Here is a 57,671-nt window from a genome sequence, read left to right on the forward strand (position 1 = left end):
ATCCCAGCAGAGTTTGCAGAGCAAATGATGAAACGTGTTGAAGTATATCAGCGTGAACGTGTATTGCTTTATGCTAGCTTTATTTTAGTAGGCAAGTTGGAAATGAAAGGTGAGTTAAAGGAAGTTGCCACACCTCTGCTGTTTAATGAGGCTTTCATTGAAAACGACAGCGGCAACTACTACTTTTCTGTAAATGAACAAACGCCAGAAATAAATGAATCACTAACTCAATTACTAATGCCAGAAGGTGATAGCACTCCTGATGTTGAAGGTAGTAGGAATATTCAATCCGCTTCATTGTGGACAACATGGCTTAAAGATAGCCCGTTAGAATTAAACTTACTTGAGCTACTTAACTTTCCTAACCTCGTTAACTCCGATGAGATCAAAAAAGCATTAAGAATAAAAACACCAACACTGCTTCCTGCTTCTATGTTGGTTTTTGTTGAAAGATCAACGAGTAGTCGCGGTGTACTGCATGAACTAGAAGAAATTATTGAGTCGAATAAATTATCTGATCCGCTATCTGAACTACTGACACCGTCAGAAAATACTATATCAAGTTCCCAATTTCGACAGCCCCTTAAGTATGACTATTTACCTGGTTTACTGTCTACTCCACAAAAGAAAATCATTTCAATTGCAGCTAATGCTAATTTAAGTTGTGCCTCTGGCCCTCCTGGGACTGGTAAAAGCTATACAATAGCGGCAATCGCAGCAGAGCATATGGCACGAGGCGAATCAGTCCTTATAGTTGCCAATAATGACGCAGCTTTAGATGTTATTGCCGACAAATTAGATGATAACTTTGGTTTAAGTGATGTATCTATTCGAGCTGGACAAAAAGAATTCCTCAAAAAGTTAAAGAGTTATATTGCTGATCTATTAGCAGGATATTTCTCCGAGGAATTGAATAAAGAACCAGAAGTATGTGAGTCAGAGTTAAAAATACTAAATACCTCGTTATCTAAATTAGAAAGACGTTTTGTTAAGTTTTGTCAAAGGGCTATAGTCAGAGGCCAGAGATTAAAAGGTTTAGAGCAAAAAGACTCGCAATGGATGAAGCGACTTTATTTGGCTTTAGCTAGTAGTGGAATTAGAAAGCTTGCGAAACAATGGGCTTCCTTAAATGAAATCAATAATAAGCATATTGAGCGCGAAGAACTTGCTAGTGGTTATTTAAGTGCATTAAAAACTAGGAACCTTAAGACATTAGTTGAAAAAGAAAGAAAATCCTTACAAGCGTTCAATAAAGCAATCCGTAGTCGTACTTCTAAAAGGCAGTTTGAGCTTTTTGATGATATTGAGTATTTAGCATTACTTTCAGCATTTCCTGTATGGTTGGTTAGCCTGAATACACTTTACCGGGTATTGCCTTTAAAAGCAGAAATGTTCGATTTGGTTATTATTGATGAAGCAACGCAATGTAATATCAGTAGTTGTTTGCCAGCACTTTATCGCGCCAAAAGAGCGATGGTTGTTGGAGATACTAAACAACTTAGGCATTACTCCTTTTTGGCTAAAAGCAAAGAGGCTCAACTAACGACTAAAAATGATCTTACTCCTGAAACTGAAGGAGTTGTGAGTTATAGGGACAATTCAATTTTAGATTTGACGTTAAATGCGCTAACTAGTCATCAGCAATTGGCGTTTTTGGATGAGCATTTTAGAAGTAAACCTGAACTAATTCACTTTAGTAACGAATGCTTTTATCAAAATAAGTTGAAAATAATGCAACACAGGCCATGTACAAGTAGTGGCCATCTTCATTTAAGGAGGGTAGAGGGAACAAGGGATAAGTCAGGTGTTAACCATATAGAATCTACGCATGTAATAGAAGCCATCAGACACCAAATTAATGAAGATACACAAGCTGGAATTAGCCATAGCATTGGTATTATCTCTCCTTTTAGGCATCAAGCCGAGCATATAGCTAAAGAAATTGAAACAAGTTTTAGTGAAGCTGAAATTATTAAGCATAAAGTACGTGTTGCTACGCCTTATGGTTTTCAGGGTGAAGAAAGAGACATTATGCTTATTTCATTTTCTGTAGATAACGAGTCTAATCGTGCTGCTGTATATTTGAATAAAGCAGATGTATTTAACGTTACAATCACTAGAGCACGCCAGAAACAAATACTATTCCTATCTATTGATGAAATGCAATTACCAGAACATAACCTATTGCGAAGATATTTAGGCTCAATCAGTGACTTTGAAGCTAAACACTCAATAGCTTCTGAACTTGATGAGTTCCAACAATATGTCATTAGCGAGTTAAATAGGCTAGAAATATCAACATGGCCTGGTTATACAATTGCTGGAACTGAAGTAGATATTTTATGTCGTTATAACAATCAATACCTAGCAATTGACCTTATTGGTTATCCAGGCCCTTGGGCAGATTTTTTTGAATTAAATACCTATAAATTATTCAAGCGAGCTGGTGTTGAGGTGCTACCGATTAGTTATGGTTTGTGGGTAGTTGATAAGGAAGCTTGTGTTGCCAAAATTGTGAAAAAAATAGGACTAACTCAATACCAAATACCTGTAGGGGATGGTGTATGAAGTTTATAGTTCTCGCCATTTGTATGTTGTCTGCGCTAATACAGGCTAAAGAAAGTACCTGCTATGGCACAACTTCAAAAGGGCGACTAGATAATGGTATCGGGTTACCGTCATCAGGTCCTAATTATGTTGGATACAGTACTATTGCAAGGCTTGCAGGAAGAACATACGTACATACACAAGTAGCAGATATCATAGTAAACGCCTATAAATCTTTAGAAATTGAACAGCCTAATAAAGTATTTAAGTATGCTGAAACGGGCTTTGAAGAAGGTGGGCAATTCAAACCACATAAAACTCACCGCAATGGTTTATCGGTAGATTTTATGACACCTGTTGTCAATGAATCAGGTCAATCAGATCACTTGCCAACTCATCCACTGAACAAGTTTGGTTATGATATTGAGTTTGATGGTAATGGAAAATACGATGAATACACTATCGATTATGTTGCTTTAGCTGCACATATTATTGCTCTTCATAAAGAGGCTATTACTCAAGGTGTAGATTTATGGCGAGTTATATTTGATCCTAAGTTGCAACCTGAGTTATTCAAAACATCATATAGTCCATACCTTAAAAAGCACGTTCAGTTTTCTAAAAAGCGTTCATGGGTAAGACATGATGAACACTATCATGTTGATTTTGAGATCCCGTGTAAGGAATTGAATTAATGAAGAAAGTAGATAAGGAGTCAGTAGAATGAAAGTTATGAATCGTTTGTGCTTAGCGTTCATTATTTTTATATCGTTTCAAACATTAGCCACAAAAGTTGATCCAAGAACATGGGCACAACTTTCATTATCAGCTGACTTTATTGGAATAATTGAATGTACAAAGTCAGGAGGTATTGTTGCCGAATATCAGGTTATTCAAACAATAAAGGGTTTGGAAAACACTGGAGATTTAATCAGATTGCGAATGGCAACAGATTATTGGGGGGGGCACTTTCCAACTGCTTTAGTTGGAGAAAGATATTTAATCACAGGTTTTAAAGAAAATGCCCCTATTGGGCTTATAAGTACTTCATCGGGTGGCAGCGTTCCACTTTGGGCTAGAGAATTACCATATGATTACAGGTTACCCCTAAGCTCAGGTATTATGGTTTTGTCACCGAATAGAAAGGGAACCCCATTTTCTTTTAGTGATAGTCACCTTAAGTTTTATTGGGGAATGGATGAAGAAACTGGAGCAGAATTACTTGTAAAAAATATACAAGGTTTACTCGCAGCAACGCCAGAAGAACAGGATCTATTTATTCTCAAAGAGCTATATAAAAAATATGAAATTGATGACTATAGAAGCTATGTTGGCGAACCTGTTATATTCAATAAGTATCAATGGCTAGAACAAGTGAAGGGCTACCAAGATGCCACTGAACTTGTAAACTATATTTGGAATATATCTGGGAGGTTGACTATCCTTGAGCAAGGTCCTTATTCAGATGAAACAGCTCAAGTGGTTTATGATTTGATTTCCTCAGTTGATCAAGAGGAGTATCAGCTTAAATATTACAACTTCAGAAATCCTAATCAAACGATTAATAATGAAGAAAATAAAGCACTTAATCTCCCTGCAATTACAAATTTAGATATTCAACAAGCTGAACAAAATTTTAAACAATATTTAAAATCGTCTAAATGGCAAGAAACAGATTTATGGTATGACGCTTTCGATGTATTAGCTGTTGAGAAGCCAGACATTATTGTTGATTACTTATTGCAGTACTCAAATACGGGTAAAGAATGGCAGGACCGTGATGACGGATATTTATTGGCATCTCGCTTACTGATCAAGGGCAGTCCTCTATCAACCAATTTAATTAAATCGTTGAGAAGCGCTAAATCCGATCAAGTTCGAGTAGCCTCATTAGTATATTTAGCGCTTAACAACCCTTTAGTGGGGGTGAGTGAATTAGAAAACTTGCATCATTTGAAGGATCTTGAACAACTTTCACCGGATATGAAACTTTGGCTCTCGTTAAATTTAGTCAGACATGGTAATAAGAAAGCGGTAGGAGACTTTTTCGAAACAATAATATTTTCATATGCTAATAGTTTTGATCGCTTGGCAGATGGGCACATGCGTTACTTTTTGTCCAATATGTTCAATCGAATGCAAGTTTTATTGTCAAATTCAGCCGCTATATCCGGTGTACCTCAGCCGCCATTATATGCAAATAGTGTATTAGAATATAATTCCTCCCATAGAGATACTCTTACGCCACTGATTAATTGGTGGAAAGATAATGAGTCCAAAATAATATTGTCTGATGTCTGGATGAAAGAGCTTCGGTACACAGGTGTAGAGTAACAAAGTAAATGTTTTTAACACTTCAAAATTGATAAACTTAATAACGAAGTAATACTAATCTTCATAGAAATGGAAACCGAGCCAGTGAAAAGAGTAGTAATCCTTGGCGGTTATGGAAACTTTGGTAAGAGAATTGTTGAGAACCTTACCAATATTGAAGATATAACCATACTTATTGCTGGTCGAAACTTAAATAAGTCGTCAGCACTAGTGGCAAATCTAGAAAATACTTCAGCCGCTAAGTTAGAGCCATTAGTCATAGATATTTTCGCTGATGATTTTAAAGATCAGCTAGCGATCCTCTCACCTTATCTTGTTATTCATACCAGTGGGCCTTTTCAGGGGCAGGATTATCATGTGCCTTATGCATGTATTGAATGTGGTGCTCATTATATTGATTTAGCCGATGACAGACGTTTCGTTTGTGATATAGGTCAGTTAGATCAGCACGCAAAAGATAAAGGCGTACTAATTGTTAGTGGTGCCAGTTCTGTACCAGGGTTATCCTCAGCCGTTGTTGAGCATTATCATAATCAGTTTAGCGTCATTGAATCGATAGATTTAGCCATTGCGCCCGGTAATAAGGCAGAACGTGGCTTAGCAACTGTTGAGGCCATATTGTCTTACACAGGGCATCGACTTAATGTTTTTAGGGACGGTCGTTGGCAAGTTGTTTATGGTTGGATGGATTCTAAGGTAAATGACTTTGGTGGCTTTGTTGGCAAACGTCATTTAGCCAATGTCGATGTGCCAGATCTTGAGCTATTCCCTAATCGCTATTCTGTATCTAAGCAAGTTAGCTTTCAGGCTGGATTAGAGCTTCCAATATTACATCTAACTATGGTTGGTATGGCTTATCTATCTAAAAGAGGTTTAGTCAAAAGCTGGGCACCTTTATCTAAAGCTATTGTTGGCACTAGTAATGCCTTTCTTCCTTTTGGTAGCGATCAGGGCGCGATGGAAGTTATTATAAAAGGTAAAGGTAATGATGGTCCTGCTAAAGAAGTAAAATGGACCTTGTACGCTCCAAAAGGCAATGGCTCTTACATCCCGACGCTTTCAACCATTATCCTAGCTAGAAAACTCTTAAATATTAAAAGCCATGAATCACGCAACAATGCTGGCGCTATGCCTTGTGTTGGTTTATTTGAACTAAGCGAATTTAAAGCTGACTTTGAAGCGTTAAATATTCACTTTGAAGAAAAGATGACTTCTAAAGATAAGTCAGAGGAAGCGTAATGGAGTATTATTTAACCCTTAAGCTAATCCACATATTAGCGGCTGTTGTCGTAACAGGTACAGGTGCAGGTATTGCGTTTTTCATGTTCATGGGAAATAGGTCAAATAACCCACAAGCAATTTATGTCACCGCTCAACACGTTATTTTAGGTGATTGGGTATTTACAACTCCTGCTGTTATTACCCAAATAATTACAGGCGTGTACTTGATGAACATACAGGGCTATTCTTTTTCTGCTCCTTGGTTTTATTGGGTGATGGGATTGTTTATCTTTATTGGAGTCTGTTGGCTACCTGTGCTTCGTATTCAATACAAACTACGTGAGCTAGCTAAAATTTCTATAGATTCAAACCAAGTTACACCTGAATTTAAATCACTGATGAAAACATGGACCCTGTTAGGTATACCAGCCTTTACCGCAATATTGGCCATTTTCTGGTTAATGGTTTTCAAACCATTTCCTGTTGCTTAGAGGAGAGGGCATGAACACTAATAAACATGATGGTTTAATGAAAGCTGCTAAGTATGCTCTTGCCTTTTTATGGATTTTTACCGGGATAACTTCTATTTATTTCTCGCCAGAAATTGGTTATGAAATACTAGCTAACGCTAATATTTCTGGCTCATTAGCTGATATAGCTGTGTATACTGGAGGTATACTAGATATCGTACTTGGCTTTTGGCTTATAACCTCATTTAAAACTAAGTTGTGCTGTATTGTACAAATATCAATAATTTCTATTTATACAGTACTTCTAACATTTCTCGATCCGAGTTTTTGGTTACACCCGTTTGGACCGATTACCAAGAATATTCCTATTGTTGTTTTGATTTCTTTAATTATGATCAATAAGGAAGAGCACCATGACTAAGCCTATTTTTAAAGAAATCAGAAACAGAAACATCCTATTGCTAGTGATTATTGGTGTTGTTTCTGTATTAATAAGGTTACTTATGGAGTACAACTTTGACCGTTCAGCATTGTTGTATGTTGGGATTCCATTTTTAATTGCTATCACTCTTCTTTTCATTGAAAGACCCGAACCTCCTCATAATTGGAAAAGGCGCTACGTAAATATAATTATACTTTCGTTGGTCATAATGCTTGGCAGCTCGATCATACTGTTTGAAGGGTTTGTATGCGTCGTAATGTTTATGCCCATTTATTTTTTTATCATATTTTTGATGTTTTTACTTGAAGCATTTAAGAGGTATAGAAATAGTAAGAATCAAGGGACAAACTTTGCACATGTGTTGCCAGTCGTCATACTATTAAGCGCATTTGAAGGCGTGGTCCCCGAATTTAGTTTTGAGCGTGAATACGAAGTTGTCAGTGACAAAATAGTCTCCGCAAATATCGATGATATTAAAAAGCAATTACGACAGCCTATTGAGTTAAATAAGTCCAGACATTGGTTATTAACTCTTTTCCCCATGCCCTATGACATTGATGCAGAAACACTTGTTGCAGGAGATGTGCATACTATTAACTTTCGCTACCATCGATGGTTTGTAACGAATACACACGAAGGTAGTATGAAATTAGAAATTAGTGAAGTAGAAGATAATTACATTAGAACGCGATTTGTCGAAGATACCAGTTATATATCAAACTACCTGAAACTTTATGGTACTGAGATTAACCTAGAGCCAATAGGTAACAATAAAACTAAAGTCATTCTGCGGATAAAATATCACCGTTTTCTAGATCCCGTTTGGTATTTCGGTCCATTACAAGAATATGCTGTAGGAAAGTCAGCTCAATTTCTTCTGGACGAAGTGATAACACCTAAACATTTAGGTAACGACACATGAATGACCACAAAAAAGTAGCCAAGTATCATAACGAACGCATAGACGATTCAGACTTTTGCAATGCTAATGATGGCAAAGTTGTATTATCGAAAACTAAATTGTTTTGGCTCGGCAGTATGTTGCTATTTTCGATAATTGGTGGCGTATTAACATTTTCTCTCGAAGCTCTTCTTGTCTTTGTTATTTCAACTGCAGTCTCACTTTGCTTAGGGCATTCTTTAGGTATGCATCGAAAGTTAATTCATCATAGTTATCAATGCCCGCTATGGCTTGAGTATATTTTCGTTCATCTTGGAGTCATTGTTGGTTTAGCGGGTCCTATAGGGATGATAAAAACACATGATATGCGTGATTGGGCGCAACGTCAGCATGAATGTCACGACTATTTTGGTCATAAACAACCAATGCTTATTGATGCCTACTGGCAGTTATTTTGTGATATAAAATTAGATAAACCACCAATATTCTTGCTAGAAAAGAGAGTCAAATACGATAGAGTGTTTAGCTTTATGGAAAGAACCTGGATGCTACAACAACTACCCTGGGCGCTATTGTTTTTCTCGATTGGCGGTATATCTTGGGTTATTTGGGGCATCTGTATGAGGGTGAGTATTTCGATACTGGGACATTGGTTCATAGGTTATTTCGCGCACAATCAAGGTGAGCGTGACTGGCATGTTAAAGATGCACATATTCAAGGTTATAATGTACGCTTTGCTGCGATATTGACTATGGGGGAAAGCTGGCACAACAACCACCATGCGTATCCTGGATCTGCAAAATTAGGGATCAAATCAGGTCAATCTGATTTAGGTTGGACTGTTTTGATGCTACTACGGAAACTAGGCTTAGTATGGGCGTTGGTTTTACCTCAAGATTTGCCAAATAGACCTGAACTGGAAAACATAGAACCAACATGATCTTTTTAAGTGTTACCCATATATGAGCAACTAACGTTAATAGTAATTCAACCATAATCTAGAATAGAACGAGGTAGACCTTGTCATCAATACAAATTGCAAGATTCATCATTTCCTTTAGCTGGTTATATCATGGGATTTTTCCAAAACTTGTACATATAGCCCCACTAGAAAAGCTAATGACATCCAGTTTAGGCTTATCAGGTGAGTTGTCTTATTTGTTGACTAAATCAGCGGGAGTTGGTGAAGTTATTTTCGGAGTTTTATTCTTTATTTTTTATCGTAATAAAGTGATGGTTATTTTAACTAGCGAAGCGTAAATCTCGGGGGCTTGCCCCCGTGCTGGATAGTGTATACTGGGGGCACCCCAGTAAATGCTATTCTGCTCATGGAACTTCAAAGAAACACACATCATGTATTTAGGCTAATGTACCACTTTGTGTGGATACCTAAGTATCGCCATAAAGTGGTACATTAGCCTTATAGTTCAACCATGAAGGCGATAATTCAAAAGATTGGATATGATTACGATATTGATATCGTCGAGTTAGAAATACCTAATGATCATATTCATATGGTTATCAGAGGAATACCAAAACAATCACCAAGTGATGTTATGCAAATAGTTAAAAGTATAACTGCTCGTGAATTTTTTAGAATTTACCCTGAAATTAAAAGAAAATATTTCTGGGGCGGTAAGTCGTGGACACAAAGTTTTTTTGTAGAAACGATAGGAAACGCAACCGAAGATGTTATTAGAAAATATGTTCAAGACCAGCTAATCGAATTAGATCGTAAAGAAATTAACTCCGAACAGTTGGACTTGTTTTAAAACTCGGTCGCTTGCGGCCGAGATATTTATACATTATAGGACTTACTGGCTTATTAGCTTTTGTAGCAGTATTACAGCCTCAATTGCTTGTTGAAGCATTTAACCCTGTTACCACCAACATTACTTTAATTGGTTTTAGTTTGATCTTACTTGTCGAACTGGAAAATGAAGATAAAAAGGGGAAGGTATGAGCGTTGAAAAATATCCTCCTAACATTGGTGTAAATGATTGTGTGATTCTATTTGATGGTGTTTGCAAGCTATGTAATACCTGGAGTCAATTCATTATCAAGTATGATAGACAAAAGCGCTTCAAACTGTTCAGCGTACAATCTCCAGAGGGCCAGAGCATACTAAAGCATTTCAATATGCCAACTGGTCACTTTGATACCATGCTATATGTTGAAGGTAACCAATACTTTGATAAAAGTGATGCATTTTTAAATATCGTTAATAAACTAGGTTTCCCATGGCGCATATTGTACGTATTCAAAATAATCCCAACGGGAATCAGAAATTGGCTTTATGATCGTATAGCCCTAAATCGATATAATTTATTTGGCAAATACGATAGTTGTATGATGCCAACGAAAGAGAATGAAAATAGATTTCTTAAATCGGAAGGTGAAAAATAAAAGTAATATCAGCGATAATTTTAACTCATTCAGAACTTTCGATTCATTAGAAACAGCATATATTGAAGGAACATTAATTGAGAAACATCCTATTCATCTGTAGTAAAAATCAGTGGCGTAGCCCTACAGGAGAAAAAATATTTAAAAATCACGCGGAACTAAATGTGAGATCAGCAGGTACTAGTGCAAGTGCCAGGAAAACGGTAAATGCAAAAGACATTCTATGGGCTGACATTATCTTTGTGATGGAAGAAAAGCATAAAAATAGACTTAAAGCTGAGTTCACCAAATTAGTTAAATATAAAGATATTCAAGTGTTAGATATCCCTGATGAATATCAGTATATGGATGAAGAGTTGATAGATAACATGGAACAGTTCGTTAGTGCATATCTTGGGTTTTCAAACATTAATTTAATATAAGCAGATGACATTATTATGTATTTCATAATAAGTGTGTTTAGATAGTTACTGCTGATTTTTATTTTAGAATTAACTGGCTAATAAAGCGAAAAATAAACTAGTAGTTACCAATATGGAAGTAAATATTAAATGGATTTATCAATTTACTTCAACATGATAATTAGTGCCGCTTGCTATTTAATACCGATCTTCATATTTGCTGTCATCATAAAATCAGCATGGTTCAAAGGCGTTTTGGGTGAGTGGCAAGTTAACTTACTCATTAAGTTTTTCTTAGACAAAAATGAATATCACCTCATTAAAAATGTAACGCTTCCTACTGAAGAAGGCACCACTCAAGTTGACCACATCATTGTTTCAAAATATGGCATTTTTGTTGTAGAAACTAAGAATATGAAAGGGTGGATTTTTGGTAGTGCTAACCAAAAGCAATGGACACAACAAATTTATAAGTACAAGTCTAAATTTCAGAACCCTCTACATCAAAATTATAAACATGTCAGAACGTTAGAAGCTACTCTAGTAATAGAAAGTAATGCAAAGAATGGTAGTATATTCTCAATCATTATCTTTATTGGTGATAGTACCTTTAAAACTAAAATGCCAGAGAGTGTAAGGTTTGCTCGTGGTGGTATTGAATATATTAAAAGCAAAACTGACATTGTTTTAAATGATAAGGAAGTTGTCAGTGTTATTGAACAGATTGAAAGCGGAAGGCTTGAGCGAGGTTTTAAAACTAATCGAGAACACGTTAAACATGTGCGAGAAATTATAGAAGAAAAATCTGATATTAAATCTTGCTCAAGATGTGGCGCTGAGATGGTATTGAGAAAAGCCACCAAAGATAAAAATTACGGTAATGAGTTTTTGGGCTGTAGTGCTTTCCCAAAATGTAAAAATACGATAAAAGCCTGTTAAACATAGGGAAATATTTTGATATTAATTTCTAAATAATCATTAGTACAGAAAAGATGCTAAAAATTTTCAGTATTTAATACAGAGCAAAGCAAAGTTACAAAATAGTTTTATTGACCTTGAATAATAAAAGCTTTTATCCGGTCTTATTAATTACTCAATGATTTTACAGGATTAAATCACTTTGTTGCGAAGCTTACTTTTACAGGCGTTGGTGTTTTTCTTAATTTTTAATGCAATTTCTATGCTGCGAGAAACTGATATGTTATCAAGCAGCGATGATGTTGTGCCTAATGTACATAACCTTAAAACCACTGCCAATACAGATATTGCTTTGATTGCTAACGGGAAAAAAACTATTGTTTATTTTTTTGCTCCATGGTGTCAAATTTGTAATATGAGTATTGATAACTTACAGAATATTTATCAAAAAAATCCTCAAATAAATGTTGTTGCTGTAGCATTAGATTTTGTTGATGATGACGAGGTGCTAGCTTTCACTTCAAAGCACCAATTATCCTTTCCGGTTGCTTTAGGTAATGAAAGAGTAAAAGCTGACTTTAAGGTGCAAGGTTACCCGAGTTATTATGTTTTAGATGGCCAAAACACGGTTGTTGCTCGTTCTTTAGGCTATTCAACTGAAATAGGGTTGTATTTAAGGACTCTTTAGACTTCTGATCTTTTAAGTGTTTGTGTACACTATTGCCATCATAAAATTAATGAGCAGATCACTTTATGCAAATATCTTCAAACTTCGATTCAGGTAATATCGATGTTATCTCAGCAGAAACCCCAAACAATATTCAGTTAGCCATTAAAAAAGACCATAATTCAGAATTTTATCAATGGTTTCATTTCAAACTTCATAATACCGAACATTCAGAACATGTAATACATTTAACTAATGCTGGTAAATCTGCCTATGTAGAAGGATGGAAAGACTACCAAGCGGTTGCCTCTTATGACCGCCAACATTGGTTTCGTGTTCCTACATCGTTTGATGGTGAAAACCTTTCAATAACCTTTACCCCTGAATATGACTCAACTTATTTTGCTTACTTTGCGCCATATAGTTACGAGCGTCATCAAGATTTAATTCACAGTGCTCAATTAGATATTGATTGCCAATTACAAGTGTTAGGACAAACCCTTGATGGCCGTGATATGTCGCTATTAAAAGTGGGTGAAGAGGGCGAAGGTAAAAAAGTTATTTGGATAACTGCGCGTCAGCATCCAGGTGAATCTATGGCTGAATGGTTTATGGAAGGTTTTATTGATCGTTTATTAGATGAAGACGACGGTGTTGCGCGTTCGTTGCTTAATAGCGCTGTATTTTATTTAGTGCCTAACATGAATCCAGACGGTTCGGTTCGTGGACACCTTCGCACTAATGCTAACGGGGTTAATTTAAACCGCGAATGGCAAACACCAACCATGGAAAATAGCCCTGAAGTTTATCTTGTTAGAGAAAAAATGCTCGAAACTGGCGTAGATATGCATTTAGATATTCACGGCGATGAAGCACTACCGTTTAACTTTGTTGCCGGCAGCGAAGGTGTTCCTTCTTATAATGCTCGAATTAAAGATCTTGAAGATAATTTTAAAAATGTATTGTTAGCTATTACCCCTGAATTTCAAGATGACGAAGGTTATGATAAAGACGAACCTGGTAAAGCGAATTTAACGGTTGCAGCAAACTGGGTAGGTGAGCAATTTAAATGTTTAGCTTACACCGTTGAAATGCCATTTAAAGACAATGACCTGTTACCTGATTTTAGTGTGGGTTGGTCAGACGAGCGTAGTAGCTTGTTCGGGCGTGACTTTCTTACCGCTATTTATCATGTGGTAGATGATTTACGATAATACTTAAATATAAAAATTAATTACAACAGATATACTTTAAAAAAATAAAAATTATTAGGAGTCTCTAGTGCAAGAAATTGTAAATACATTAAATAACATTATCTGGAGCCCAGCATTGATTTATCTTTGCTTGGGTACTGGATTATTTTTCTCTGTAATCACTCGGTTTGTGCAAGTTCGACAGTTTCGTGAAATGTGGCGTTTGCTGATATCTGGTAAAAGTTCAGAGAAGGGTATATCTTCATTTCAAGCACTAGCGGTTTCGTTATCGGGCCGTGTTGGCACAGGTAATATTGCCGGTGTTGCAGCTGCCATAGGCTTTGGTGGCCCAGGAGCGGTATTTTGGATGTGGGTTGTTGCATTTTTTGGTGCAGCTACAGCTTATATTGAATCTACAAATGCACAAATATATAAAGAAGAGCAAGATGGTTTATACCGTGGTGGCCCTGCTTATTACATTGAAAAAGCCATGGGGCAAAAGTGGTATGCGTGGATATTCGCTATTGCCACTATTATTGCTTGTGGAGCTTTGCTACCAACGGTGCAATCTAACAGTATAGGTGTTGCCGTTACTATGGTGTTTGGTACTGGTAATATTGTAGAAACTGCACTTGGTCCAATTGAAATGACCAAGCTTTATACTGCTGTTTTTATTGTGTTAATACTTGGTTTTATCATATTTGGTGGTGTTAAACGTATTGCAAGTTTCACCCAAGTTGTGGTGCCATTTATGGCATTAGCCTACATTATTATTGCTTGTGTGATGATTTTCTTACACATAGATCGTTTAGGCGATGTATTTATGTTGATTATCACTGATGCATTTTCACCTATGGCTGGTGTAGGTGCCGCTATTGGTTGGGGTGTTAAGCGTGGGGTTTACTCTAACGAAGCTGGCCAAGGTACTGGTCCTCATGCTGCCGCTGCTGCAGAAGTTGATCATCCGGCTCAACAAGGTTTAGTTCAAGCATTTTCAGTTTATATTGATACCTTGTTCGTTTGTACCGCAACTGCTTTTATGATTTTAATTACCCAATCATACAATGTACAACTACAAGGCTCGGGAAGTTTTATAGTACAAAACATTGCTGGCCACATTGCGGCTAACAGTCCTGCTTATACCCAAATTGCGGTAGAAAGTATGTTAACCGGCTTTGGTAAACCGTTTATTGCTATCGCATTATTCTTTTTCGCTTTCACTACTATTTTAGCGTACTACTTTATTGCAGAGAATAATGTGTCTTACATAAAACGCACATTTAACTTTCCGGCCTTAACATTTTTATTAAAATTGTTAATTATGGTGGCAACATTTTATGGCACCGTTAAAGCTGCTGATATTGCTTGGGGTATGGGCGATGTTGGTGTTGGCATGATGGCTTGGCTAAATATTATTGGTATTTTGGTGATATTCTTTATATCTAAACCTGCAATTAAAGCATTAAAAGATTACGAAAGACAAAAAAATTCGGGTGTTGAAGAATACACTTTTGATCCAAAAAGTCTCGAAATTGAAAATGCCGATTTCTGGGAAGATCGTTTTGAAAAGCGAAATAAAAAATAATTGTTAATTACTGAAAAAAAACGCCCGCAAGGGCGTTTTTTTTAGGTAAAATAAAGTATCGAAACAGAGGTATGAAAATGGCCGTAATAAATTGTCCAAGTTGTAAGAAAAAAATATCAGATAAAGCAAAAAGTTGTGAGCATTGCCAAATTGATTTAACAACCTTAGATGCTGAAAAAATAGCGAATATAAAACGTGTAAGTGCCGTAGAAAAATCGCAACAATTGATGACGCATTCTTTTATCGCCATGTTACTATTTTGTGGTGGTTTTCTTTTTCTATATTGGCAAGATGCCCAACCAGGCACTTGGCAGTATGTAGCAGCAATTACCAGCACTATTTTAGGTTTTATTCTTTACATTATTACCCGAGTCAGACTTATTTTAGCCAAACGCAGCAAAGCTTAATTAACCTAATTTTATAAAGAGATATTGATGGATATCATGCAGTTAGTTGACACTATGTCAGAAGATATGTATTTACGTTTAAAATGCGCAGCTGAAACTGGCAAATGGCCAGAAGGTACAGTTGTGGCGAAAGAACAGCAATTAAGTGCTTTACAAATTACCATGGCCTATCAAGCTAAACATTTAAATTCAGATCAAACGCTTTCTATTAGCTCAGAAGGTGAAATGATCATTAAAACAAAACGTGAACTTCGTTCAGATTTCCCTTCAGCGTTAGACAGCAATGACATTGCTAGGTTTTCAGATATATGATTTTTTCTAAGTTTTTAAAAAAGAAATGGCAACATAAAAATAGTAGCGTACGTGTAGAAGCAATTAATTCAAACTTATCAATAAATGAACCAGAACAGTTAGCGGTTATTCAAGATCTTGCGGCTAATGATGAAAGTGAAAATGTACGTCGTGCTGCGCTTATAAAGCTTAATAACTATCAATCTTGGTTATTGCATAGCCAAGAAAATACCTTATTAAAAGTTCAGCAATATGCAGCAAAAAAAGTTGCTAGCATTTTAATGAATGAAGACGAAATCAAAATTTCTGAAGCAGAGAAGGTAGCCTTTATTCAAAAGTCGAACAATTTTAGTTTTTTTGAATCTTGGTTAAAAACGGCAGATGAAACTGCTTTGATCATTACATTATTTGAAAAAATAGCCAGTAAATCACAGCACAATGACCAAACAAGTAAGTTAGCTATAAAGCCACAACTACTGCTTAACTTATTTAGTCAAAAGCAAAGTGACGAAGTACAAGGCTATATTCTTAATAAAGTTGATGATTTAGATACCTTAGAAAAATTAAAGAAAAAATCTCAACTTAGCGTAATAACACAGCAGTTAAATGAAAAAATAGCGAAATTACAATTTAGTATTGATCAACCGATTATATTGCGTAAAAAATTAGATTTAGTTTTAGCTAAACTACAAGCATTAAAAGATCAATACGACTACCAAGTATATCTAGAAAAACGCACTAGCTTAAATGGTGAATGGCAAACATTAATAACAGAGTTTGCCAACGTTGGATCTTTGCAAGATAGCGTTCTGGTTTCCAAACATAAAACCATTACTGTGCAACTTGATAAACTTTTTGCCGCAAAAGCTGAGCAACATGTCCAAGCTGAAATTGCTAGAGAGTTACTTAATAGGCAAGAAAAGTCACGCGTTCATTTTGATAAAACATTAACGATTATTGATCAAACGCTAACGACCAGTATTTTTGAGAATGATCATATTGAAGAGCAGCAATATCAAACGCTTTTCGATAAATTAACCAGTGAAATTATCGCTTCACCGTTAACGAAAGAAGAGCAAAATAGTTTTATTGCTAAAATTTGTCAACAACAACAAAAGCTACAAAAATTACCTGAAATTGCCCAATCTGTAAGTGACGCTACACATTTAATATCAAAAATTTCACAGTTATCTATGCCTACCTCGGTATTAGAAATGAATGAACGTTTACCGGTATATCAAGATTGGTTAAGCAATTGGCAAGATGTTGAGAAAAACGCGGCAGGCATTTTGCCTGACTCAATTAAGAATGCCGCCAGTGAAATACAACATAAATGGCGTCAAGCTGTTAAACCTTTGCAACAAATTCAAAAGCAAGAGTTTGGTGTAGCGCAGAAAAAGCTGCACGATGTTAAAAGGCTAATTGCTTCAGGTAAATACAATGCCGCGTTTGGTGTTTTCAAAAAAGCAACGCAATTGTTTAATGCTTTATCTGAACAACAAAAAAACCGCATTCAAAAAGACTATGATGCGATTAATGAAAAAATTACCGAGTTGGCTGATTGGGAACATTATATTGCAACTCCGCGCAAGCAACAGTTGTTAACTGATATAAAAATCATTGTTGAAACACCCCTTGATAATCCTAACGAGCAAGCTGAAAAGGTTAAGCAATACCGTAAAACTTGGAATAGTTTAGGTCATGCTGACGATGAAACTGAACAACAATTAAATACCGAGTTTAATCAACTCTGTGAAGCAGCTTTTGCGCCATGTCGTTTATTTTTTGCAGAACAAGAAAAATTACGTGCGCAACATTTGCAAACACGTCAATCTTACCTCGAACAAGCTACTTTGCTTGCTAACACTTTACCTGTTGAATCTGTTGATCAAAGTTCGGAACAAGGTTCGGATCAAATTTCAACGGTAGACTTTAAGTCTTTAGAACTTGAACTAAATCAACTAATTAAACAATGGCAAAGTGCCGGGCAAGTTGATCGCTCCATTTATCAGGAAATAAATCAGCAGTTTAATAACACGTTGCAGCCAGTTAAATCAGCCATTAAAGCTTTTCATGAACAAAACAAGCAACTGAAACAGCAACTCATTAGTTCGGCTAAACAATTGCTAGATCAAGACGATGTTTTTTCCGCGGTTAATCAAGTTAAAGCGTTGCAAAACAAATGGCGTAGTATTGGTTATGCCGGCCATAAAGTTGAAAATAAACTTTGGCAAAATTTTAGAAAAATTAATGATGATATTTTTGCTAAACGCGATCAACAATCAGCGCTTGAAAAATCGGTAAGTACAGCTAAAGCGACTGAGTTAGAGTTAACTTTACAAACCTTACTAACGCAATATTCACAAGTTGATCAATTACCTGACTTACAAGATTTTAAACAAGCATTAGAAACATTGCAGCTTGAAGTAATGCAACAAAAACCTAAGTTGCTTAAGTTAGAAAAACAAATTATTGCTAAAGATAAATCTTTATCTAAGAAAATAGCTGACTGTAAACAAGCGAATGAGAAACAGCAATGGTTACATTTATTTGCAACACTTGAACAAGGCGTTACCAATAAAACTGAGTTCACCGAGCAAGTTGAATTCCAGCACTTAAGTACATTTTGGCAAAAGAAATTAAAAGACTTAGCCAATAAAGATATTGTGGCAGATCGTAAAACGGCAACCTTAGAGCTAGAAATTTTATCTGGTATTCCTTCTCCTAGTGAATTACAACAAAGTAGAATGGAAGTGCAGGTAAATTTAATGCAGACTCAAATGTTGTCGGGAACGCCAATTGATTTAGAGGACAAATTTTCACACTGGTTAATGTTAGGGAAATTTGATCAGAACGATCTTGTCTTATTGGATAGAGTTAAAGCCATCTTTCAATAATATATTACTTAAAATTTAAACCGACGTTTAATTATCAGCTGTCCATAAACTGACAGCTGATAACTTCAAACGGATAACTTGAAACTGACAGCGCTTAGAAAAGTATTTATACGTTAACTTAATTCACCACGTAAATTCACTTCAAGTAATTGGCAAATTTTATCATGGCTATAGTCTTTACTTAATAAGTAATGAAGTTTGGTTAACGTAGCCTCTAAAGTCATATCATTGCCACTAATTACACCAATTTTACTCAGCGCATTGCCCGTTGCGTAGCCTTTCATATTTACTTTGCCTTTAATACACTGACTACAATTAACAATAACAATACCATTATCGTTAGCTTGTTTTAAACAATCTAACATAGCTTGGTTTTGTGGTGCGTTGCCAACACCGTAACTTCGAATAATTAAAGCTTTAACGGGTTGTTTAATAATGTTTTTAATTACATCAACAGATATGCCAGGATATAGATGGACCACACCAATAGGTTGCGGAGTAATTTGAGCTAATTTTAACGGCTGTGAAACAGGCTGAGTTATTTTGCCTTCAATTAATTTAATGTTAATACCAGCTTCAAGTAAAGGCGGTAAATTAGGTGAATCAAAAGCATTAAAACCATCAGCATAAGCTTTGATACTTCGGTTACCTCTGAAGAGTTTATTATTAAAAAATAATCCAACTTCGTTTATAGGAAAATTTGCAGCTATAAATAAGGAGTTGAGTAAGTTTTCTTTACCATCAGAGCGCAATTGACTAAATGGTATTTGTGAACCGGTCACAATGACTGGCTTACTTAAATTTTCTAACATGAATGAAAGTGCAGAGCTAGTATAAGCCATGGTGTCTGTACCATGAAGCACAACAAAACCATCGTAATCATCGTAATGTTTTTTTATGTCATTGGCAATATGTTGCCAATCAGCAGGTGACATATTAGAAGAGTCAATTAATGGATGATATTCATTAATTGTAAATTCAGGCATTTCTTTTCGATGAAAATCAGGTGTTTTCATTATCGCGTCAGTTAAATGCTGCTTCTGTGGTATGTAACCATCTTTGCTCGGTTTCATACCAATTGTACCGCCGGTATAAGCGATGTATATACGTTTTTTCATGGCGTAAGTCTTAAGATAAAAATGGCCCTATTAAGAAGAGCCTAAGTAGAATAATTATTGCTAAGAATTGTATCACACAGTTTTAATTGGCTTGATAGATTAAGTATTATTTAGGTTAAAAAAAGCCCCGATACTTCGAGGCTTAGTGTTCAATATAGGCCTAGGGTTAACTTATTCAATGTCACACGCCAAGCAAAAGGAGTAAATTCCTTGAGGATCATTTAATTGAGCGAGTTGTTTTAACTCAAGTGATAACTGGCTGATAATTTTTGTAATACTGTTCTGGCTATGGTGCTTAGTTTCTGTCTCACCTAAGTAAGTTAACGCTTGGCCAAATAAACTCTGCAAAAATAATGCTCTTGAACTTTTTTCTTTTTCAATAAGTATTGTATTGTAATCTTGTAAGCCGGCAAGTTCTGCAGCAGCTTCAATAGCGTTATCAATATTCCCCAAAGCATCTACTAAACCAAGTTCCATCGCTTTTTTACCCGACCATACTCGACCTTGTGCTATGGCATCAACTTCAGCAGCACTCATATTTCGATTACGCGCAACCAATTCAATAAAGTCACGGTAACCGCGCTCTATGTTTAATTGCACTATGCTTGCCATACCTGGGGTCAGTTCTTGGGTTAGACCAAAACCGGCAATGTCTGTAGTGCCAACACCATCAGTATAAATGCCTAATTTACTTAAGGTATTTTCAAAGGTCATAAAAAAACCAAATATTCCGATTGAACCCGTTATTGTAGTAGGGGAAGCGTATATTTTGTCAGCTGGTGCAGAAATCCAATATCCGCCCGAAGCAGCATAAGTACCCATAGATGCTACAACAGGTTTGCCGGCCGCTTTTAGTAATTCAACTTCTTGTCGAATAACCTCTGACGCATAAGCACTACCACCCGGACTATCAACTCTTAAAACAACAGCTTTTACTTCTTCATTCATTCTTGCTTTGCGAAGTAGTGCAGCAGTTGAAGCGCCACCTATGGTGCCAGGTTTTTGTTCGCCATCTAAAATAGTACCTTTTGCAACAACAACTGCAACTTTATCTCCGTTAAAAATAGGTGCGGTAAATGGGGGGTTGATAACACGTAAGTAATCGTTAAAAGCTACTTTTTTATAGCTTTGTTCACCATCACTACCTATCATACTAATTAACTCATTGTTAATTTGTTCTCTTGTTTTTAATGCGTCAACCCAGTTGTTCGCTAATGCGTATTCAGCAATATTGCCATTTGCCGCTTTTAATTTTGCTACTAGCACATCTACATCTTCGTCAAAATTGCTAACATCAAAGTTTCGTTGTTGGGCGACATCAAATTTATATTGCTGCCATAAATCAGTTAACCACAATTGATTGGTTTCTTTTGCAGCATCAGACATATCATCTCTAATATAAGGTTCAACGGCTGATTTATAAGTACCAACGCGAAATACATGTTGGCTTATCGAAAGCTTGTCTAATGCAGATTTAAAATAAAGTTGGTAACGGCCATAGCCGTCTAATAGCATCCAACCTTTAGGGTTTAACCAAACTTCATCCGCAAAACTGGCGAGATAATATTGGTTTTGACTGTATTGTTCGCCAACAGCAATAACTTTTTTACCGCTACTTTTAAATTGACTAACCGCTTGGGCAATATCACTTAATTTAGTAATACCTGAGCCACTCATATTTTTTAGATCTAACACCATCATACTAATGTTGTTATCGGTTTCAGCGTGCTTTATTACCGATATTATATCGGCTAATAGTACCTCTGGCGCGGTATCAGGTTGTTCGAGTGCCTCACTGACAAAAGCATCTATTGGATCTATTTCATGTTTTTGCTCTACCACATCGCCAGTAATGTTTAATACTAATGCCGAACCTGGTTTCACCACTATGGTTTCTTCACCACTGGTTAAAGTGAGTATTAAAATTAACAACACGGTAAAAAACACTAAATTAATAATAATTTTTCTTGAGGTATTAAGTAGGCTAAAAAAACCGAAGGTGATTCGAGCTACCATACTTTTATTTTCTTTCATAAAGCTTGTCTGCAAAACGTTTTGTATTATATATGCTACATGCTACTGAATATTATTGTAATTAAGTAGTCGCAAATGTAACTAATTTTGTCCAAATGTTATTTAGAAAGAATTTCTCTATTTTTGTACTGATATCATTATGAATAATTGTATTATTAATGGTAAAGTTGAAGCTAAATTAAATATAAATTTTAGCTATATTATTTAATGACAAATATGATTTAACCTATATTATTACAGGCAGTTAGAAACTTATTTATGCCGTTGATATGGAGGAAGTCAGTGCTTTTTTGTTTGATTTACCAGTTAATTTTGGCTCCAAGGATACCAAACTAAAGGAATTTAAGAATTTATGAATGTATTAGAGTTTTTACATACTCGCCAATCTAATCCTCATTTACACGGTAATACACCAGAACAAGAGGTTATTGATAATATTCTCAAGGCGGGAATGCGCGTTCCAGACCATGCAGGGTTAACACCTTGGCTATTTACCGTTATTAAAGATGATGGCTTAACTAAGTTAAGTAAGGCATTTAAGTCTGCTGTTATCACTGGTGGTGCTGATGAAGCCAAAATAGAAAAAGCGGCTAAAATGCCATTTAGAGCACCATTAATTATTGTCGTAAGTACAAAATTTCATCAACATGTTAAGGTTCCTAAACAAGAACAATTAATAGCAGCAGGCTGTGCAGTACATGCCATGCAAATGGCCGCTACATGTTTAGACCTTGGTTCGGTTTGGCGCACAGGTGAAATGAGTTATCATCCGTTAGTTAAAGAGCGTTTAAATATTGAACTTCATGAAGAAATTGTTGGTTTTTTATATATTGGTGAAGCAGCTAAAGACTTACCATTAAAAACCAGCAAAGATTTTCAAGAATACGTTAGTTATTTCTAACGTAGTAGATCAGCATTAAATAAATTTCAATCGAGATAATGTTCCACTTAAAAGTGCTTAAAAAGGAGCATTGAGCAAGTGCTGGTTATCCAGAGTTCAGTTTATTTAGCTTAATAAAAAACCCTCTATAAAGAGGGTTTTTTAATGTCGAAATAACATTAATTGGTATTAATCGAGATTAGAATGCCGCATTATTTGGTGTTCTAGGGAAAGGGATCACGTCACGTACATTTTGCATACCTGTTGCATAAGCAACTAAACGTTCAAAACCTAAACCAAAACCTGAATGTGGAACAGTACCGTAACGGCGTAAATCACGATACCAACTGTAATCTGCTGGATCTAAATTCATTTCTGCTAAACGTTTATCAAGCACATCTAATCGTTCTTCACGTTGACTACCACCAATAATTTCACCAATACCCGGAGCTAAAATATCCATAGCAGCAACGGTTTTACCATCGTCATTTAAACGCATGTAAAAAGATTTAATATCTTTCGGGTAGTTTTGTAAAACAACGGGGCCATTAAAGTGTTCTTCAGCTAAGTAACGCTCGTGTTCTGAGTTTAAATCAACCCCCCAAGCAACTTTGTTTTCAAACTTTTTACCACAGTTTTCTAAAATAGTAATAGCGTCTGTGTAATCTAAACGTACAAAGTCGTTATTAATAACAGAGTTCAATCTGTCTACAACTGTTTTATCAACGCGTTGTTGGAAGAAAGCCATATCGTCAGCACGTTCTTCAAGTACAGCTTGGAAAACATATTTCAGCATTTCTTCAGCTAAGTCAGCGGCATCTGATAATTCAGCGAAAGCGATCTCAGGCTCGATCATCCAAAACTCAGCTAAATGTCGTGTAGTGTTAGAGTTTTCAGCACGGAATGTCGGTCCAAAAGTATAAACTTTAGAAAGGGCACAACAATAGGTTTCAACGTTAAGTTGGCCAGAAACAGTTAAGAACGTTTCTTTGCCAAAAAAGTCTTGATTATAATCGACTTTTCCTTGGTCGTTTAACGGTAAGTTTTCCATATCTAGTGTACTAACGCGGAACATTTCGCCAGCACCTTCACAGTCACTACCGGTAATTAATGGTGTGCTGATCCAGAAGTAACCTTTGCTATGTAAAAAGCGGTGTACCGCTTGCGCTAAGGTATTACGAACACGTGTAACTGCACCGCCTATATTAGTGCGAGGGCGTAAATGTGCTTGTTCGCGTAAAAACTCAATACTGTGACGTTTTGCTGCCATAGGGTAAGTATCAGGATCTTCTACTAAACCTAATACTTCAACTTGCTCTGCTTGTAATTCAAACGACTGACCTTGACCTGGAGATTCTACCAAGATACCGGTAATTTTAACCGCAGCGCCCGTGGTAAGTTTTAAGATATCAGTCTGATAATTATCCAAGTTATTCGGAGCAATTGCTTGAATAGCGTCGAAACATGAACCGTCATGAACTGCTAAGAATGAGATACCTGCTTTCGAATCGCGACGTGTGCGGATCCAACCATGGATAGTAATTGATTCATTAACAGGATATTTTCCTGCCAAGATATCAGTAATTGCAATGACTGACATTTAAACCTCTTTTTTGTCAAAAATGTTCTCTAATTTTAAGGATTGATATGTTACCTTGCTTGTAAGGTTTAACAAGTAAAAATTGCTAAATCTTGTCTTTATAAAAAGAAAAATGACAATTAGAGATAAAAGGCGGTATGAAGTATGAAAAATACGAGAGAAGAGCGAAGGAATACTGCTGATTTTTGGACTTATTTATTGAGATTTTTAGCCATCGTGGGTTGGGGCTTATTTATTTTCGCTTTAATAGTTTCTTACTACGCAGCACCAGATTCGGATTACGGAATATTACGTTACCATGATATTGAAATTCGAAAATTTTGGTTAACCCCTTTAACTGGCTACTTATATGTTGTGTTATGGCTAAGTGCACTAAGTAGTTATTTTTGTTTGATTTTAGATAAGTATCGTAGTCGCCGAAAAAGTGATAGTAAGCACTTTAATATATTGTTATTACTAATTATAACTATCGCCTGGGTAAGCTTTATTTTAGTTCAAATTGCTGAGTCTAAAATAATTTAAAGATTAAATAGGTAAGTGGCAGTTAATCATTTAATTATTTTCTTAAATGTATTAACTGCTTAGTCTATTCATTATCAGGGGATATTAGTTTCGAATAAAACACTTATCTTCATCTAGCACGATAGAGATTGCCTTTATCAGAGTAGTTAAATCTGCTTCATTGCTGATAAAAGGCGGCATAATATATATAAGCTTGCCAAATGGGCGAATCCAAACCCCTAGCTCAACAAAACGCTTTTGTATTTCTGCCATATCAACATTTTCTGCTGCCTCAACGACGCCGATACCACCTAAAATTCGAATATCTGCAACTCGGTTATGACTTTTTAAGGGTAACAACTGCTGTTTAAATATACTTTCAATATCAGCAATTTGTTGCTGCCATTTATTACGTTTTAATATAGTTAAACTGGCGTTAGCCACAGCGCATGCAAGTGGGTTGCCCATAAATGTAGGTCCGTGCATAAAGCAGCCAGCTTCACCTTTACTTATTGTGTTAGCTATTTCATCTGTACATAAGGTGGCAGCGAGTGTCATGTAACCGCCTGTTAGTGTTTTGCCTAAACAAATAATATCTGGGCTAATATCCGCCCACTCGCAAGCAAATAGTTTTCCGGTGCGGCCTAAGCCGGTCGCAATTTCATCAGCGATAAATAGAACATTATATTGGTCGCAAAGCGCACGGCAGGCTTTTAAGTAATTAGGGTGGTATATACGCATACCACCAGCACCTTGAACGATAGGTTCAATAATAAAGGCTGCTATTTCATGGTGATGATTGGCAAACATTTCAGCGAGTGGCTCAATATCTTTAATATCCCATTGCTCATCAAATGCTACTGAAGGAGCGGGTGCAAATAAGTTTTTCATCAACACTGGTTCAAATAGTTGATGCATGCCATTTACCGGGTCGCATACCGACATAGCGGCAAAAGTGTCGCCATGGTAACCATTTTTAACGGTGAGTATTTTATGCTTTTCAGGCTTATTTTTACTGTGCCAATATTGTAACGACATTTTTAAAGCGACTTCAACAGCAACAGAGCCGCTATCACTGAGAAACACTTTATTCAAACCAGGTGGTGTTATTTCAATTAAGCTTTTTGATAGCGTAATAGCAGGTTCATGTGTTAAGCCACCAAACATAACATGAGAAAACTTTTCAGTTTGATTAATTAATGCTTGATTCAATTCTGGATGATTATAACCATGCAATACTGACCACCAAGAAGACATACCATCAATAACTTTTTCGCCACTGGCTAAATTTATATGAACACCATTCGCTGATTCAACTAAATAAGAGGGTAATGGTTTCGACATAGAAGTGTAGGGATGCCAAACGTGGTTTTTATCAAATTCGAGTAATTCTGTTTGTTTATTGTTCATATGTAAGGTTTGATTAAGTAAATTAGTTGACATATTGCAGTTGACGCATAGACTACCCGTTAATAATGCTAGATGCAATTTCAAAACGAGTGAATAATTATGACACAGCAAACATCAGCGGTAAGTCAATCTTCTATCAATACAGCCGCTAATAATAGCAACCAAGGTAACAGTGAAGTACGCCATAATTGGCAAGCAGCAGAGGTAAATGCGCTGTTTGAAATGCCATTTAATGATTTGATGTTTAAAGCCCAAGTTATACACCGAGAAAACTTTAACCCTAATGAAGTACAAGTTAGTACTTTATTGTCGATTAAAACTGGGGCATGTCCAGAAGATTGTAAATATTGTTCGCAAAGCTCTCGCTACAAAACAGACATAGATAAAGAACGGTTAATGGAAGTGCAAAAAGTACTTGAAGCTGCACAAATAGCTAAAGACCAAGGTTCAACACGTTTTTGTATGGGTGCAGGGTGGCGTAATCCAAAGGCAAGAGATATGCCGGCTGTTGTTGAAATGGTTAAAGGTGTTAAAGCATTAGGGCTTGAAACTTGTATGACACTTGGCATGCTCTCAGCAGAACAAGCTGATGAATTACAAGATGCAGGCTTAGATTATTACAACCATAACTTAGACACATCGCCTGAGCATTATAATCAAATTATTACAACTCGCACATACCAAGATCGTTTAGACACATTAAGCAATGTACGCAGCTCAGGCATGAAAGTTTGTAGTGGCGGTATTGTAGGCTTAGGTGAAGAAAGTAAAGATCGCGCTTCTTTATTAGCACAACTGGCTAACCTTTCTCCACAGCCTGAAAGTGTTCCTATTAATATGTTAGTTAAAATTGAAGGTACGCCACTTTCTGATGTTGCAGATTTAGACCATTTTGAATTTATTCGTTGTATTGCCGTAGCACGTATTATGATGCCAAAAAGTCATGTTCGCTTGTCAGCAGGGCGTGATGCTATGAATGAACAAATGCAAGCAATGTGCTTTTTAGCCGGTGCTAACTCTATATTTTACGGTTGTAAATTGTTAACTACTGGTAACCCAGAAGCGAACAAAGATATGATGTTGTTTGATCGCTTAGGCATTAACACTGAAACTATCGCAAGTTCAGAGATTGACGAAGCTAAGCTTAAAACCGCTGTTGTTGATCAACAAAACAGTGATTTATTCTATAACGCTGTCAATTAACCTGTATGGCGTTTGAGTTTTTATCCGCCAATTTAGCCCAGCAAAAACAGCGTGCACGTTATCGTGTACGCCAAAATGTAGCTGAGCAAAGCGGGCGGTATGTCACTATTGATGATAAACGTTATTTAAACTTCTCATCTAATGACTATCTAGGTTTAAATCATCATGCAGAAATTAACCAAGCACTCACCGAAGGCGCTGAGCGTTTTGGTGCCTGTGCTAGTGGCTCTAGTTTAATTACCGGATATTCTTATGCGCACCAAGCATTAGAAAATGATATTTGTGATTGGCTCAACCAACCTAAATGTTTACTCTTTGCAAGTGGCTTTTCAGCAAATAACGCCTTAATGCATGCGCTAGGGCATGAAAGCTGCCAGCTTTATTTAGATAAACTCAGCCATGCATCTTTAATTGATGGTGCTTTAACAAGCGATGCTAAAGTAAAACGGTTTTTACACAACGATACCACGCAACTCCAGCGATTTTTAACTCAACAACAAACATTAGCAACAGAACACGACACTAATATAAATAGCGTAATTGTTTCTGAAGGTGTGTTTAGCATGGATGGAGACCAAGCTGATGTTGTTAATCTTGCCAAAATTGCACAGCAACATCAGGCGCTACTTTATTTAGATGACGCACATAGTATTGGTGTTATTGGTGACAAAGGGCAAGGCAGTAGTAGTATCGCAGATATTGATATTGTAATGGGTACTTTTGGTAAAAGTATTGCAACGAGTGGTGCATTTGTCGCCTGTGATGAATTGTTGGCTGACTACCTGGTTAATTTCTCACGCCACTATATTTATTCAACCGCTATTTCACCAGCGTTAGCGTGGGCAACTAAAAAAAGTATTGCCATTATTCAACATGAGCATTGGCGAAGAGAAAAAATTGCAGAACTAAGTCAATTACTGGCGTCAAAACTCAGTGACAAAATACAATTAATAACAAATTCTTCATCAATTCATGCCATAGTTATTGGTGATGAAATTACTACGCTTGAGGTTTGTAAAAAGCTTAGAGAAAAGGGGATTTGGCTGACTGCTATACGCCCACCAACGGTACCAAATAAAAGCTCAAGGTTACGCGTAACCGTAACTTCAAGCCACGAAACTAAAGATATCAATTACTTAGCTAATTGTATCAATGAGGTTATAATATAATGTCTGAAAAGACGAATCGTTTTAAGATAGCAAAATCTTTTGGTTCTGCTAGTAGTTCTTACGACACTTCTGCACGTTTACAACGTTATTGTGGCAAACATTTAATGCCATGGTTACCTAATTGTAACGATTTAACTGCATTAGATTTAGGTGCGGGTACAGGTTTTTTTACCGAGCTTTTAGCCAGTCGTTATCAGCAAGTTATTGGCTTAGATATTTCGAAAAAAATGTTAAATTTTGCTAAAGACAATCGGGATAATACTATTTACTGGTTAGAAGCCGATGCATATAAAATACCGTTACAAGATAAAAGTATAGATTTAGTGTATTCGAACTTGATGATCCAATGGTGTGAACCACTCGATTTAGTGATAGATGAAGTTATGCGTGTATTAAAGCCTGGTGGTTTATTTGTTTTTAGTACCTTAATTGATGGTACTTTATTTGAATTGAAATCTGCCTGGGCCCAAGTAGATCAAGATCAGCACGTAATTGACTTTAAACCTGAGTGCGAAATTAGACCATTATTAAGTGGGCCTGATCGTAAGTTACTCGATGCTAAGCAACAAGATGTCGTTCTAGAATATGAAAATGTTTTACATCTTGCCCATGAATTAAAAAGCTTAGGCGCTAACCATGTACCTAAAAAACAGGCTAAAGGTCTTGCGGGTAAAGATAAATGGCAAAAAATGACAAAAAGTTATCAAGACTTTATAGAGCCTTCTGGGATATACCCTGCAACTTATAAAGCGTTTTCTGGTGTTGTTGTAAAGTTAAGTGATTAACGCACTTAACCCTACTTTTATAAATTTTAAGCTATAGAGCTAGTCACGATGTTAAAAATATTCATTTCTGCAACGGATACAGATGCTGGTAAAACTTATGCCGCACAAGCTATTGTGCAAGCGTTGGTAACAGCGGGTAAAAAAGTTGCGGTTTACAAACCTATATCAGCCGGTTGTGAGTTAATTAATAACGTTCTGGTTAATGAAGATGCTATGTTGTTACTTAAGCAATCGAATTGCGACCAAACAATTTCGCAAGTTAATCCAATAGCGTTTGAACAACCAATAGCCCCTCATATAGCTGCTGAAACATTACAGAAGTCGATCAGTATTCATGACATTGAAGATGGCTACAATGAAATAATTGATTTAAATGCCGAGGTAATTGTTTGTGAAGGTGCCGGTGGTTGGCGCTTGCCACTTGGGCAGGGAAAGTTTTTATCTGAGTTCGTACAAGCTAGTGCTCAAGGTGTGATATTGGTAGTTAATATGAAACTGGGTTGTTTAAACCATGCTGTTTTGTCTTATCAAGCTATAATAGCTGATGGTTTACTTTGCTTGGGTTGGATTGCTAATTGTCCAGAAAATATGCCATATTTATCAGAAAACATTAATGAATTAACGCAATTATTACCTGTTCCTAAACTAGCAGAATTACCTTTTGATAACGATATTAGTACTGCAGCCAAACGAATAGATATTTCATTATTTACTGCACTTAATTAATCACCATTTTTTAAGCAACGTGCTATTACTTGCTATATAGCAATGTTCTGTATAAACCCGATATAACTTTCATAGTTTAAAATTATTCATAACGTATGAAAGTTATATCAGTTTAAAATAATTTATAGGATTTATAATAAGTGATTTAAATTATCTTCGGTGGTTATTACAGATTTATTGCCTGATTTAAACACAAATCCATTCGCTTGTGATAATGGGCCAGATAAACCCGAAGTTAATCTCATGGTATTTTGCTTAATATCTAATGCACTGCCTTCAACAATCGCTACAATGGGAGTTGAAGGGTTTAATACCATAAACTCTGCTAAACGTTGTTCACGTGTTTCACCATTGTGTCCTGCAGGGTTATGCTCGGTATAGTGTGGGTTTAGCTGAAAATCTACAAGTTGTAGGGCATTAAAGCTTTTTGGCTCAATAATCGGCATATCATTGGTTGTACGAATAGTTAGCCCCGCAATATTTGACCCAGCACTCCAACCTATATAAGGCATGCCCGTTGACACTTTATGTTGAATAGATTCAATTAACCCGTTTTTGTACAACTGATGTAACAAATGAAAAGTATTACCACCACCAACAGCAACAGCTTGCGCATTATTAACTGCAAGAACAGGGTCATCATATTCATGAATACCTGTTACATTAATCCCTAACTCATTTAATGCCGTTTGCACTTTAGAAGTGTATTCATCATAACTTAATGAAACTCCAGCGTAAGGAATAAATAACAGTTCGGTTACTCCATTAAGCTTAGTTTTAATCATTTCTAACGCGTGATTTAAATATTCTGTTGAACCAACTCGAGAGCTGCTCAGTAGCAAAAGGTTTGAATTTTTTATCGACAATGTCTTTACCTTCAAAATTATAAATTGAATTTGTTATGCCTATAATACCAAAGCAAATGTCTGACTTAATACCTTTACCTTAGATTATTGTTATTTTTTCGATCCGTTATTCGCTATCGTATCAAAAGCTTTTTAATTCGTTAGCTCTGTTAAGCAGGCCATCGCTATAAAGCCCGACCGGGTTTTATACTCAGATGATTTAGCCACCCGATCATCAATTTGCTTTATTAATAACTCAGGTAAGGTGACATTAATTTTATGACTTTTCCCCATATACGGAACGATATCAAAATCTAATATTCCCCAAATTGGAGAAGGGTCAGAACACACAGACATGTGCGCTTCAATTGTCTTTGCATGTGGTACTTGTTCACCATATTCAACGAGTATTTTTAAGTGCGAAACCATCGCCTCATTTAACAACAAAAAACCTTCATCCATTGTTGATGCTTTAACTTGGCAACCAGGTAAATCTACAACAGAAAATAAGTAATTATTCTCTTGGTTATTTCGTGAAACCAAAACCGGATATTTCATCAATCAACTCCTTAATTATTCCCTTCTATACCTTAACCCTAGCAACCCTGTGTCGCAACAACTAAATAACCCTTAGGGTTATCTATATTTGATGGTAGATAACCCCAGTAACTCTTTGTCTTGATGTGGCAATAACTCCAACAACCCTGCCTTTGTTTTGAAGTGACTATTTACTTACATTTAAAGTATTTAAAAATAGATATGTTTTATTATTGAATAATTTTTGTTTGGGCAATATTTCTATAAAATCAGCTTATAGATTCATACCAATAAAATAGGGTTATCAGGTGCATTTAATGACTAAATTTTTTATATTTCTAGTGAGATATGCTGAGGAATTAATGCAGTAATACATACATCAAATTTTACTTTTAAGCGATTTAACCACTTTATAATGGCTATGTTTGGTTATTCAAATACCCGAAAAAAAGCTGATAAGCATGCAAAATAGATAAACTTTATTTAAGTAATTCAGTTCAGTATTTCAACTCAGTTTGTAGCTAAATAAACATCATTATTTAAGACAGGTATTGATTGAAATCGGCTAAAAATTAAGTCTTGTTTTTTATAAATACCCAAGCCTTTTGAAGATGCAGAATTCAGTAAAAAGTTTGGGTATAACATAGCAAATTAGTAGGAGAAATTTTGAGGTGAACTGGGCAATAAGCAAACTGTAAACTACGCTGTTTTGATGTTTATTTTAAAACGAAATCTATTCCGTTTTGCTTTTAAACCGTTATCTTTTTAGCCTGTTGCAACATTTGTAAATGGCCACTGCAAACGCTAACTATTAATTATAAGCCTACCAATAATTTTCAAAACTAAATTGTCCAGGTGAGCGCCTTAAATGTTTTTCAAATCCTAATTCAATTAAAACATCTCTCGTGTCATGTACCATTGCCGGGTTGCCACATAAGTAAAAAAAGCTGTTTTGCTTTTGCGGAGAAATATTTACTGCTTGCATTAAACTATTATTTTTTAATAGTTCAGGAATTCGTCCTGACAGCATGTCAGGGTGTTGTTCTCTGGAAACAATAGGTAAATAATTTAATTTTCCAGCATAACGTTGTTGAAGTTTTTTAATTAACGTTTGATAGACTAACTCTGCTTTAGTTCTTACCGCGTGTACTAATACGATTTTTTCAAATCTAGTTTGTGTTTCATTTTCATCTAACAAAGACAAAAATGGCCCAATGGCAGTACCCGTTGAAAGTAGCCATAGATCATTTACTTTGGCTGGGATCTCATCTAGTGTCATAAATCCACTGGGCTTATCTCCTACGTACACCTCATCTCCTATTGTTAACTTTGCGAGTTTTGGGCTTAAACTGCCATTTGGCACGTTAATAATTAAAAACTCCATAATACTTGGCCCAGCTTTATGATTAGGGGAGTTTACAAATGAATATGCTCGCCTTAACCATTCACCCTTGTCATCTAATAAGGCTAATTTTGTAAATTGTCCAGCCACGTAAGTGTTAATATTGGCATTTACCGTGATAGAAAACTCATTGTGTGTCCATTGCTTAACTTTGACTACTTCGCCCTTAACAAATCCTTTAGGAATAATCATGATCGTGGTCCTATGTATATATTAAAATAAACAGTTATATGATTAAATATAGAACTCGGTCATTATTTTTCCTAACCATTTATTGAATAAAGGAGATTGCTTTGAAGCTTTACGGCGATAGTCAGTCTGGGAACTGTTATAAGGTACAATTAACTTGTGCTTTACTTAATATTGAATACCAATACCAGCCTATAAACATTCTCAAAGGCGATAATAAAACGCCTAGTTTTTTAAACAAAAGTGCAAGTGGTAAAATACCGTTGCTTGAACTTAACGATGGTCGGTGTTTAGTGGAATCAAACGCTATTATCAATTATTTGGCAAATAACAGCCATTTATTACCATCAGATCCATTTTCTTTAGCTAAAGTGCAACAATGGCAATTCTTCGAACAATATAGCCACGAACCCTATATCGCCGTTGCACGCTTTATAGAAAAGTATCTAGGTTTGCCTAATAACAAGCGTGACGAGTATTTAGCAAAACAAGCAGGTGGCTATAAAGCCTTAGATTTAATGAACCAAGAACTTGAACGTAGTGAATATTTAGTTGGTGATAAGTTAACTACAGCCGATATTTCATTATTTGCATATACACATGTTGCCAATGAAGGGGGCTTTAATCTGTCAAACTTTGCCGCTATTAATGCTTGGATTTCACGAGTTAAAGGGCAAAAGGGGTTTATTTCGATGGGGCAAGATAACTAGTACATTCTAACAAACAATATTATTACGCACTTTTTCAGTTAAAGTGCGTAAATGCTCAATTATTTATCTATGGCATAGTATTAAGCTAATCTAATCACTATTTAAGCTTGTGCTTTTCAACTTCATTGAGCTTAATTTCATAGACATTTCTACCGATACCATGAAACTCTTCATCAGTAAAAATAATCGTATCTTCATCTAGAAAAGTAATTGCTTCTTTTTGAGTGACAATACCTAAATCAATTCGGTATTTATCACCTGAAAAGAAATCATCACCTTGCCAATTTTCAAATAACCAAATGCGTTGTGAGTCTAACAATGCTAACCTTTTCTTATTAGGGCTTAGTGCAGCTGATGTTATCCAACACAGCTTTATTGCTAAAGTACAGGTTTTAAACTTACTAATTTTTTGCGCGTCATAATTAGCAGCATGGTCACCAATTTTATATAAATTAGTTATACCATTAAAAGGCACCATGCGATTTTTTGTGAAAAGGTATAAGTGCCTTTTGTAAAAAACAAATGCTTCAACATCAAACTCCATTTCATTGGGCTTCGGTGGGAAATTTACGTGCTCTGGATATTTAAACTTAATAATTTCTGCTTGGGTAGTATCGCCTTTTATATCAATAGGATTTTCTATTTTATATATGGTTAGCCATTTTCGCAGATTATCGTTATTGCCAAAGTCACCTAGAAAGAAATGACCGAAATCATCTTGGGTCATATCTTCCCAATCAATATTTTTAGCGTTTGTTACGGTGATCGTTTTCTCTACACTGCCTTTAGCATTAAGTAGGTATAAATTGGGATCGTCACCGCCATCATTAATGGCCCAAAGGTTTTTGTGCGCATCGAACTCTATACCTGATATTTCCTTAAGCTGCGGATCTATAGTGGCATATTTGTTTTTATAAAGTTTATAACTATTAGTCGCTACAATTATGACAACTGCAATAGCACTTCCGGTGAAAAATCCGGCGAGTGTTTTTTTCATATTTTTAAGGCCATAAAATTTAACGATTTATTTTATTATAAGAATAACAGGGAATGATAATTATTTCTGTCTCATTTTGTAATTAATTCAGTTAGTTATTGGTTATTAGCATTATATTCATTAATCAAAGGGGATTTAAGGCATCTCTTGTTTGTAAATTGAGCTATTTTTGAAGATTTTGTCTATGCTTATATAAGGTCCGGTAGTAACTTTATTAGGAGCTCAAATGAAAATAGCACTTAAAATATCATTTCTGGCTATGTTCAGTCTTTATTTATCTGCATGCCAATCTACTTACAAAATTCAAAGTAAATACATCGCTAATAAACATGCACCAGTAACAGTCGATAAAAAATTCAAAGGTTATAAACGCATCGCCATTGAAACTGAACTGGAGATTTTTGCTTTAAATGATGAAATGAAACTAATGGCTAAAAACATCAGTTTACTGCGTGATCCTCAAACAAAAGCAACAAAACTAATCAATCAATTTTTTGGCACAGAAAATATAAATTTAGCCTATAAGTCGGGTGCTAATGTCATTGCTTCACAAGCCTTTAGAAATAAAGAAGCTAATTGTTTATCGTTAACGATAATGGCTTACGCTATCGCTAAAGAGGCTAAGTTAGATGTGGTATTCCAAAGTATTGAAGTGCCGGAGTATTGGGTACGAAATGGCGAAGCGAATATGTTAACAGGGCATATAAACTTATCTGTATTACAAAATAAATCACCCAATACCTTATTGTTTTTTGATAGACAAAGCATCGAAATTGACTTTGATCCTTATGTGAAGAAAAAGGTCTTTCCTAAAAAAGCCATTAATAAAAATACCGTTATAGCTATGTTTTACAATAACAAAGGAGCAAATGCACTTGTAAACAATAATTATGTAGCTGCTTATGCTTATTTGAAAAAAGCGACAGAGGTTGATCCTAGTTTTTCATCTGCTTGGGGGAACTTAGGCATTCTTTATCGTAAGAAAGGATTAGATAAAATTGCACTATCTACGTATCGACATGCAATATACCTAAATCAAGCCAACTTAACCGCTATGGAGAACTTAAGTAAACTTCTGCATAGCCAAGGTGCAACCGCGGAAGCTAAATTGATTGACAGCCACATTATGCAGAAACGTGCAAATAACCCTTATTATTACGCATTACTTGGAGATGAAAACTTTCATAAGGGCTATTATTTACAAGCAATAAATCACTATAAAAAAGCGATAAAGTTGAACAATAGTGTGCATGAGTTTTATTTTGGCTTAGCTAAAGTACATTATATGTTGGATGACAATAGTAAGGCTCAACAGTATATAAAAAAAGCTATAGCTAAAAATAGAGTGCCACAGCTAGATAAACAATACCTAGTAAAGCTCGATATTTTAAAACAAGCCTATTAGTGATGTTAGTCTATACAGATTTATAGAATGCTTAAAAATTTCTAATTAGCGCATAATAAATAGTCGATAAGATATAAAATTAATAACAAGGGTACTCAGCTTAATGAAAAACACGTTATAATGTTTTTACGATACATTAATTAGAAAAAGGCTAGCCCATCAATGGAAAAGCGATTTATAACGGCTCAAGAGTTACTTGAAGATTCATTTCGTGTTGCCGCGAAAGTATTTGAAGACGGTTTTAGACCACAGTTTATTGTTGGTATTTGGCGCGGTGGCGCACCCATTGGTATTGCAGTTCAAGAATACTTTGATTTTAAAAAAGTTGAAACTGATCATATAGCTGTTCGTACATCTTCTTATTATGGTATTAATCAGCAAAGTAAAGAAATCAAAGTACATGGTTTGCATTACATTATTGAAAACGCAAATGCCGATGACGGTTTACTAATTGTTGATGACGTTTTTGACTCAGGTCGTAGTATTGAAGCGTTAATTACACAAATGAAACAGTTAACGCGTAATAATATGCCTAAAGATGTCAGAATTGCTTGTCCTTGGTATAAACCAACCAACTCAAAAGTCGATTTGGTTCCTGATTATTTTATTCATGAGTCAAAAGATTGGTTAGTATTCCCACATGAATTATCAGGTTTAACACCAGACGAAATTTCTAATGGTAAAAAAGATCTCGTTAATATATTGGATCTATTCGAGTAAGCTTCACTATTTACTAGAAAACTATAATAAATAACTAATGTGACATATTACGCGTTAGTTATTTATCTTCATATTATTATCAGGGAACCAAATACTCCTCGCTTGTAAAAAATGAGTTTATAAATTAAATTAGTTGCCATAAAACTCATTTAATTTCGGCCTTATAAATGTATTTAAAAGCGAGTATTTTTCTGTGCTGTTTAAGCTCTTCAGTTGCCTTGGCTAAAGCCCCTTTAGTCCTATTATCTATAGACGGTTTTGCTCAACGCTATATCACGCAATATAAACCAAAAACATTAATGAAACTTATGGAGCAGGGCACTAGCGCTAAAGCGTTATTACCGGTTTATCCAAGTAAAACCTTTCCTAATCATTTGAGTATTATTACTGGAGTTTACCCAATAAATCATGGCATTGTTCATAATGCATTTTATCATCGCGAAATCGAGCAAGTATATAAACTAGGTGTTGGTAAAAACGACCAACGTTGGTTAACCGCTGAACCTTTATGGTATATCAATGAAATGCAGGGCAATAAATCAGCAGTTTACTTTTGGCCAGAATCAGAAACCCCCATCAATAATCAAACGCCGAGTTATTATTTTCCTTACAAACACTCTACGCCTAATAAGCAACGACTTGATAAGATAATTAGCTGGTTACGTTTACCTGCAGCTGAACGTCCAAATTTTATTGCTGGTTATTTTGCAAGCATTGATGATGCAGGACATAAATATGGAGAAAATTCACCGCAACTGATAACGGCAATTCATGAACTTGATAATTTACTTGCTAACTTTGTCGCTCAAATTAATCAAGAATTTAATGGCCAAGTGAATATAGTTATCGTCTCTGATCATGGTATGACTAAAATTGAAAAGCATCATGTTATTGATTGGGAAGAAAATATTGTCGGTAATGTGAAAGCGATAAACGGTTCAACACAACTATATTTGTACAGCGATAATGAAGCAGCATTAAAACAAAGTGTTAACTTGTTTAAAAGTAAGCAGTCAGATGCTAGTTATCGCTTGTATCTATATGAAAATTATCCTTCGCACTGGCACTTTAACCGAAAAAATTCTGTTATACCTAATGCAATTGTAGAAGCTAGCCCTAGTTACATATTTAGTAGTAAAAAACACTACGATACAGCTGAAACTCATGGTTATGATCCAAAGTTAAATCGAGATCTTGATGCTGTTTTTATTGCCACAGGCCCAGCTTTTTCAACAGATAAGCAAGTAGAGCCATTTGAAAATATTCATGTTTTGCCAATAATTACTCGTGCTCTAGGTTTAAATGATGTTGAAAATATCGATGGAAACTACAATATTGCTTCAAAAATTGTTAACTAATACCTAGCGCGGAAAACTTTATGTTTAAATTTAAGAAATGTAAATAAGCAAGCTCACTTACATTCCCCATTGCTTGGTTTTAAACTAACAGATAGCTGAATAGGTAGGGCATTTAAGTCTATTTGTTGTTAGGTTTTACATGCTCGTATAGGTCAGTATCATGTCGTCTCGAATAGAAATCTTTAGTTTTATTGTTGTTAAAGGACATCAAGTTGCTTCGGGTAAAGCAGGTGATGCTAGGTTTCCTGTAGGAACGATCAAAGTTCAAGCGGATAAATTTAAAGCACTGGGGTTAAGTATTGAAGAATGTTATCCCGCGACAATTAACGCTAAGTTTTTTGGGAAGTGCATTACGTTAAATCAACACGACTACTTATTTCAGAAAGTAAAATGGCATAGTGATATGCCAGCAGAAAATTTTAAATTTTTACGGTGTTTTATCTTAAAAGGCAGTAATGAAATACCAGCATTTATATATCAGCCACAAATTAAAACTAAAACTGAACATTTTCAGCCGGCTAATCAATTAGAATTATTAGCACCCTACATAGAAGATATTCACTATGGCGAATTGCTTACTTTAAAAGTTAAAAAGCATGCAATAATATTATCAAAATAATTGCAGATACGCGCTTATTAAACATTTTATTCAGTAGCATAGATAAAAATCGAAAACTTGCGATATTTCCTCTTAAATAGCTTTTCAAAAACATGCATAATAAGGTATGTTTTAAATACAATAAAAATATTAATAATCTACCTATGAAAATAAGTTATATCGCCCGTCAGGCTATACTCGACAGAAATCATCAAACGGTTGGTTACGAGCTTCTCTTTAGAGATAGCCCAAATAATAAATTCCCTGAAATTGACCAAGATATTGCAACGTCAAAGCTCATTATTCAGAATCATTTTCAAGGCGATATTCTCTCTGTCAGCTTAGGTAAATTAGCTTTTCTAAACTTTACAGAAAAGTGTTTAATAAATAAGTATCCATTGATGTTTGATAAAGCGAGCATAGTTATTGAACTTGTTGGTCATCAATCAGCGACAGAACGTTTATTAAAAATAGTTAAATATTATCATGATAAAGGCTACCAAATAGCACTCTCAGAATATGATCTTGATGATAAGTGGGATAGCTTATTCCCCTATATTTCAATGATAAAAATTGATACAGAAGTGACAAATGCAAAACGTATTCGACCTATTGTTGATCGCATTAAACCTTTTAACATCAAACTCATTGCCGAGAAAGTTGAAACAAACTACCAATTACAATCATTGGCAGAAGTTGGCTTTGATTACTACCAAGGTTTTTTCTACCACGAGCCTGAAATTATTGAAGGACAAAGTTTAGCGCCAATAAAATCGCAAATGTTACATTTAATCAGTGAAACATTTAATAAGCCTTTAGACTTTGATCATATAGCAGAAATTATTGGCCACGATGTTAACTTAACTTTAGGTTTACTAAAGTTAGTGAACAACGTATCAACCGGTACACGAATAGAAATTACTTCTTTGAAACAAGCTGCAGCTTATTTAGGTGAAGATAAACTAAAGCAGTTTGTTACTATACTTGCGTTATCTAAATTAACCACGAATAAATTTAGTGAAGTTTCAAAGCAATCGTTAATCACCGCTAGATTAATGGCATCGCTTGCCTCAGAAAGTGCATTTGTTGAAATTAAAGACTTTGCTTTTATTACTGGTTTATTAAGCTCAATAGAAGTTATTTTAAGTATGCCAATCGACGAAATAGTAAAAACTATGCCATTAGCGCAACCTATTGTAGATGCTTTAGTAAATCATTCTGGATTGTTGGGTGAGTTACTAGATTTAACGACAAATTACATTACTGGTAACGGTGAGAACATTCAACAACTCACTGATTTATATAGACTTGATGCTAACTTCATTCATAAAGAGTTTGTAAATGCAAGTAATTGGTGCAAATCGTTAGGTATATAATTACTTAAATTAACTAAAAAAGAGCGTATTAATACGCTCTTTTTTGATCTGCTTATTCTAACCGTAATATAAATTCACTATATTAGCGCATTATTTGTCATCGGTTAATTTATCTTGGGTTTTATTTATAAAGTCACTTGCTTCATGTCTTTCATGTAGCTGGGTGGATAATTCTCCCCAGGTTTTATTAACCATAACGCCGCGCTTAACAGCAGGGCGACTGTCTATTTCTTTAGCCCAACACATAAGGTTTTTATAAGAAGTCACATTTAAAAATTCAGCTGCGTCGTACAATCGATTTAACACAAGAGCACCATACCAAGGCCAAATAGCAATATCTGCAATTGTATATTCATCACCGCAGATGTATTGATTATTTTCTAAATGCTTATCTAGAACATCTAACTGACGTTTAACTTCCATTGAAAATCTGTTGATACAATATTCAATTTTATCAGGCGCGTAAGCATAAAAATGACCAAAGCCACCGCCAAGATAAGGCGCACTACCCATTTGCCAAAATAGCCAAGACATACATTCTGCCTTAGCTTCAATATTTTTCGGTAATAAAACATCAAATTTTTCAGCAAGATAAAGTAAAATAGAGCCTGATTCAAATAATCGTGTTTTACCATTGCTTATATCTAATAACGCAGGGATTTTGGAGTTGGGATTAACCTCTACAAAGCCGCTACTAAATTGATCGCCATTGCTAATGTCTATTAAATGCGCATCGTACTCAGCTTCTTTAATGCCCATTGCTAGTAGCTCTTCAAGCATCACAGTAACTTTGACACCATTAGGCGTAGCCAAAGAATAAAGCTGAAAAGGGTGTTTACCTGTTGTTAAAGATTTTTCGTGTGTAGGTCCGGAAATTGGACGGTTAATCTTTGCCCAATTGCCGCCACTGCTAGTATCCCATTGCCAAACTTTTGGTGGAATGTAAGAACTTTCATTACTCATTTCTGATCCTATTTTTTATCAAAATATAAAAACTAACCTGAACTCTGAATAATGAGTGCTTGATACTCAAGTGAATCAAAAGCTTCGGTGGTAAAGTAAATGCTATAGCAAGGTGAACATCACGAATAGACACTATCAATGCTTGATTTTATGCCATTTTCAAGGCAAAAGATTTATGAATAGCGCGCTATTTATCAACGTTTTAACGCAGATAATGGGTTAAAAGGGAGCATTGTTCAAGTGTTGCTTATCCAGAGTTCAGGTTAAATACTAAGCTAAGACAAGAGTGAAAACAATGTAGCCCATCTTAAAAGTTGATATTAATTGTAAATAAAAAGAACTGCTTAGCATGTAAACATACTCAAGTAACGGTAACCCATTAACAACTGAATAATTTATATCTAATTGTATAGTTAGTCTACTTTTCGTTTCTTACCACTTTCTGCACGTTTTTTGTTTTCACTTTGTACATATACCGTATCAGTCGTTGCCATACTTGCATGGCCTAAATCTTCGGAAATATCTTTAAGAGGGCGTCCACGTTCAATTTCCATACTAGCACCGGTATGCCTTAGCCAATGTGAAGACGCTTCTTTAAGCTTGAGTGCTTTATTTGCACTTTCAGAAATTCTCATGTTTTCATAGGCCTGGTCGAAAACACTTTGTACCAAACGTCGTAAATGGCGTGAGGTCATGCCACCTTGGCCACGTACTTTTTCTACTAATATTGAATTTTCGTTACTCGCGGGTAAACCAATAAGACCACGTGAACTACGGTAACGTTCTAAAAAAGGTAAAAAATCGACAGGAACCGTAATGTCACGGAGTTTTCTGCTTTTACCGAATACCTTAAGCCACCAGTTTTCATCTTCATCTTGCCAAAAATGGCTCATAACAGGCGACCAATTAGGCCGCTCAGATAATTCAGATATACGTAAAAATAACGTTTTCAACGCCGCAATAACAAATAAATTACGTTCAAAAATAGGGTTCTCATCAGCCATTTCAACTGCAGTATCGAGAACATATTGCCATTGGCTAGTCGTTAAACGCTTGATTTCTTTAACTTGAGAATCAATGATAAAGTGCCGACAGTCTTTTTTAGCAATTTGTGCAGGATTACCAACACAAAAATCTTCAGACATCAGGTAATTGTAAAAAGCAATAATCGCAGTAAACATTGATGTTAGTGTTTGTTGCGATGGTCGATATTTCTTTTTATCAATAACAAATTGGGCTTTAAGACTTTTAGGCGCTTGAATTTTAAATGGAAACCAATGTTCATTTGCTGATGAATATCCGTTAGCTATTTTAAAACGTTCTTGATTTGAAGTACCGATCCAAGTTACTGGCGGCTGCCAACAAAAGTCTGCATATGCTAAAAAGTCAGATTTACGTAATTGGTCTATAGGTTTTTGCTTTTCAATGAACGACCATAATAAGAAACGCTCAACGTCATTTCTAAATCTGTCATAAGTATGCTCAGATTTATTTCGGCCAATGTAAGTAAGAAAAACTTTTCCCCAATTAAATTGCTCAAGCCACCAGGGTTCGTTTGCACAGAAGATATCATTTAACTCTGGATAATCTTCAAGGTCGAATTCACACAAATCAAGGTATGGTGGATATAAAGGTACAGGCTTATTTAATCGCATTTTAATTATTCATTCTGAGTATGATTATCGTAATGAAGCGAGTTTAATGCATTACACACACTATGTCCAATACTGAAGAGTATCGGACATAGTAGGGTGTGTGAATGCTGTGTCTCTCTATCTCGTAATCACTGCTAAAATGTAAAGTTTAAAATTGGTAGCAAATGGAGCCTTTATTGCTTCATGGCCTATAGGGTTAAACAATCCTATCAGATAACCGATCATCAATTTATATGAAGTTTTGTAAGATGTTACTTTAATCATTTACCAGGGAAACTAAATCAGTTTATCTGTGTCTGCACTTTTAATGCAATCACTTTAAAATCTCGTATCTCTTTCACAAGGAATTCCATCTCTATCACCATCCATTTTTGTGTTCGGACAATGATTAATAAAATACACAGCTTCTGCGCGTGATGTCATTTGGCTGCAATGCTGTCTGCCGTCACAAGAGAATTGTGAATTTGTCTCCGTGAAAGCACGATTTAATAAAGACCCCTTTGGTGCTGTAGTGTCGACCGGATGCTGTACTGGCGAAGAGTGAGTTACTAAGCCCAAGCGTTGAAATACAAAAACAAAAATAGCGATTACAACAAGTATTAAAACAAGTTTACTCTTAGGTGCAGTGTTATTTCTATGAATACGAGGCTTGTGTCTTTGCTGATATCTTGGCTTATGTGCTGAGTTTGCTTTAGCTGCAACGCCTTCAATGCGACAATTAACTGCTCTAGACTTACCATTGACTTGTGTTTCTACCTCAAAATAGATGAAATCACCAACCTTCGGTTTTCTACTCATGGCTTTTAAGGTAGATATATGTATAAAGGTGTCTTGTTTAAGATCATTACATTGAATGAAACCAAAGCCTTTATCATCCCTCCAGCTTTTTAATTGTCCTTTGTGCATCATTGTTCCATTGTAATAGTAATTTACTAGTCTAATATCTCATAATAACAGATACTTAGTAAATGCAAGTTCGTGAAGTTTCATCTTTTAATTGCCCAATTTCTTAATTATCAACCTATTTACTTGCTCAAACAATCCACTCTACAGATGCCGTGTATCTGATTTAGAGTAACGATATAATGTCATCCCATTCAAAAACTTTACGTTCAAGCTAGATTTAATGCCAAGCACTAATAAAACAGCTAACAACGCCTCGAATCAGACCAGTTCAACAGAGCGTATTGAGCCAAATCAACGCCACCAGCACTTTAAAATATTTAAGCCCTATGGTTTTCTAAGCCAGTTTTTACCTGAGTCACGAAAGAAGAAACATTTACTCGGAGAGCTATCTGATTTCCCAGATAAAACCATGGCGATTGGCCGATTAGATCACGACTCTGAAGGCTTATTGCTATTAACAACAAACGGCATGATGAGCTACAAAGTCAGAGACAAAGGCATAGAAAAAGAATACTACGCGCAAGTTGATGGCGAGATCACTGAACAAGCAATACTAAAACTGAAAAATGGCGTTGAGATCACTATCAAAGGTACTCAATATACCACCCTACCTTGCCAAGCGTTTAAGTTAGACGCTGAGCCTGAGCTACCGGCTCGTGGTCGGAAAATACGTGATGCAAAACATGGCCCTACAAGTTGGCTTTCCATCACGCTTTGTGAAGGGAAAAACCGTCAGATAAGAAAAATGACCGCTGCCGTTGGATTTGCGACTTTAAGATTGGTAAGAATTCGCATTGGAGACATCCATTTAGAGAGTTTAAAGGCTGGTGAGGTTGTAAAACTCGCTAACTTGGATGCCGCGCTTAATCGGTCAACCTGAGTTATCTATCGGCAAAACTAGTATGCGTTTTGGTTAACCTATTTATAAAGTCGATGAAAGCAGCGTTATTCACCGAATTATTTATCGAAAGTATCAATAGCTAGTGGCTTCATTTTTCAAAGCCTTAAAAGTTTAGCTGTTATGATCTTAAGGTTAACGTAACTAAGACAATACCATGGTCGGTACTCTGATCATCACGTTCAAAACTTGGGTTTATTAAGTGTCGGTCATAAGTATTATAATCACTTACTTGGTATAAACTGTCATGGTAACTGGCATCAAATTCACACGATAATAAAATGTAGTCAAGTACAGAACTACTGGCTCCAAAGTAATGTGTCGGGTTACGCGTAACTATATAATTATCACAAACCTCTTTATTATCAGTACTATATGGATTTTCATTATTTAAGGCTGTTTTGTATAAATCCCAAGCGTCATATAAACAGTATTTGGCGAGATATGCATTTTGGTCAATAACAGAAACGAATCTTAACGAATTTGTCAGCAAATGACTTAAAATACCGTCATTAAGGGTGTTGTTAAAATCACCCATTAATATCATTGGATTGTTGGTAACTTCTCGCCGCCCTATCATGTTTATCATTAGCAACGTAGCCTCACTACCACGTTGAATGGTTGAGGCCCAACTGCCAGAAACTTGTGCTTTTAAAGTATCAACAATTGTTTTTTCTGGTGTACGTTTTAATTCGCTTTCTTCCATATCAAACATTGAACGTTTTGATTTAAAGTGCACAACATAACAATCACAATGACCTATATGCGGTGCATCGATTGTTGCTCTGATCACCTTTCTACTAAAACTAAAATTATCCGTTAAACCTAAAGCTTGAGCTAATTCTTTATCCGGTAATACAGCATCTGACGCTACAATTGGAAATCGAGAAGCAATGGCTACAACCGGGCTTTTATAAATAAAGTCATCAATTACTTGAGGTTGATCAACTACTGAAAAATAATTATAACCTTCTGCTAACAAGAGATTTTTTAAAGATTCAATACTAAAAACCTCTTGGAAACCTATAATATCGGGCTGGTGTTCATCTAGGTAAGCAGTGATCCACCTTTGCTTTTTTTTCCATTGCTCAGCACTGTAAATACGTTCAAATTCGTAAAAAGCATTAGGCGGCTCTAGATAATTAAATAAATTAAAGGTAGCCACTTTTAACTGCATATTATCAACTGTAATGTTATCTACAGAGGTAGATTCGACACACTCTTTATTAATTTTCTGACTGATAATCTTAACTCTAAAAATAACTAATAAATAATTATACCTTATCGTTTGTGCAGGTTTTGTGTAAACTTTATTTAAATCGGTAACAAATCTCAAAAAAACTGTATTTAGCTAAGTGTTGACCGGTAAGTGCCCTTTTATCAAATTTAATTTCTTAACACTTTTGTTCAAAATGATGTCAGTAAAATCAAATAATAATTTATTCAGTATAACTATGATTAAATAGAACTATTAAGATTAAAAATATTGTAAACACTACAAGCTAAAATAATTTATAGTGCATGCTTAACGAGCAATTTGTTTTTTTAAAAGGTTTTAGGTCTTGCAAAGTACTTATATCAAAATCATAGCAAGCACAGTATTTGCGCTTTTTGCTTTCGCTGCTAATTCAGTGTTTTGTAGATTAGCACTTGGCGATGAAGCGATAGATGCAACTAGTTTTACGAGTGTGAGATTATTTTCAGGCATTATTATTTTATTTATTCTGATGCAGTTCACATCGCATGTATCAAAACCTCAAAGCAGTTTAAAAGCTAACGCTAAAGGAAGTTGGTTAGCAGCAATAATGTTATTTACCTACGCAGTAACTTTTTCGTTTGGCTACATATCTTTAGACACCGGCACGGGGGCTTTAATTTTGTTTGGTGCTGTGCAAATAACTATGATTTTATTCAATGTTATTTCTGGCAGTCGACTACATTATTCAGAATGGTTGGGCTTAACTTGTGCTTTTATCGGCTTTGTTTATTTAATATTACCGAGTATTACGACTCCTTCATTGACCGGTTTTATATTAATGAGTGTTTCAGGAATGGCCTGGGCTTTTTACACACTACTTGGCAGGAAATCTAAAAATGCCCTGAGTGATACGGCTTTTAACTTCCTACGTACTTCACCTTTTATACTCATTTTAGTGCTGTTAAGTTTTAATAACTTACATATTAGCTCAACCGGCTTTTTGCTAGCGGTGTTATCTGGTGCTATAGCATCTGGTATTGGCTACTTTGTATGGTACATAGCACTTTCAGGATTGTCAGTTACTCAAGCTGCTGTTTTGCAATTGTTTGTTCCCATAATTGCAGCATTAGGCGGAGTGGTTTTTACTAGTGAATCGATAACGCTGCGTTTGATTGAGTCATCAATACTCGTCTTAGGTGGTATTTTATTGGTGATATTAGGTAGGTATTATTTTAGCCAAAATAAAGTAAATTAATTGATTACGTGGCTACGCATGATTAAAAGTGTGGTCATCTAGAGGAGCCAATTCAAATTATGACTGATGTTGATAAACGTATCATCAATGCTCATATTTGCGCTGATATAAATGATAAAATACAGCAAAAATATCGATAAAATTAGTTTACAGCGAGATAAAATTTAAGTATTACGTCCAACAACTCTGCTCTACAATAAGCTAATTTGTAAAGGAATTCCTATCTCGACTTAACTTATTTGATGAATATGTTAAGTAACTGTAGAGGTACTTAACATAGAATATAGCTCATATAAGAACTTTATAAAAAAAACTAATTAATCATGCCTTTAGGTGTAAATACCTTGAATAGTTTCGCGCGGATGTATAAGCGCTTTAGTAATTTTTCCATGTTGTTGTTTGATCTTCAATTTACCATCAAGGTTATTTGTATTGCCGTTTACAATATCAACAACTAAGCCTGTTGATTTTTGTGGCTTTATTTTTTTCATGTTTCCAAGATTAATTTTTTCAATGTCATTATTAGCTTGTTCATCGCTAAAACTTTTCTCTCGGCTAGAAGCAACAATACAAATTTGATGTTCTGCTGCTCGAGTCAATAGACCAAAGTTCACTTCACTTGATGTTTGAATATCAAAAGGTATAAGTAACGCATTAACGTTGTTAAGCGCGGCAATATTGCTTAATTCTGGTATGTTTGCATCGTCTGCGGTAAGCATTGCAATATTAATAAACCCCTGCTCTAAAGGTAATACAATTATGTTTAGATTATTGCCTAAGCTTGTCCATTGGTATCTATTACAAAAATGTAATTGTTGCTGTATTGCGAATATTCCATTTTCATTTATGAGTACCGCTTGATGCGATCCGTTAATCACTAAACTTGTACACACATATTGAAAAGGACGTAGTACAGCGCTTATTTTTGTAATTATTTCATGGCAAAGAGCTTCTAGTTCAACGCGTTGTATTGCATTGTTTGCAATAGTTTTATCAGATAGAAAAAACAGTTCAGGTAATTGAATTATATCTGATAAATTATTTTCAATATAATAACAAACATCTTCAATAGCTTGCTCATTGGATTTATATGTTGCAAATAAAGCCACATTAACGGTTTCAGGAATTTTGCTCTTTAACGTTTCTGACTTTGGTATTTTTGATGTTAAAACAAGTTGCTGATATAGCTCAGGTCGGTGCTGGCTTGTAAAGTTTGTGCCATCAGGACGTTGATATTTTTCTATCCCTGCCTTATCCATATCAATATCTGCAAAAATAACCCCTTCTTTATCATTGGCTAATGTTGCTAAAATCTTACCATTTAATGAAACTATTTGGCTGCTGTCCTCGTTGTTTATGGCGTTTGATTTAACAGATCCGCAATCACTAATCTTGCTAGCTGTGGCAATAAACACGTTATTGTCATGTGCCCAAGCTGAAGAATATATAGAATTTTGTATTTGGCTTTTTGTGCTTTGTAGATTACACAACAATTTTGCACCTTGGCGTGATTGCTCTCTGGCGTTTTTATAACTTGTAATTTCAGTGCCTGTTAAAATACTTAATTTACCTAATGAAGAAGTAAATAAACTGTCTACTGTTTTTGTATTGATAAAAAATTCACTTTCGTGTGCTTGTAAAGTTTGTTTATCTGCTTGATGAATAAGCTCACCGGTTTCAGAAAAGGTACAAGTTGTAATACTAATATTAGATTTAATAAGCGGATTGACTTCATTTCTTACTAAGTCTCTTCTTAACGTCACATTAAGTACGATATTACAGTGATGCAATTTTGCTAAAGTAGCAATTTTCTGTAAAAATTCACCATTAAGGTTAAGCGCTTCATCCCATGCTTGCTGATGATTTTTCTGATCAGCTTGGGTATTACAATATTCAGGAAGGACAATTATTGCTGGCTTACATTTAGCAGCCTCTTTTATCATTCTAATACAAGTCGCTAAGTTTTCTTGGGTATTTGAAGAAGTGGCAAATTGCGCTACAGCTACTCGCATAATAAGTATGTTTCCAGGTGATTTAATATTTGAACTGAATTATTTCAGGTACTAGGCTTTATTAATGGGATTATATCAGTTTGAATCTGTTTGTAATTTTGATCTGGAAATAAATGAGTAAATTAGCGAATTAATTCTAGTCCTCTCCTATCTCCTTACACATAACGATTTATATTGGTTAATTTCGTTATGTGTAAGAAAAGGGAATATTAAATTAGCGTGTAAATTTTATACAACTTTAATATTTACTTACTGTTTTTTCGCCGACAAACTTTCTCAATAATACAGGTAAAGTGGTTATATCAGTCAGCAAAGCCACAATCATAGCAATACTGGTGAGCAAACCGAAAAGCATACTCGGTACAAAGTTAGAAAATATTAAAGATCCAAAACCAACAACAATAACTGTTGTGGTATATATTAATGCATAACCCACTGATAAATTAGTTCGTTTAACCCATTCATTACTATCTGTTTTATTGAGTTTAGTTTCTTCTAAATACCGATGAACATAGTGAATGGTGTCATCCATTGAAATCCCCATAGCTACCGCAGCAATCGTGATAGTCATTAAGTCTAACGGTATGGAAAAAATACCTAATATCCCCATGATAACTGAGGTAGTGATTAAATTGGGTATTAACGATATTAATGCGATTTTAAGCGACGAAAATATAATCATCAGTGTGATTGCCATCGCAGAGTAAACAATCAAGATAGTTAATATTTGTGAATCAACCAATCGCGACAAAACATCTTGGTATAGTATAAATAAGCCAGTTAAAGTGTATTGCTGTTTTTCAATCCCTAACTCTGACAACTGTAAATGTATTTCAGCTAATAAATCAGCTCTGTTTAAATTAGCGGTGCTGTCTTGAACCCGCATAGATATACGTATTTGGTTATCAATTTCTGAAAAATAAGCACCAAATAATGCTTGTTGTAAGTTTGGCTCTAAACTTTTGTAAAGTGCTGTTAATTCATATTCAGTCAGTGGTTTGCCGTTAACAACTTGGGCTATTTTAGTAAAGTCAGCAATTGACGTGATAGCGCCAATTGCTTGTTGATTTGCCAACATATTCTGAATAGCGGTTACAGTTTGAACAGTATCTGCGGAAATAACTAAGCCTGCTTTAACTTGCTCATCGGGAATATTAAACAATAAATCAAAAGGCGTAGAGCCACCAAACTCTTGATCAATATAGGTTAATTCTTGTCTAACATCTGTCGATTCATCAAAATAATTTAAAAAACTGTTTTCAGCAGTTAACTGTAAACAGCCAAGCACACCAATAACCGTAATTACTGTGGAAAATAACACGATTAACTTAGGTTGTTTTTTTACGAACTTCGCTGTTAAGTTCATACTGTTTTCTATTTTAGGGTGCTGCATAACAAAGCTTTGTTTATTAAACAGAGCTAAAAGTAAAGCGGGGAAAAATAACAAACTAACAGCAAAACTTACTAGCATTGCAACAACCATCATCCAACCGAAACTAATTACCGGCTGTACACCGCTAAATATCAAGGAGCCAAAACCTATTGCTGTGGTTAAGCCTGCATAAAAACAAGGTTTTATTTTTTGCTTAATTGTTTCGAGTACTAACTTTGTATGCGACCAGTTGCTATGTTTAACTACCAATTCCTGATAATGCACAATAAGGTGAATTATCATGGCTAAAGATAATATAATTTGCAGTGCAAAAACGTTGGCCGATATTACTGTAACTTTAAACGCTAACGCTGCTAATAAACCTATGGTGATCACAACACTGGTGGCACAACATACAATAGGTAATATTACCCAACTTAACTGCCTAAACAAAAACCAAAGTAAAGCGATAACAACGATAATAATTAATGCACCAAAAAGGACTAAGTCATTTTCAATAATTTGAATTAATTCGTAAGACAATAAATTATTACCGCCAAGGAAGAAGTCACCTTCTTGTTTATACGGTTTTAAAATATCTCGAATACTTTCTATTTCATCTATTCTGACTTGCTCTAAGTGTTTAGTGAGTTTTTGTTGTTGAGATTTAAGTTCTGTTAGTAACTTAACTTCCTCTTCTGTAAGTTCTCGCGTTAATAAGTGCTGTTTAATGTTGGTAATGTCATTACTGATTTGCGCTATCTGAGGATCGGTTTTAAAAACAACCTGCAATGACATGGCTGTTTGATCTTCATTAATCAATAAGTCTTCATATAAGGGATGTTTTTTTAAACTAAGTGATAAGGTCTCTTTACTGAACTTATTATTTTCCCAGGTTAAATTTTCTACATCAGCAGAAACTGACTTTGCTGCGGTAAAAATCGGCATGTTTACAATGCTTTTTACGGCTTTAACACGGGTTATGGCTTCAATCTCGTGGCCAATTTTAGAAACAGCAGTTAAATTTTTGGTCGCAAATAGTTCACTATTATTAGGCTTAAACGCAATCAAAATAAACTCTTCTGAGCCATAACGTTGATCAGCGAGTTGCGTTAGTATGTAGTGTTTGTTGTTATCAACTAATAAGGTATCGGCTGATGCATCTATCTCAAATTTCTGTGCTTGCCATGCAAATATAGCCGTGAGTAAAATAAATAAAACACAGGTGATATAGGCATATCTCGTTGAATTTTTATTAAACATTATTACTCCACTGCCGTATCAGGCTTTAAGACCGGGTTTAATGATGTCTTTTTTTGTTCTTCAGTTTTAAACACCTCATTCCTGCGAATTTGACCATCGCGTAATAAATTTTGCATGTATAAGTTTCTAACAAACTCGTATGGATTTTCAACATCGGCCAATACATTTGGGTATTGAGCTAAGATAGGGATTTGTGCTTGTACACCATCGGCTAAAAGAAGCTGAGTAGCTACTTCATCGTCATTTATATAATTAAGTGGATGAGCAAAGTAGTTAAAGGTTAAAGAAGCTGTATCGCGTAAATCAGATGGGCCAAGTAAAGGCAGAACAACATAAGTACCATAACCAACACCATAACTAGCTAAGGTATCGCCAAAGGTAGTTTTGTTTCTTTCTACATCGACTAAATTATCAGCGGCATCAAACAAGCCAAGAACACCAACCGTGCTATTAATTAATACTCTTGCAATACTTTTTCCTGATGATTTTATATCGCCTTGAAGTAAATGATTGATAGCGTAAAGTGGCTCGCGTAAGTTATAAAAAAAGTTACTAATGCTCTTATCAACTGGCTCTGGCACAATATTTTCGTAACCACTAGCAAGTGGACTTAACACATAACGATAAGCTATGTCGTTGAACTTAAATATTGGCTCGTTAATAAAGCGTAATGTGTCTTCTGGAGGCTGATAACTAACAACACTTGGAATGTTTTGCTCTGCAGCAAGCTCGTAAGGCCCTTTAACTGCTGGTACATTGTCTGTTTTACTTACATTTTGACTGGTATTGGAGGCGGTGCATCCTGTAGTAAACACCATTAATAATATTAATAGCCCCGGGACATACTTGGTAATATTTCTACTCTGAAGAATTTTTGTTTTTATCATTTAAGAATCCTTGTAACTAGACAACTTGTGGTTATATGTTTATTGCTTCAGCGTGTAAAAATGCTATATAACCTACCCGCTTTAGATTTTAAATTTGCTTTAAAATTAACGTTACTCGTTTAATAATGCTTTAAATACTAACACTTTTATTCTCAATATATCTGCAAGTATCAAAATATTAACTACCGTTTAATAATAACAAAGCTTATTTATGGCAAGATTACTCCACTAATATTTATCGATATATTTGATTAAAAACTAACTAAATATATAAAAGGTCGATAAACTTACCTATCTGTTTTTTCTTGTATTAAATTACTTTAGTTATTAGGAGCACTTAGTGCCATCTTCTATTTTTTCAGCGCCGCCAAAATCACCCGTAAAAAACATCATTGCCCCGATTGCTAAAAAAATTCCCCATAAAATGACAATGCATAATCATCAACGTCTTGATAATTATTATTGGATGCGCGATGACCAACGCAGTGATGAAAATATCCTGGCACACCTTAATGCTGAGAATAATTATGCTGATGCTATATTGAGCGAACAAAAACCTTTGCAAGAAACACTTTTTGAAGAACTTAAAGCACGCATAGTCAAAGACGATAATACGGTTCCGGCAAAAGACGGTAACTATTGGTATCACAGTGAAATACAAGGTGAGCAAGAGTTCTCTAATTTCCTTCGAGCAACGAGTTTTTCAGGTGAAAACAAAACGTTGTTATTAGATGTAAATGAGCGCGCAAAAAATCATGAATTTTATGACTTAGGCGATGTGTCGATAAGCCCTAACGACCAACTCATGTCTATTGCAGAAGATACTGACAGTCGCCGTATTTATACAATTTATTTTAAAGATTTAAGCCAAGCGGCCAAGCCCGCCAATGCCTATTTAGCGGATACTTTGGTAGAAACAGAAGGCCAAATTGTATGGGCAAATGATAATAAAACGGTGTTTTACGTTAAAAAAGATCTCGATACTTTATTAGGCACAAAAGTTTACCGACATACATTAGGCACAAATCAAGTTGATGATGTACTCGTATATGAAGAACATGATCATAGCTTTTACATGAGTTTAGATAAAAGCCGTGACGATTCTCAAATATATATTTGTTTACATGCTACTGAGTCTACACATTGTTTAATGTTAAGTGCTGACGATCCTAGTGGCGAGTTTATCGACTTATTACCTTACCAAGAAAGACACGAATATCATGCAGATAAAATGGGTGATTACTTTTATATTGTAAGTAACCATAAAGCTAAAAACTTTAAATTAATGAAAGTAGCCGTTGATTTAGTCAATAATATGGATAATTGGCAGGAGGTAATTCCGCATAGAAATCATGTACTCCTTGAAGGTATCGAAATATTTCAAAGCTTCCTCGTAGTAACCGAACGTGAAAATGGCCAAATACGCTTTATTGTTCGCACGATTGAAGGCGAAAATACCGGTGATGAATACCCTTTATTGTTTGACGACCCTTGTTATTTTGCATGTTTGGGTGATAACCCTGAGCCAGAAAGCACAGTCGCACGAATATATTATTCAAGCTTAACTACACCAGGTTCTTTATTTGAATTTGATTTAGCAACAGGTAAGAGAACCTTATTAAAGCAACAAAAAGTATTAGGCGACTTTAACAAAGAACGATATCAATCAGAGCGGATTTTTATTACTGCACGTGATGGCGTTGAAGTACCAGCATCACTTGTTTATCGTAGTGATAAATTTAAAAAAGACGGCACCAATCCTTTGCTTCAATACGGTTATGGTGCTTATGGCATAACGATAGATCCTAACTTCTCTAGCCAAACCTTAAGTTTACTCGATCGAGGCTTTGTTTACGTTATTGCCCATGTTCGTGGCTCAGAAATGTTAGGCCGGCATTGGTACGACTCAGGTAAAATGTCGTATAAACAAAATACTTTTAACGATTTTATTGATGTAACTAAAGCATTAGTTTCGCAAGGCTATGGCGCAAAAAATAAAATATTTGCATCAGGCGGTAGTGCCGGTGGCTTGTTAATGGGCGCGATAGTAAATCAAGCTCCAGAGTTGTATTTAGGCATAGGTGCTCATGTACCATTTTTAGATGTGTTAACCACCATGTTAGATGAAAGCATTCCGTTAACCACCAATGAATATGATGAATGGGGTAACCCTAATGGATATCAAGCGTATCAAGATATATTAGCCTATTCTCCGCTCGATAATATCAGTGCTCAAGCTTACCCACATATATTGGTAACCACCGGATTACACGACTCTCAAGTACAGTACTTTGAACCCATGAAATGGGTAGCGAAATTACGTGAATTTAAAACAGACAATAACCTGTTAGTATTTAAAACTGATATGGATGCAGGTCATGGTGGCGCATCAGGACGTTTTAAAAGCTTAAAAGAAAAGGCCTTAGAAATGAGCTTTTTTATCTCGTTGTTACCTGAATCTGCAACGTTAAATTAACTACACAGCACTATTGTAGTGCTGAAGGAAAGTAAGCGAATAAAGCGTGGGTGTTATGGTTCTTAAAAGATATAAAAAAAATTTTAAGAACCAGAACGCCCTTTACTCACAATACATAACAATTTCATTCAGTAAACCTTAATATCGATAAAGAAAGTGCTATAAATAATAATTTTAACGATACCGTTATACTCGTTTACCTGTTACTTGAGCGTTTTGAATAACCTCATCGTACTAACTTTTAAGTGTTTAGCGAATACCATTAATTATCGTTTTTTCAAACCACAGGTAAATTTTCAGCTAACCATTGTTTAAATTGAGCTTTAGGTAAAGCGCCAGACATGCGCGCAACTTCTTTACCGTGATGAAAGATCATTAAGGTAGGAATTGAGCGAATGTTATAACCACCTGCAGTTTGTTGGTTTTTCTCAGTATCTAACTTAACAAAGCAAGCCTGAGTAAACATTTCCCCTGCGACCTGTTCATAGGTAGGTGCAAATTGTTTGCATGGCCCACACCATTGAGCCCAAAAGTCGACCACAACAGGTAAACCATTACCTGTGACAAAACGGCTAAAGTTGTTATCGCTACCCACAATAGGTTTTGCAGAAAGCACAGCTTTACCACACTTGCCACATACGGGTTTATCGTTAAGTTTTCCGCGAGCTAATCGATTTTTAGTACAGCAGTTGGCACAAACTATTAAAATAGATGAATCAGACATAGTAAATCTCAATGTAAAATTGTTGGGAATTGGTTTATAAAATACAAGCTAGAGTAATTATATAGGTTTCTACACTATTTAATTCAACTGTAAGCAGATTTTTTAATGTCTTTTAAGGCAAAAATGTGAGCAAGTCATCGTTATTAAAAGCTGATAAAACATCGCATATCTTAGCTAATTTCAATAAATCATTTCATTAAACGCTAATAACCGCCCTGTCTGTACTTGCTATATATAAAGCACATGGTTATTCTGAATTTTTTTAGGTTCAGAAGTTACGTATTAGTATGAAATTACCCGCTACATTGCCCATAATCCTTGATGGTGGCATGGGTCGAGAGCTTGAGCGTATAGGTGCTCCCTTTCAGCAGCCCGAATGGTCAGCTCACGCGTTAATTGAATCACCTCATTATGTCTCACAAGTACATGATAATTTCATTAATGCAGGGGCTGAAATTATTACCACTAACACCTATGCTCTAGTACCGTTTCATATTGGTGAGAAGCGTTTTAGTGAGCAAGGTGCTGAGTTAATTACCTTAGCCGCATCTTTGGCAAGAGAGTGTGCTGATAACAGTAAAGTTGAAGGTAACTCTAATGTTTTAGTAGCCGGCTGTATTCCTCCCGTTTTAGGATCTTATCGCCCAGATCTATTTTCAGTTGAACATGCAACGCCGTTGATTAAGCCTTTAATAGCACATCAGGAAGCTTTAGTAGATTTTTGGTTAGCAGAAACTATATCTTCAATTGCCGAAGCTCAAATGATAAAAGATCATACGTCTAAGACAAACAAGCCCTGCTGGATTGCTTTTACTATAAAAGATGAAATAAATTCAGACTCAACGCTTCGTTCTGGTGAGTCTGTTTATCAAGCGGTAAGTAAAATAGCTGGGCAAAATATTTCAGCCATATTATTTAATTGTAGCGCTGTTGAAGTTATGGAGTCGGCTTTAAAAACAACTTAACTTTTTAATCATTTTTAATAACATATAAAAATACTACCACAGCGCTATTAGCTCATATGTTGTTGCTGGCGCTTTAATGCTTTATTTTTACTTGGCGTTACTAATTTTTTATTCTCATAGAGATTTAAACTACTAAATAGACTCTTCAACTTGGCTGCTTCGTAGTCTTCTTCAATTTTTTCGATTACCAACGCATGTTTTTCTGGATATAAAGCTTCAACGGCTTGCGAAATTAACTCAAAGAGTTTTTTCAAGTTAATTTTATGTATTTGGCCGGTTTTGTTAAAAATCCACTCGGTTATCGCCATAAAATCATCAAATGGTTTATCGGATAATATCTGAGGTAATGCGTACTTAAATCGCCCTGAATTACCTATCATGTCCCAATAACGAGCAAAGCGATTAATGCGTTGCATGGTAGCAAAGCTTACCCTATCGGTACTTAAGATATTAAATGGGGGTAAAGGATTAAAGCGTAAATCGAATGCTTCGGTGTGCCTAATGATCGGGCTACCTTTTAAACGTTTTAAAATACCCATTTGAATTTCATGCGGTCGACAATGATATAGCTGATTAAAACTATCTTTAAAGCTATCGAAGGTTTCTCCTGGTAAACCAAAAATAAGATCAGCATGAATATGGGCGTGGGTATTATCTTTTAACCAAATTAAGTTTTCTTTAGATTTGGCATTATTTTGCTTACGGCTGATATTTTTTTGCACGTCGGTATTAAACGTTTGTATACCAATTTCAAACTGTAAACTGCCAGGTGGAAACTGCGCTAACAATTCTTTTAACTTTCTAGGGAGATGATCGGGCACCACTTCAAAATGCAGATATAAATCGTCAGTCA

53 protein-coding genes (2 of these 53 cut by a window edge) are annotated in these 57,671 nt (G+C 35.4%); 36 read left to right on the forward strand and 17 right to left on the reverse strand.

Annotation, left to right across the window (positions count from 1 at the left end):
* The 20 genes from AC27H3_RS04740 to AC27H3_RS04835 all read left to right on the forward strand — a co-directional run.
* Positions 1 to 2,568, forward strand: the 3' portion of a protein-coding gene (locus AC27H3_RS04740) for a DEAD/DEAH box helicase (protein ID WP_487104151.1). The gene continues 156 nt to the left of window position 1, outside the view; 2,568 of the gene's 2,724 nt are visible here — the last part of the coding sequence; its start codon lies off the left edge, out of view; the stop codon is at positions 2,566 to 2,568.
* A complete protein-coding gene (locus tag AC27H3_RS04745) occupies positions 2,565 to 3,242 on the forward strand; it encodes a penicillin-insensitive murein endopeptidase (RefSeq protein WP_487104153.1) in 678 nt (225 codons plus the stop codon). Before AC27H3_RS04740 ends, AC27H3_RS04745 begins: the two co-directional genes overlap by 4 nt.
* Before the next feature lie 28 nt (positions 3,243 to 3,270).
* Complete coding sequence (locus tag AC27H3_RS04750) at positions 3,271 to 4,881, forward strand: hypothetical protein (RefSeq protein WP_487104155.1); 1,611 nt, start codon at positions 3,271 to 3,273, stop codon at positions 4,879 to 4,881.
* 84 nt (positions 4,882 to 4,965) lie between these two features.
* On the forward strand, positions 4,966 to 6,120 hold the full coding sequence (locus tag AC27H3_RS04755) for a saccharopine dehydrogenase family protein (protein ID WP_487104157.1): 1,155 nt from the start codon (positions 4,966 to 4,968) through the stop codon (positions 6,118 to 6,120).
* Positions 6,120 to 6,593, forward strand: a complete 474-nt coding sequence (locus tag AC27H3_RS04760) for a DUF2269 family protein (RefSeq protein ID WP_487104159.1) — start codon at positions 6,120 to 6,122, stop codon at positions 6,591 to 6,593. The genes AC27H3_RS04755 and AC27H3_RS04760 overlap by 1 nt, the downstream gene beginning before the upstream one ends.
* A 10-nt stretch (positions 6,594 to 6,603) precedes the next feature.
* A complete protein-coding gene (locus AC27H3_RS04765) occupies positions 6,604 to 6,993 on the forward strand; it encodes a DoxX-like family protein (protein ID WP_487104161.1) in 390 nt (129 codons plus the stop codon).
* 379 nt (positions 6,994 to 7,372) lie between these two features.
* A complete protein-coding gene (locus tag AC27H3_RS04770) occupies positions 7,373 to 7,936 on the forward strand; it encodes a hypothetical protein (RefSeq protein ID WP_487104163.1) in 564 nt (187 codons plus the stop codon).
* Complete coding sequence (locus AC27H3_RS04775; protein ID WP_487104165.1) at positions 7,933 to 8,856, forward strand: acyl-CoA desaturase; 924 nt, start codon at positions 7,933 to 7,935, stop codon at positions 8,854 to 8,856. The genes AC27H3_RS04770 and AC27H3_RS04775 overlap by 4 nt, the downstream gene beginning before the upstream one ends.
* An 80-nt stretch (positions 8,857 to 8,936) precedes the next feature.
* Positions 8,937 to 9,176 carry a DoxX-like family protein gene (locus AC27H3_RS04780; protein WP_487104167.1) on the forward strand — a complete coding sequence of 80 codons (240 nt, stop codon included), beginning with the start codon at positions 8,937 to 8,939 and terminating at the stop codon, positions 9,174 to 9,176.
* A 173-nt stretch (positions 9,177 to 9,349) separates the two neighbouring features.
* On the forward strand, positions 9,350 to 9,688 hold the full coding sequence (gene tnpA, locus AC27H3_RS04785; protein ID WP_487104169.1) for an IS200/IS605 family transposase: 339 nt from the start codon (positions 9,350 to 9,352) through the stop codon (positions 9,686 to 9,688).
* An 11-nt stretch (positions 9,689 to 9,699) separates the two neighbouring features.
* On the forward strand, positions 9,700 to 9,879 hold the full coding sequence (locus tag AC27H3_RS04790) for a DoxX-like family protein (protein WP_487104171.1): 180 nt from the start codon (positions 9,700 to 9,702) through the stop codon (positions 9,877 to 9,879).
* Complete coding sequence (locus AC27H3_RS04795) at positions 9,876 to 10,322, forward strand: thiol-disulfide oxidoreductase DCC family protein (RefSeq protein WP_487104173.1); 447 nt, start codon at positions 9,876 to 9,878, stop codon at positions 10,320 to 10,322. Before AC27H3_RS04790 ends, AC27H3_RS04795 begins: the two co-directional genes overlap by 4 nt.
* A gap of 77 nt (positions 10,323 to 10,399) precedes the next feature.
* Positions 10,400 to 10,744, forward strand: a complete 345-nt coding sequence (locus AC27H3_RS04800; protein WP_487104175.1) for a low molecular weight protein tyrosine phosphatase family protein — start codon at positions 10,400 to 10,402, stop codon at positions 10,742 to 10,744.
* Between the two features lie 129 nt (positions 10,745 to 10,873).
* Positions 10,874 to 11,662, forward strand: coding sequence for an NERD domain-containing protein (locus tag AC27H3_RS04805; protein WP_487104177.1), 789 nt, complete (start codon positions 10,874 to 10,876; stop codon positions 11,660 to 11,662).
* A 241-nt stretch (positions 11,663 to 11,903) separates the two neighbouring features.
* Positions 11,904 to 12,329 (forward strand): TlpA family protein disulfide reductase, encoded by a 426-nt coding sequence (locus tag AC27H3_RS04810; protein WP_487104179.1) that lies wholly within the window; start codon positions 11,904 to 11,906, stop codon positions 12,327 to 12,329.
* A 65-nt stretch (positions 12,330 to 12,394) separates the two neighbouring features.
* The gene (locus AC27H3_RS04815) at positions 12,395 to 13,522 is read left to right on the forward strand and encodes a M14 family metallopeptidase (RefSeq protein WP_487104181.1); all 1,128 of its coding nucleotides are present in this window, start codon (positions 12,395 to 12,397) and stop codon (positions 13,520 to 13,522) included.
* 67 nt (positions 13,523 to 13,589) lie between these two features.
* Positions 13,590 to 15,086 carry an alanine/glycine:cation symporter family protein gene (locus AC27H3_RS04820; RefSeq protein WP_487104183.1) on the forward strand — a complete coding sequence of 499 codons (1,497 nt, stop codon included), beginning with the start codon at positions 13,590 to 13,592 and terminating at the stop codon, positions 15,084 to 15,086.
* Positions 15,087 to 15,163: 77 nt separating this feature from the next.
* Positions 15,164 to 15,493, forward strand: a complete 330-nt coding sequence (locus tag AC27H3_RS04825; RefSeq protein ID WP_085303600.1) for a hypothetical protein — start codon at positions 15,164 to 15,166, stop codon at positions 15,491 to 15,493.
* A 27-nt stretch (positions 15,494 to 15,520) separates the two neighbouring features.
* Positions 15,521 to 15,805, forward strand: coding sequence for a YeaC family protein (locus AC27H3_RS04830; RefSeq protein WP_085303599.1), 285 nt, complete (start codon positions 15,521 to 15,523; stop codon positions 15,803 to 15,805).
* Positions 15,802 to 18,681, forward strand: coding sequence for a DUF349 domain-containing protein (locus AC27H3_RS04835; protein WP_487104186.1), 2,880 nt, complete (start codon positions 15,802 to 15,804; stop codon positions 18,679 to 18,681). The genes AC27H3_RS04830 and AC27H3_RS04835 overlap by 4 nt, the downstream gene beginning before the upstream one ends.
* 113 nt (positions 18,682 to 18,794) lie before the next feature.
* Here the strand turns inward: AC27H3_RS04835 and ansA are convergent, their stop codons facing one another.
* A complete protein-coding gene (gene ansA / locus AC27H3_RS04840; RefSeq protein WP_487104187.1) occupies positions 18,795 to 19,799 on the reverse strand; it encodes an asparaginase in 1,005 nt (334 codons plus the stop codon).
* A 171-nt stretch (positions 19,800 to 19,970) separates the two neighbouring features.
* Positions 19,971 to 21,833 carry a signal peptide peptidase SppA gene (gene sppA / locus AC27H3_RS04845; protein WP_487104189.1) on the reverse strand — a complete coding sequence of 621 codons (1,863 nt, stop codon included), beginning with the start codon at positions 21,831 to 21,833 and terminating at the stop codon, positions 19,971 to 19,973.
* 352 nt (positions 21,834 to 22,185) lie between these two features.
* Here sppA and AC27H3_RS04850 point away from each other — a divergent pair, with 352 nt between their 5' ends.
* Entirely contained in the window at positions 22,186 to 22,734 is a 549-nt protein-coding gene (locus tag AC27H3_RS04850) for an NAD(P)H nitroreductase (RefSeq protein ID WP_487104191.1), read from the forward strand.
* A gap of 178 nt (positions 22,735 to 22,912) precedes the next feature.
* On the opposite strand, the gene asnS is transcribed toward AC27H3_RS04850, so the two are convergent.
* Complete coding sequence (gene asnS, locus AC27H3_RS04855; RefSeq protein ID WP_085303594.1) at positions 22,913 to 24,313, reverse strand: asparagine--tRNA ligase; 1,401 nt, start codon at positions 24,311 to 24,313, stop codon at positions 22,913 to 22,915.
* 144 nt (positions 24,314 to 24,457) lie between these two features.
* On the opposite strand from asnS, the gene AC27H3_RS04860 reads away from it, so the two are divergent.
* Positions 24,458 to 24,835 carry a hypothetical protein gene (locus AC27H3_RS04860; RefSeq protein ID WP_487104193.1) on the forward strand — a complete coding sequence of 126 codons (378 nt, stop codon included), beginning with the start codon at positions 24,458 to 24,460 and terminating at the stop codon, positions 24,833 to 24,835.
* 84 nt (positions 24,836 to 24,919) lie between these two features.
* Here AC27H3_RS04860 and bioA read toward each other — a convergent pair whose 3' ends face one another.
* Entirely contained in the window at positions 24,920 to 26,257 is a 1,338-nt protein-coding gene (bioA, locus tag AC27H3_RS04865) for an adenosylmethionine--8-amino-7-oxononanoate transaminase (RefSeq protein ID WP_487104195.1), read from the reverse strand.
* 189 nt (positions 26,258 to 26,446) lie between these two features.
* Between bioA and bioB the strand changes: the two genes are divergently transcribed.
* From bioB to bioD, 4 genes are read left to right on the forward strand one after another with little or no spacing between them, the layout of a single operon-like run.
* Complete coding sequence (bioB, locus tag AC27H3_RS04870) at positions 26,447 to 27,427, forward strand: biotin synthase BioB (RefSeq protein WP_233131388.1); 981 nt, start codon at positions 26,447 to 26,449, stop codon at positions 27,425 to 27,427.
* Between the two features lie 5 nt (positions 27,428 to 27,432).
* A complete protein-coding gene (locus AC27H3_RS04875) occupies positions 27,433 to 28,596 on the forward strand; it encodes an aminotransferase class I/II-fold pyridoxal phosphate-dependent enzyme (protein WP_487104197.1) in 1,164 nt (387 codons plus the stop codon).
* The gene (bioC, locus tag AC27H3_RS04880; RefSeq protein WP_487104199.1) at positions 28,596 to 29,381 is read left to right on the forward strand and encodes a malonyl-ACP O-methyltransferase BioC; all 786 of its coding nucleotides are present in this window, start codon (positions 28,596 to 28,598) and stop codon (positions 29,379 to 29,381) included. Before AC27H3_RS04875 ends, bioC begins: the two co-directional genes overlap by 1 nt.
* A gap of 48 nt (positions 29,382 to 29,429) precedes the next feature.
* Complete coding sequence (gene bioD / locus AC27H3_RS04885) at positions 29,430 to 30,107, forward strand: dethiobiotin synthase (protein WP_487104200.1); 678 nt, start codon at positions 29,430 to 29,432, stop codon at positions 30,105 to 30,107.
* Positions 30,108 to 30,238: 131 nt separating this feature from the next.
* Here the strand turns inward: bioD and pepE are convergent, their stop codons facing one another.
* The 3 genes from pepE to AC27H3_RS04900 all read right to left on the reverse strand — a co-directional run bounded on the left by pepE (position 30,239) and on the right by AC27H3_RS04900 (position 33,083).
* Positions 30,239 to 30,973, reverse strand: a complete 735-nt coding sequence (gene pepE / locus AC27H3_RS04890) for a dipeptidase PepE (protein WP_487104201.1) — start codon at positions 30,971 to 30,973, stop codon at positions 30,239 to 30,241.
* Positions 30,974 to 31,105: 132 nt separating this feature from the next.
* Positions 31,106 to 31,510, reverse strand: a complete 405-nt coding sequence (locus AC27H3_RS04895; RefSeq protein ID WP_085303583.1) for a type II toxin-antitoxin system HicB family antitoxin — start codon at positions 31,508 to 31,510, stop codon at positions 31,106 to 31,108.
* A gap of 802 nt (positions 31,511 to 32,312) precedes the next feature.
* The gene (locus AC27H3_RS04900) at positions 32,313 to 33,083 is read right to left on the reverse strand and encodes a ferredoxin--NADP reductase (protein WP_487104203.1); all 771 of its coding nucleotides are present in this window, start codon (positions 33,081 to 33,083) and stop codon (positions 32,313 to 32,315) included.
* Between the two features lie 101 nt (positions 33,084 to 33,184).
* On the opposite strand from AC27H3_RS04900, the gene AC27H3_RS04905 reads away from it, so the two are divergent.
* Entirely contained in the window at positions 33,185 to 33,790 is a 606-nt protein-coding gene (locus AC27H3_RS04905) for a glutathione S-transferase family protein (protein ID WP_487104205.1), read from the forward strand.
* A 97-nt stretch (positions 33,791 to 33,887) separates the two neighbouring features.
* On the opposite strand, the gene AC27H3_RS04910 is transcribed toward AC27H3_RS04905, so the two are convergent.
* Entirely contained in the window at positions 33,888 to 34,787 is a 900-nt protein-coding gene (locus AC27H3_RS04910; protein ID WP_487104207.1) for a hypothetical protein, read from the reverse strand.
* Positions 34,788 to 35,013: 226 nt separating this feature from the next.
* Between AC27H3_RS04910 and AC27H3_RS04915 the strand changes: the two genes are divergently transcribed.
* The 5 genes from AC27H3_RS04915 to AC27H3_RS04935 all read left to right on the forward strand — a co-directional run bounded on the left by AC27H3_RS04915 (position 35,014) and on the right by AC27H3_RS04935 (position 40,244).
* Positions 35,014 to 36,192 carry a tetratricopeptide repeat protein gene (locus tag AC27H3_RS04915; RefSeq protein WP_487104209.1) on the forward strand — a complete coding sequence of 393 codons (1,179 nt, stop codon included), beginning with the start codon at positions 35,014 to 35,016 and terminating at the stop codon, positions 36,190 to 36,192.
* A gap of 162 nt (positions 36,193 to 36,354) precedes the next feature.
* Positions 36,355 to 36,912, forward strand: coding sequence for a phosphoribosyltransferase (locus AC27H3_RS04920; RefSeq protein ID WP_487104211.1), 558 nt, complete (start codon positions 36,355 to 36,357; stop codon positions 36,910 to 36,912).
* Between the two features lie 167 nt (positions 36,913 to 37,079).
* Complete coding sequence (locus tag AC27H3_RS04925) at positions 37,080 to 38,270, forward strand: alkaline phosphatase family protein (RefSeq protein ID WP_487104212.1); 1,191 nt, start codon at positions 37,080 to 37,082, stop codon at positions 38,268 to 38,270.
* Between the two features lie 160 nt (positions 38,271 to 38,430).
* Entirely contained in the window at positions 38,431 to 38,889 is a 459-nt protein-coding gene (locus AC27H3_RS04930) for a hypothetical protein (RefSeq protein ID WP_487104214.1), read from the forward strand.
* A gap of 143 nt (positions 38,890 to 39,032) precedes the next feature.
* Positions 39,033 to 40,244 carry an EAL and HDOD domain-containing protein gene (locus tag AC27H3_RS04935; protein ID WP_487104216.1) on the forward strand — a complete coding sequence of 404 codons (1,212 nt, stop codon included), beginning with the start codon at positions 39,033 to 39,035 and terminating at the stop codon, positions 40,242 to 40,244.
* A 90-nt stretch (positions 40,245 to 40,334) separates the two neighbouring features.
* On the opposite strand, the gene yghU is transcribed toward AC27H3_RS04935, so the two are convergent.
* The 3 genes from yghU to AC27H3_RS04950 all read right to left on the reverse strand — a co-directional run bounded on the left by yghU (position 40,335) and on the right by AC27H3_RS04950 (position 43,768).
* Positions 40,335 to 41,207 (reverse strand): glutathione-dependent disulfide-bond oxidoreductase, encoded by an 873-nt coding sequence (gene yghU, locus AC27H3_RS04940; RefSeq protein WP_487104218.1) that lies wholly within the window; start codon positions 41,205 to 41,207, stop codon positions 40,335 to 40,337.
* Positions 41,208 to 41,620: 413 nt separating this feature from the next.
* Positions 41,621 to 42,862, reverse strand: coding sequence for a tyrosine-type recombinase/integrase (locus AC27H3_RS04945; RefSeq protein WP_487104220.1), 1,242 nt, complete (start codon positions 42,860 to 42,862; stop codon positions 41,621 to 41,623).
* A gap of 318 nt (positions 42,863 to 43,180) precedes the next feature.
* Positions 43,181 to 43,768 (reverse strand): excalibur calcium-binding domain-containing protein, encoded by a 588-nt coding sequence (locus AC27H3_RS04950; RefSeq protein WP_487104222.1) that lies wholly within the window; start codon positions 43,766 to 43,768, stop codon positions 43,181 to 43,183.
* A 220-nt stretch (positions 43,769 to 43,988) separates the two neighbouring features.
* Between AC27H3_RS04950 and AC27H3_RS04955 the strand changes: the two genes are divergently transcribed.
* Positions 43,989 to 44,648 carry a pseudouridine synthase gene (locus AC27H3_RS04955; RefSeq protein WP_487104223.1) on the forward strand — a complete coding sequence of 220 codons (660 nt, stop codon included), beginning with the start codon at positions 43,989 to 43,991 and terminating at the stop codon, positions 44,646 to 44,648.
* Positions 44,649 to 44,787: 139 nt separating this feature from the next.
* On the opposite strand, the gene AC27H3_RS04960 is transcribed toward AC27H3_RS04955, so the two are convergent.
* Entirely contained in the window at positions 44,788 to 45,843 is a 1,056-nt protein-coding gene (locus tag AC27H3_RS04960; protein ID WP_487104224.1) for an endonuclease/exonuclease/phosphatase family protein, read from the reverse strand.
* 385 nt (positions 45,844 to 46,228) lie between these two features.
* Between AC27H3_RS04960 and AC27H3_RS04965 the strand changes: the two genes are divergently transcribed.
* Positions 46,229 to 47,119 carry a DMT family transporter gene (locus AC27H3_RS04965; RefSeq protein WP_487104226.1) on the forward strand — a complete coding sequence of 297 codons (891 nt, stop codon included), beginning with the start codon at positions 46,229 to 46,231 and terminating at the stop codon, positions 47,117 to 47,119.
* Between the two features lie 329 nt (positions 47,120 to 47,448).
* Here AC27H3_RS04965 and AC27H3_RS04970 read toward each other — a convergent pair whose 3' ends face one another.
* From AC27H3_RS04970 to AC27H3_RS04980, 3 genes are all read right to left on the reverse strand, one after another.
* A complete protein-coding gene (locus AC27H3_RS04970) occupies positions 47,449 to 49,131 on the reverse strand; it encodes a nitrilase-related carbon-nitrogen hydrolase (protein WP_487104228.1) in 1,683 nt (560 codons plus the stop codon).
* A gap of 238 nt (positions 49,132 to 49,369) precedes the next feature.
* Positions 49,370 to 51,766 carry an efflux RND transporter permease subunit gene (locus AC27H3_RS04975; protein ID WP_487104230.1) on the reverse strand — a complete coding sequence of 799 codons (2,397 nt, stop codon included), beginning with the start codon at positions 51,764 to 51,766 and terminating at the stop codon, positions 49,370 to 49,372.
* A 2-nt stretch (positions 51,767 to 51,768) separates the two neighbouring features.
* The gene (locus AC27H3_RS04980) at positions 51,769 to 52,653 is read right to left on the reverse strand and encodes an MlaA family lipoprotein (protein ID WP_487104231.1); all 885 of its coding nucleotides are present in this window, start codon (positions 52,651 to 52,653) and stop codon (positions 51,769 to 51,771) included.
* Positions 52,654 to 52,993: 340 nt separating this feature from the next.
* Between AC27H3_RS04980 and AC27H3_RS04985 the strand changes: the two genes are divergently transcribed.
* Positions 52,994 to 55,129, forward strand: a complete 2,136-nt coding sequence (locus AC27H3_RS04985; RefSeq protein WP_487104233.1) for a S9 family peptidase — start codon at positions 52,994 to 52,996, stop codon at positions 55,127 to 55,129.
* Between the two features lie 277 nt (positions 55,130 to 55,406).
* On the opposite strand, the gene trxC is transcribed toward AC27H3_RS04985, so the two are convergent.
* Positions 55,407 to 55,853: a thioredoxin TrxC gene (gene trxC / locus AC27H3_RS04990; RefSeq protein WP_487104235.1), complete on the reverse strand. Its 447-nt coding sequence runs from the start codon at positions 55,851 to 55,853 to the stop codon at positions 55,407 to 55,409.
* A gap of 287 nt (positions 55,854 to 56,140) precedes the next feature.
* On the opposite strand from trxC, the gene AC27H3_RS04995 reads away from it, so the two are divergent.
* Entirely contained in the window at positions 56,141 to 56,818 is a 678-nt protein-coding gene (locus tag AC27H3_RS04995; RefSeq protein WP_487104236.1) for a homocysteine S-methyltransferase family protein, read from the forward strand.
* A 47-nt stretch (positions 56,819 to 56,865) separates the two neighbouring features.
* Here the strand turns inward: AC27H3_RS04995 and AC27H3_RS05000 are convergent, their stop codons facing one another.
* Positions 56,866 to 57,671 carry the 3' portion of a B12-binding domain-containing radical SAM protein gene (locus AC27H3_RS05000; RefSeq protein WP_487104237.1) on the reverse strand. 802 nt of this gene lie beyond the right edge of the window, so 806 of the gene's 1,608 nt are visible here — the last part of the coding sequence; its start codon lies beyond the right edge, outside the window — the gene reads right to left on this strand; it ends in the stop codon at positions 56,866 to 56,868.

It is taken from the genome of Colwellia sp. NW0002-52-1, from assembly GCF_057550865.1.

Coding starts and splice junctions, on each gene's coding strand:
- AC27H3_RS04745 (WP_487104153.1), top strand. CDS start 2,565: ATGAAGTTTATAGTTCTCGCCATTTGTATGTTGTCTGCGCTAATACAG.
- AC27H3_RS04750 (WP_487104155.1), top strand. CDS start 3,271: ATGAAAGTTATGAATCGTTTGTGCTTAGCGTTCATTATTTTTATATCG.
- AC27H3_RS04760 (WP_487104159.1), top strand. CDS start 6,120: ATGGAGTATTATTTAACCCTTAAGCTAATCCACATATTAGCGGCTGTT.
- AC27H3_RS04765 (WP_487104161.1), top strand. CDS start 6,604: ATGAACACTAATAAACATGATGGTTTAATGAAAGCTGCTAAGTATGCT.
- AC27H3_RS04775 (WP_487104165.1), top strand. CDS start 7,933: ATGAATGACCACAAAAAAGTAGCCAAGTATCATAACGAACGCATAGAC.
- tnpA (WP_487104169.1), top strand. CDS start 9,350: ATGAAGGCGATAATTCAAAAGATTGGATATGATTACGATATTGATATC.
- AC27H3_RS04795 (WP_487104173.1), top strand. CDS start 9,876: ATGAGCGTTGAAAAATATCCTCCTAACATTGGTGTAAATGATTGTGTG.
- AC27H3_RS04805 (WP_487104177.1), top strand. CDS start 10,874: ATGGATTTATCAATTTACTTCAACATGATAATTAGTGCCGCTTGCTAT.
- AC27H3_RS04810 (WP_487104179.1), top strand. CDS start 11,904: ATGCTGCGAGAAACTGATATGTTATCAAGCAGCGATGATGTTGTGCCT.
- AC27H3_RS04815 (WP_487104181.1), top strand. CDS start 12,395: ATGCAAATATCTTCAAACTTCGATTCAGGTAATATCGATGTTATCTCA.
- AC27H3_RS04825 (WP_085303600.1), top strand. CDS start 15,164: ATGGCCGTAATAAATTGTCCAAGTTGTAAGAAAAAAATATCAGATAAA.
- AC27H3_RS04830 (WP_085303599.1), top strand. CDS start 15,521: ATGGATATCATGCAGTTAGTTGACACTATGTCAGAAGATATGTATTTA.
- AC27H3_RS04835 (WP_487104186.1), top strand. CDS start 15,802: ATGATTTTTTCTAAGTTTTTAAAAAAGAAATGGCAACATAAAAATAGT.
- ansA (WP_487104187.1), bottom strand. CDS start 19,799: ATGAAAAAACGTATATACATCGCTTATACCGGCGGTACAATTGGTATG.
- sppA (WP_487104189.1), bottom strand. CDS start 21,833: ATGAAAGAAAATAAAAGTATGGTAGCTCGAATCACCTTCGGTTTTTTT.
- AC27H3_RS04850 (WP_487104191.1), top strand. CDS start 22,186: ATGAATGTATTAGAGTTTTTACATACTCGCCAATCTAATCCTCATTTA.
- asnS (WP_085303594.1), bottom strand. CDS start 24,313: ATGTCAGTCATTGCAATTACTGATATCTTGGCAGGAAAATATCCTGTT.
- AC27H3_RS04860 (WP_487104193.1), top strand. CDS start 24,458: ATGAAAAATACGAGAGAAGAGCGAAGGAATACTGCTGATTTTTGGACT.
- bioA (WP_487104195.1), bottom strand. CDS start 26,257: ATGTCAACTAATTTACTTAATCAAACCTTACATATGAACAATAAACAA.
- bioB (WP_233131388.1), top strand. CDS start 26,447: ATGCCATTTAATGATTTGATGTTTAAAGCCCAAGTTATACACCGAGAA.
- AC27H3_RS04875 (WP_487104197.1), top strand. CDS start 27,433: ATGGCGTTTGAGTTTTTATCCGCCAATTTAGCCCAGCAAAAACAGCGT.
- bioC (WP_487104199.1), top strand. CDS start 28,596: ATGTCTGAAAAGACGAATCGTTTTAAGATAGCAAAATCTTTTGGTTCT.
- bioD (WP_487104200.1), top strand. CDS start 29,430: ATGTTAAAAATATTCATTTCTGCAACGGATACAGATGCTGGTAAAACT.
- AC27H3_RS04895 (WP_085303583.1), bottom strand. CDS start 31,510: ATGAAATATCCGGTTTTGGTTTCACGAAATAACCAAGAGAATAATTAC.
- AC27H3_RS04900 (WP_487104203.1), bottom strand. CDS start 33,083: ATGATTATTCCTAAAGGATTTGTTAAGGGCGAAGTAGTCAAAGTTAAG.
- AC27H3_RS04910 (WP_487104207.1), bottom strand. CDS start 34,787: ATGAAAAAAACACTCGCCGGATTTTTCACCGGAAGTGCTATTGCAGTT.
- AC27H3_RS04915 (WP_487104209.1), top strand. CDS start 35,014: ATGAAAATAGCACTTAAAATATCATTTCTGGCTATGTTCAGTCTTTAT.
- AC27H3_RS04920 (WP_487104211.1), top strand. CDS start 36,355: ATGGAAAAGCGATTTATAACGGCTCAAGAGTTACTTGAAGATTCATTT.
- AC27H3_RS04925 (WP_487104212.1), top strand. CDS start 37,080: ATGTATTTAAAAGCGAGTATTTTTCTGTGCTGTTTAAGCTCTTCAGTT.
- AC27H3_RS04930 (WP_487104214.1), top strand. CDS start 38,431: ATGTCGTCTCGAATAGAAATCTTTAGTTTTATTGTTGTTAAAGGACAT.
- AC27H3_RS04935 (WP_487104216.1), top strand. CDS start 39,033: ATGAAAATAAGTTATATCGCCCGTCAGGCTATACTCGACAGAAATCAT.
- yghU (WP_487104218.1), bottom strand. CDS start 41,207: ATGAGTAATGAAAGTTCTTACATTCCACCAAAAGTTTGGCAATGGGAT.
- AC27H3_RS04945 (WP_487104220.1), bottom strand. CDS start 42,862: ATGCGATTAAATAAGCCTGTACCTTTATATCCACCATACCTTGATTTG.
- AC27H3_RS04950 (WP_487104222.1), bottom strand. CDS start 43,768: ATGCACAAAGGACAATTAAAAAGCTGGAGGGATGATAAAGGCTTTGGT.
- AC27H3_RS04955 (WP_487104223.1), top strand. CDS start 43,989: ATGCCAAGCACTAATAAAACAGCTAACAACGCCTCGAATCAGACCAGT.
- AC27H3_RS04960 (WP_487104224.1), bottom strand. CDS start 45,843: ATGCAGTTAAAAGTGGCTACCTTTAATTTATTTAATTATCTAGAGCCG.
- AC27H3_RS04970 (WP_487104228.1), bottom strand. CDS start 49,131: ATGCGAGTAGCTGTAGCGCAATTTGCCACTTCTTCAAATACCCAAGAA.
- AC27H3_RS04975 (WP_487104230.1), bottom strand. CDS start 51,766: ATGTTTAATAAAAATTCAACGAGATATGCCTATATCACCTGTGTTTTA.
- AC27H3_RS04980 (WP_487104231.1), bottom strand. CDS start 52,653: ATGATAAAAACAAAAATTCTTCAGAGTAGAAATATTACCAAGTATGTC.
- trxC (WP_487104235.1), bottom strand. CDS start 55,853: ATGTCTGATTCATCTATTTTAATAGTTTGTGCCAACTGCTGTACTAAA.
- AC27H3_RS04995 (WP_487104236.1), top strand. CDS start 56,141: ATGAAATTACCCGCTACATTGCCCATAATCCTTGATGGTGGCATGGGT.